The 55,191-nt window shown below is 67.0% G+C and carries 55 protein-coding genes (1 of these 55 only partly in view); 17 read left to right on the forward strand and 38 right to left on the reverse strand.

Features of this window, described 5'->3' with window-relative positions; all coding sequences use genetic code 11:
- The 3 genes from FBT96_RS07610 to FBT96_RS07620 form a co-directional block, all read right to left on the reverse strand.
- A partial coding sequence (locus FBT96_RS07610) for a GcrA family cell cycle regulator (RefSeq protein ID WP_283234919.1) occupies positions 1 to 223 on the reverse strand: 223 nt, incomplete at its 3' end.
- Positions 224 to 385: 162 nt separating this feature from the next.
- Complete coding sequence (locus FBT96_RS07615; protein ID WP_169583297.1) at positions 386 to 853, reverse strand: Lrp/AsnC family transcriptional regulator; 468 nt, start codon at positions 851 to 853, stop codon at positions 386 to 388.
- Positions 854 to 857: 4 nt separating this feature from the next.
- Positions 858 to 2,141: a 4-aminobutyrate--2-oxoglutarate transaminase gene (locus FBT96_RS07620; protein WP_136905714.1), complete on the reverse strand. Its 1,284-nt coding sequence runs from the start codon at positions 2,139 to 2,141 to the stop codon at positions 858 to 860.
- A 111-nt stretch (positions 2,142 to 2,252) separates the two neighbouring features.
- Here FBT96_RS07620 and FBT96_RS07625 point away from each other — a divergent pair, with 111 nt between their 5' ends.
- From FBT96_RS07625 to FBT96_RS07635, 3 genes are all read left to right on the forward strand, one after another.
- The gene (locus tag FBT96_RS07625) at positions 2,253 to 3,074 is read left to right on the forward strand and encodes a MerR family transcriptional regulator (protein ID WP_136905715.1); all 822 of its coding nucleotides are present in this window, start codon (positions 2,253 to 2,255) and stop codon (positions 3,072 to 3,074) included.
- 99 nt (positions 3,075 to 3,173) lie between these two features.
- On the forward strand, positions 3,174 to 3,590 hold the full coding sequence (locus FBT96_RS07630; protein WP_136905716.1) for an META domain-containing protein: 417 nt from the start codon (positions 3,174 to 3,176) through the stop codon (positions 3,588 to 3,590).
- Between the two features lie 39 nt (positions 3,591 to 3,629).
- Complete coding sequence (locus FBT96_RS07635; RefSeq protein WP_136905717.1) at positions 3,630 to 4,355, forward strand: rhomboid family intramembrane serine protease; 726 nt, start codon at positions 3,630 to 3,632, stop codon at positions 4,353 to 4,355.
- 10 nt (positions 4,356 to 4,365) lie between these two features.
- Here FBT96_RS07635 and FBT96_RS07640 read toward each other — a convergent pair whose 3' ends face one another.
- From FBT96_RS07640 to pyk, 8 genes are all read right to left on the reverse strand, one after another.
- Positions 4,366 to 5,967 carry a GMC family oxidoreductase gene (locus tag FBT96_RS07640; protein ID WP_136905718.1) on the reverse strand — a complete coding sequence of 534 codons (1,602 nt, stop codon included), beginning with the start codon at positions 5,965 to 5,967 and terminating at the stop codon, positions 4,366 to 4,368.
- Positions 5,968 to 6,030: 63 nt separating this feature from the next.
- Positions 6,031 to 8,451, reverse strand: coding sequence for a phenylalanine--tRNA ligase subunit beta (pheT, locus tag FBT96_RS07645; RefSeq protein WP_136905719.1), 2,421 nt, complete (start codon positions 8,449 to 8,451; stop codon positions 6,031 to 6,033).
- Positions 8,448 to 9,110 carry a hypothetical protein gene (locus FBT96_RS07650; RefSeq protein ID WP_169583299.1) on the reverse strand — a complete coding sequence of 221 codons (663 nt, stop codon included), beginning with the start codon at positions 9,108 to 9,110 and terminating at the stop codon, positions 8,448 to 8,450. The genes pheT and FBT96_RS07650 overlap by 4 nt, the downstream gene beginning before the upstream one ends.
- A 23-nt stretch (positions 9,111 to 9,133) precedes the next feature.
- Positions 9,134 to 10,216: a phenylalanine--tRNA ligase subunit alpha gene (gene pheS, locus FBT96_RS07655; protein ID WP_136905721.1), complete on the reverse strand. Its 1,083-nt coding sequence runs from the start codon at positions 10,214 to 10,216 to the stop codon at positions 9,134 to 9,136.
- A 124-nt stretch (positions 10,217 to 10,340) separates the two neighbouring features.
- Complete coding sequence (gene rplT / locus FBT96_RS07660) at positions 10,341 to 10,706, reverse strand: 50S ribosomal protein L20 (RefSeq protein WP_055213314.1); 366 nt, start codon at positions 10,704 to 10,706, stop codon at positions 10,341 to 10,343.
- Between the two features lie 16 nt (positions 10,707 to 10,722).
- Entirely contained in the window at positions 10,723 to 10,923 is a 201-nt protein-coding gene (gene rpmI / locus FBT96_RS07665; RefSeq protein ID WP_013068852.1) for a 50S ribosomal protein L35, read from the reverse strand.
- A 114-nt stretch (positions 10,924 to 11,037) separates the two neighbouring features.
- The gene (locus FBT96_RS07670; RefSeq protein ID WP_136905722.1) at positions 11,038 to 11,268 is read right to left on the reverse strand and encodes a hypothetical protein; all 231 of its coding nucleotides are present in this window, start codon (positions 11,266 to 11,268) and stop codon (positions 11,038 to 11,040) included.
- Between the two features lie 30 nt (positions 11,269 to 11,298).
- The gene (pyk, locus tag FBT96_RS07675) at positions 11,299 to 12,744 is read right to left on the reverse strand and encodes a pyruvate kinase (RefSeq protein WP_136905723.1); all 1,446 of its coding nucleotides are present in this window, start codon (positions 12,742 to 12,744) and stop codon (positions 11,299 to 11,301) included.
- A gap of 133 nt (positions 12,745 to 12,877) precedes the next feature.
- Here pyk and FBT96_RS07680 point away from each other — a divergent pair, with 133 nt between their 5' ends.
- From FBT96_RS07680 to FBT96_RS07690, 3 genes are all read left to right on the forward strand, one after another.
- Positions 12,878 to 13,624, forward strand: coding sequence for an N-formylglutamate amidohydrolase (locus FBT96_RS07680; RefSeq protein WP_136905724.1), 747 nt, complete (start codon positions 12,878 to 12,880; stop codon positions 13,622 to 13,624).
- A 122-nt stretch (positions 13,625 to 13,746) separates the two neighbouring features.
- Positions 13,747 to 15,888: a calcium-binding protein gene (locus FBT96_RS07685; RefSeq protein WP_136905725.1), complete on the forward strand. Its 2,142-nt coding sequence runs from the start codon at positions 13,747 to 13,749 to the stop codon at positions 15,886 to 15,888.
- 192 nt (positions 15,889 to 16,080) lie between these two features.
- Positions 16,081 to 16,446: a hypothetical protein gene (locus FBT96_RS07690; protein WP_136905726.1), complete on the forward strand. Its 366-nt coding sequence runs from the start codon at positions 16,081 to 16,083 to the stop codon at positions 16,444 to 16,446.
- A gap of 66 nt (positions 16,447 to 16,512) precedes the next feature.
- On the opposite strand, the gene FBT96_RS07695 is transcribed toward FBT96_RS07690, so the two are convergent.
- The 3 genes from FBT96_RS07695 to dgcN all read right to left on the reverse strand — a co-directional run bounded on the left by FBT96_RS07695 (position 16,513) and on the right by dgcN (position 19,420).
- Positions 16,513 to 17,373 carry a D-amino-acid transaminase gene (locus tag FBT96_RS07695; protein ID WP_136905727.1) on the reverse strand — a complete coding sequence of 287 codons (861 nt, stop codon included), beginning with the start codon at positions 17,371 to 17,373 and terminating at the stop codon, positions 16,513 to 16,515.
- Between the two features lie 12 nt (positions 17,374 to 17,385).
- Positions 17,386 to 18,348: an N-acetyl-D-Glu racemase DgcA gene (gene dgcA / locus FBT96_RS07700; protein WP_136905728.1), complete on the reverse strand. Its 963-nt coding sequence runs from the start codon at positions 18,346 to 18,348 to the stop codon at positions 17,386 to 17,388.
- Between the two features lie 70 nt (positions 18,349 to 18,418).
- Positions 18,419 to 19,420 (reverse strand): N-acetyltransferase DgcN, encoded by a 1,002-nt coding sequence (gene dgcN, locus FBT96_RS07705; RefSeq protein ID WP_136905774.1) that lies wholly within the window; start codon positions 19,418 to 19,420, stop codon positions 18,419 to 18,421.
- A 275-nt stretch (positions 19,421 to 19,695) separates the two neighbouring features.
- Between dgcN and FBT96_RS07710 the strand changes: the two genes are divergently transcribed.
- Both FBT96_RS07710 and FBT96_RS07715 read left to right on the forward strand, forming a co-directional pair.
- A complete protein-coding gene (locus FBT96_RS07710; RefSeq protein ID WP_136905729.1) occupies positions 19,696 to 20,652 on the forward strand; it encodes an L-malyl-CoA/beta-methylmalyl-CoA lyase in 957 nt (318 codons plus the stop codon).
- Positions 20,653 to 20,902: 250 nt separating this feature from the next.
- Positions 20,903 to 21,865 carry an acetyl-CoA carboxylase carboxyltransferase subunit alpha gene (locus FBT96_RS07715; RefSeq protein ID WP_136905730.1) on the forward strand — a complete coding sequence of 321 codons (963 nt, stop codon included), beginning with the start codon at positions 20,903 to 20,905 and terminating at the stop codon, positions 21,863 to 21,865.
- A 69-nt stretch (positions 21,866 to 21,934) separates the two neighbouring features.
- Here FBT96_RS07715 and FBT96_RS07720 read toward each other — a convergent pair whose 3' ends face one another.
- The 3 genes from FBT96_RS07720 to FBT96_RS07730 are packed head-to-tail and all read right to left on the reverse strand — an operon-like array spanning position 21,935 to position 24,227.
- Positions 21,935 to 22,666 (reverse strand): lysophospholipid acyltransferase family protein, encoded by a 732-nt coding sequence (locus tag FBT96_RS07720; protein WP_136905731.1) that lies wholly within the window; start codon positions 22,664 to 22,666, stop codon positions 21,935 to 21,937.
- A complete protein-coding gene (locus tag FBT96_RS07725) occupies positions 22,666 to 23,556 on the reverse strand; it encodes a cell division protein FtsX (protein WP_136905732.1) in 891 nt (296 codons plus the stop codon). The genes FBT96_RS07720 and FBT96_RS07725 overlap by 1 nt, the downstream gene beginning before the upstream one ends.
- Complete coding sequence (locus FBT96_RS07730; RefSeq protein ID WP_013068865.1) at positions 23,556 to 24,227, reverse strand: cell division ATP-binding protein FtsE; 672 nt, start codon at positions 24,225 to 24,227, stop codon at positions 23,556 to 23,558. The genes FBT96_RS07725 and FBT96_RS07730 overlap by 1 nt, the downstream gene beginning before the upstream one ends.
- Before the next feature lie 140 nt (positions 24,228 to 24,367).
- Here FBT96_RS07730 and FBT96_RS21040 point away from each other — a divergent pair, with 140 nt between their 5' ends.
- The gene (locus FBT96_RS21040) at positions 24,368 to 25,750 is read left to right on the forward strand and encodes a zinc-ribbon domain-containing protein (RefSeq protein ID WP_136905733.1); all 1,383 of its coding nucleotides are present in this window, start codon (positions 24,368 to 24,370) and stop codon (positions 25,748 to 25,750) included.
- Positions 25,751 to 25,771: 21 nt separating this feature from the next.
- On the opposite strand, the gene FBT96_RS07740 is transcribed toward FBT96_RS21040, so the two are convergent.
- The 5 genes from FBT96_RS07740 to argH are packed head-to-tail and all read right to left on the reverse strand — an operon-like array spanning position 25,772 to position 31,466.
- Positions 25,772 to 28,363 carry a DUF4175 domain-containing protein gene (locus FBT96_RS07740; RefSeq protein WP_136905734.1) on the reverse strand — a complete coding sequence of 864 codons (2,592 nt, stop codon included), beginning with the start codon at positions 28,361 to 28,363 and terminating at the stop codon, positions 25,772 to 25,774.
- A gap of 27 nt (positions 28,364 to 28,390) precedes the next feature.
- A complete protein-coding gene (gene lysA, locus FBT96_RS07745) occupies positions 28,391 to 29,659 on the reverse strand; it encodes a diaminopimelate decarboxylase (protein ID WP_136905735.1) in 1,269 nt (422 codons plus the stop codon).
- A 58-nt stretch (positions 29,660 to 29,717) separates the two neighbouring features.
- Positions 29,718 to 29,918, reverse strand: coding sequence for a hypothetical protein (locus FBT96_RS07750; protein WP_136905736.1), 201 nt, complete (start codon positions 29,916 to 29,918; stop codon positions 29,718 to 29,720).
- Entirely contained in the window at positions 29,915 to 30,055 is a 141-nt protein-coding gene (locus tag FBT96_RS20640) for a hypothetical protein (RefSeq protein ID WP_169583301.1), read from the reverse strand. The genes FBT96_RS07750 and FBT96_RS20640 overlap by 4 nt, the downstream gene beginning before the upstream one ends.
- Positions 30,056 to 30,068: 13 nt before the next feature.
- Positions 30,069 to 31,466: an argininosuccinate lyase gene (gene argH / locus FBT96_RS07755; RefSeq protein WP_136905737.1), complete on the reverse strand. Its 1,398-nt coding sequence runs from the start codon at positions 31,464 to 31,466 to the stop codon at positions 30,069 to 30,071.
- 25 nt (positions 31,467 to 31,491) lie between these two features.
- Between argH and FBT96_RS07760 the strand changes: the two genes are divergently transcribed.
- The gene (locus FBT96_RS07760) at positions 31,492 to 32,037 is read left to right on the forward strand and encodes a TlpA family protein disulfide reductase (RefSeq protein ID WP_136905738.1); all 546 of its coding nucleotides are present in this window, start codon (positions 31,492 to 31,494) and stop codon (positions 32,035 to 32,037) included.
- Here FBT96_RS07760 and FBT96_RS07765 read toward each other — a convergent pair whose 3' ends face one another.
- Positions 32,038 to 33,273: a PAS domain-containing protein gene (locus tag FBT96_RS07765; protein WP_136905739.1), complete on the reverse strand. Its 1,236-nt coding sequence runs from the start codon at positions 33,271 to 33,273 to the stop codon at positions 32,038 to 32,040.
- 176 nt (positions 33,274 to 33,449) lie between these two features.
- Here FBT96_RS07765 and FBT96_RS07770 point away from each other — a divergent pair, with 176 nt between their 5' ends.
- The 4 genes from FBT96_RS07770 (at position 33,450) to yddG (ending at position 37,376) form a co-directional block, all read left to right on the forward strand.
- Positions 33,450 to 34,292, forward strand: a complete 843-nt coding sequence (locus tag FBT96_RS07770) for an EAL domain-containing protein (protein WP_136905740.1) — start codon at positions 33,450 to 33,452, stop codon at positions 34,290 to 34,292.
- 153 nt (positions 34,293 to 34,445) lie between these two features.
- Entirely contained in the window at positions 34,446 to 35,621 is a 1,176-nt protein-coding gene (locus FBT96_RS07775; RefSeq protein WP_136905741.1) for an acetyl-CoA C-acetyltransferase, read from the forward strand.
- A gap of 105 nt (positions 35,622 to 35,726) precedes the next feature.
- Positions 35,727 to 36,449: an acetoacetyl-CoA reductase gene (gene phbB / locus FBT96_RS07780; protein WP_136905742.1), complete on the forward strand. Its 723-nt coding sequence runs from the start codon at positions 35,727 to 35,729 to the stop codon at positions 36,447 to 36,449.
- A 63-nt stretch (positions 36,450 to 36,512) separates the two neighbouring features.
- On the forward strand, positions 36,513 to 37,376 hold the full coding sequence (yddG, locus tag FBT96_RS07785; RefSeq protein WP_136905743.1) for an aromatic amino acid exporter YddG: 864 nt from the start codon (positions 36,513 to 36,515) through the stop codon (positions 37,374 to 37,376).
- A gap of 27 nt (positions 37,377 to 37,403) precedes the next feature.
- On the opposite strand, the gene FBT96_RS07790 is transcribed toward yddG, so the two are convergent.
- From FBT96_RS07790 to FBT96_RS07800, 3 genes are all read right to left on the reverse strand, one after another.
- Positions 37,404 to 37,577: a YdcH family protein gene (locus FBT96_RS07790; RefSeq protein ID WP_013068878.1), complete on the reverse strand. Its 174-nt coding sequence runs from the start codon at positions 37,575 to 37,577 to the stop codon at positions 37,404 to 37,406.
- A gap of 123 nt (positions 37,578 to 37,700) precedes the next feature.
- A complete protein-coding gene (locus FBT96_RS07795) occupies positions 37,701 to 38,462 on the reverse strand; it encodes a tRNA1(Val) (adenine(37)-N6)-methyltransferase (RefSeq protein ID WP_136905744.1) in 762 nt (253 codons plus the stop codon).
- A 17-nt stretch (positions 38,463 to 38,479) separates the two neighbouring features.
- Positions 38,480 to 38,692 (reverse strand): putative signal transducing protein, encoded by a 213-nt coding sequence (locus tag FBT96_RS07800; protein WP_136905745.1) that lies wholly within the window; start codon positions 38,690 to 38,692, stop codon positions 38,480 to 38,482.
- 72 nt (positions 38,693 to 38,764) lie between these two features.
- On the opposite strand from FBT96_RS07800, the gene FBT96_RS07805 reads away from it, so the two are divergent.
- The gene (locus tag FBT96_RS07805) at positions 38,765 to 39,766 is read left to right on the forward strand and encodes a polyprenyl synthetase family protein (RefSeq protein WP_136905746.1); all 1,002 of its coding nucleotides are present in this window, start codon (positions 38,765 to 38,767) and stop codon (positions 39,764 to 39,766) included.
- A gap of 33 nt (positions 39,767 to 39,799) precedes the next feature.
- Here the strand turns inward: FBT96_RS07805 and FBT96_RS07810 are convergent, their stop codons facing one another.
- Positions 39,800 to 41,449 (reverse strand): hypothetical protein, encoded by a 1,650-nt coding sequence (locus FBT96_RS07810; protein ID WP_136905747.1) that lies wholly within the window; start codon positions 41,447 to 41,449, stop codon positions 39,800 to 39,802.
- A gap of 107 nt (positions 41,450 to 41,556) precedes the next feature.
- Between FBT96_RS07810 and FBT96_RS07815 the strand changes: the two genes are divergently transcribed.
- Complete coding sequence (locus FBT96_RS07815) at positions 41,557 to 42,867, forward strand: ATPase (RefSeq protein WP_136905748.1); 1,311 nt, start codon at positions 41,557 to 41,559, stop codon at positions 42,865 to 42,867.
- Between the two features lie 23 nt (positions 42,868 to 42,890).
- Here FBT96_RS07815 and FBT96_RS07820 read toward each other — a convergent pair whose 3' ends face one another.
- From FBT96_RS07820 to FBT96_RS07830, 3 genes are all read right to left on the reverse strand, one after another.
- A complete protein-coding gene (locus FBT96_RS07820; RefSeq protein ID WP_136905749.1) occupies positions 42,891 to 43,805 on the reverse strand; it encodes a LytTR family DNA-binding domain-containing protein in 915 nt (304 codons plus the stop codon).
- A 133-nt stretch (positions 43,806 to 43,938) separates the two neighbouring features.
- The gene (gene folD, locus FBT96_RS07825) at positions 43,939 to 44,829 is read right to left on the reverse strand and encodes a bifunctional methylenetetrahydrofolate dehydrogenase/methenyltetrahydrofolate cyclohydrolase FolD (RefSeq protein WP_136905750.1); all 891 of its coding nucleotides are present in this window, start codon (positions 44,827 to 44,829) and stop codon (positions 43,939 to 43,941) included.
- Entirely contained in the window at positions 44,826 to 45,131 is a 306-nt protein-coding gene (locus FBT96_RS07830; protein WP_136905751.1) for a chorismate mutase, read from the reverse strand. Before FBT96_RS07830 ends, folD begins: the two co-directional genes overlap by 4 nt.
- Positions 45,132 to 45,544: 413 nt before the next feature.
- On the opposite strand from FBT96_RS07830, the gene FBT96_RS07835 reads away from it, so the two are divergent.
- A complete protein-coding gene (locus tag FBT96_RS07835; protein ID WP_136905752.1) occupies positions 45,545 to 46,888 on the forward strand; it encodes a calcium-binding protein in 1,344 nt (447 codons plus the stop codon).
- Between the two features lie 79 nt (positions 46,889 to 46,967).
- Here FBT96_RS07835 and ftsH read toward each other — a convergent pair whose 3' ends face one another.
- The 8 genes from ftsH to tolQ all read right to left on the reverse strand — a co-directional run.
- On the reverse strand, positions 46,968 to 48,863 hold the full coding sequence (ftsH, locus tag FBT96_RS07840) for an ATP-dependent zinc metalloprotease FtsH (RefSeq protein WP_136905753.1): 1,896 nt from the start codon (positions 48,861 to 48,863) through the stop codon (positions 46,968 to 46,970).
- A gap of 79 nt (positions 48,864 to 48,942) precedes the next feature.
- Positions 48,943 to 50,244 carry a tRNA lysidine(34) synthetase TilS gene (tilS, locus tag FBT96_RS07845; RefSeq protein WP_249306380.1) on the reverse strand — a complete coding sequence of 434 codons (1,302 nt, stop codon included), beginning with the start codon at positions 50,242 to 50,244 and terminating at the stop codon, positions 48,943 to 48,945.
- Complete coding sequence (gene ybgF, locus FBT96_RS07850) at positions 50,241 to 51,077, reverse strand: tol-pal system protein YbgF (RefSeq protein ID WP_136905754.1); 837 nt, start codon at positions 51,075 to 51,077, stop codon at positions 50,241 to 50,243. Before ybgF ends, tilS begins: the two co-directional genes overlap by 4 nt.
- A gap of 5 nt (positions 51,078 to 51,082) precedes the next feature.
- Complete coding sequence (pal, locus tag FBT96_RS07855; RefSeq protein ID WP_136905755.1) at positions 51,083 to 51,604, reverse strand: peptidoglycan-associated lipoprotein Pal; 522 nt, start codon at positions 51,602 to 51,604, stop codon at positions 51,083 to 51,085.
- Positions 51,605 to 51,670: 66 nt separating this feature from the next.
- Entirely contained in the window at positions 51,671 to 52,984 is a 1,314-nt protein-coding gene (gene tolB / locus FBT96_RS07860) for a Tol-Pal system beta propeller repeat protein TolB (protein WP_136905756.1), read from the reverse strand.
- Between the two features lie 90 nt (positions 52,985 to 53,074).
- Positions 53,075 to 54,379, reverse strand: a complete 1,305-nt coding sequence (locus tag FBT96_RS07865; protein ID WP_249306381.1) for a cell envelope biogenesis protein TolA — start codon at positions 54,377 to 54,379, stop codon at positions 53,075 to 53,077.
- Positions 54,380 to 54,387: 8 nt separating this feature from the next.
- Entirely contained in the window at positions 54,388 to 54,894 is a 507-nt protein-coding gene (locus FBT96_RS07870) for an ExbD/TolR family protein (protein WP_055213263.1), read from the reverse strand.
- 3 nt (positions 54,895 to 54,897) lie between these two features.
- Positions 54,898 to 55,191, reverse strand: partial view of a protein TolQ gene (gene tolQ / locus FBT96_RS07875; protein WP_136905757.1) — the 3' end only. 411 nt of this gene lie beyond the right edge of the window; 294 of the gene's 705 nt are visible here — the last part of the coding sequence; the start codon falls outside the window, past its right edge — the gene reads right to left on this strand; its stop codon occupies positions 54,898 to 54,900.

The raw sequence follows: 55,191 nt of genomic DNA on the forward strand, positions 1-55,191 counted from the left end.
CGGCCACCGGCTCGGGCGCGGCGGGCTTCACCGGCGCGGCGGCGGCCACGGGCGCGGGCGCGGCAGGCGCCCCTTCGACCCGGTTCGACAGGCCCAGACGATGCACCTTGCCGATCACGGCATTGCGCGTCACCCCGCCCAGCTCCTTGGCGATCTGGCTGGCCGATTGCCCCTCGGTCCACATCTTTTTCAGAAGTTCGACACGTTCATCGGTCCAGGACATCGGCGCACCTTGTTTCTTCGCCCCGCGGGGGCGGCGTTCATCACCCGTCCGGGCAGACCCGAGCAGGCATCCCCCATCGGGGCGGTCTGACCCATTTTAGCCGGGACGGTGCGCAATACAAGGACCGTCCCGGAAATTCAAGGGCGACCGAAAGACCCGGCGTCAGAACCGGGCCGCCGGACGGCGCGAGGACAGCTGCAGGTTGGTTTCCGTCCGCCCCACCCCCTCGACGCGGCGGATCGACAGGATCGTCTCGTCCAGTTCCTCGAGCGAGCGGGCGCCGATTTCCGCCATCAGATCCCATTGCCCGTTCGTCGTATGCACTGCCTGCACCGGCGGCAGGCCGAGCAGGCGGGCGATCACCTTTTCGGTCGACCGCCCGTCGATGGAGAGCAGCATCAGGCCCCGCACCGGCGCGGCAGAGACATCGGCGCGCGTCATCACGGTAAAGCCCGAGATTTCGCCGCGCGCCACCAGCCGCTCGATCCGCGCGCGCACGGTGGCACGCGACAGACCAAGCTGCACGGCGAGGTCCGACACCGCGGCCCGGCCGTCGCGGCGCAACGCCGCGATCAGCCGTTGGTCGGTGTCGTCCAGACGCTCTGCCCCGCGGGCGGGTTCGCCCCACATGACCTCAGCCCTTCGCGGCGAGGATCGAGGCTTCGAGGATGTCCAGCGCCTCGTCAAACACCGCGTCCTGGATCGTCAGCGGCGCGAGGAAACGGATGACGTTGCCGTAAACACCGCAGGTCAGCAGGATCAGGCCGCGGCTCAGCGCCTCTTCGCGGACGCGGTTGGTCATCTCCGGGTTCGGCGTGTCGGTGCCCGCGACATTGAACTCGACCGCGTTCATGAAGCCCGGACCGCGGATGTCGATGATCTCCGGCACCGTGTCGCGCAGACCCGCCAGACGCTGCTTCAACCGCGCGCCCAGACGCTCGGCACGGGCGCAAAGCTGTTCGTCCTCGATCACGTCCAGAACGGCATGCGCGGCGGCGACGGCGATCGGGCTGCCCGCATAGGTGCCGCCAAGGCCGCCCGGGTTCGGGCTGTCCATGATTTCGGCCTTGCCGGTCACGGCCGAGATCGGGAAGCCGCCGCCCAGCCCCTTGGCCATGGTGGTGATGTCGGCGGCGACGCCGTGATGTTCCATCGCGAAGAGCTTGCCGGTGCGGGCAAAGCCGGTCTGCACCTCGTCGGCGATCAGGACGATGCCGTGCTTGTCGGCGATCTCGCGCAGTTTGCGCATGAAGCCTTCCGGCACCGGGTAGAAGCCGCCCTCGCCCTGCACGGGTTCAACGATGATCGCGGCGACGCGGGCGGGTTCGATATCGGCCTTGAACAGGCGTTCCAGCGCCGCCACGGCCTCCTCGCCCGTCACGCCATGCAGCGGGCAGGGGAAGGGCAGGTGCCAGACGTCGTTCATCATCGGGCCGAAGCCGGCCTTGTAAGGCTGGACCTTGCCGGTCAGCGTCATGCCCATGAAGGTGCGGCCGTGAAAGCCGCCCGCAAAGGCCACAACGCCCGCGCGGCCGGTGTAGTGACGGGCAATCTTGATCGCGTTTTCAACGGCTTCGGCGCCGGTGGTGGCGAAGATGGTTTTCTTGGCGAAATCACCGGGCACGGCGGCGTTCAGACGCTCGGCCAGGGTGACGTAGTTTTCGTAAGGAACGACCTGATGGCAGGTGTGGGTGAAAGCGTCGAGCTGCGCCTTGACCGCCTCGATCACCCGCGGATGGCGGTGGCCGGTGTTCACCACGGCGATGCCCGCGGCGAAGTCGATGAAGCGGGCGCCGGTCTTGTCCCAGATTTCCGCGTTTTCGGCGCGTTCGGCATAGATCTGCGTCGTCACGCCAACGCCCTTGGCGATGGCGGCGGCACGGCGGGCGGACAGGTCGGGCGAGGTTTGCACGGTCATGAAGGGGCTCCGATTCGAGATATCGCATCCTCTCACTTTACATTTTTTCTGCAAGAAAATTCTTGGCAAGATCGGTGACAAAGGTCATCCTTGGCCTGTAAGGCAGGTGAAATGACCGAGTCGCTCTCAGATACGCCCGAGGACGAGCCGCTGTTTCGGGTGACCGAGGCTGCGCGGGCGGCGGGCGTGGCGTCGTCCACGCTGCGGCTGTGGGAGACGCAGGGGCTGATTGCGCCGCAACGCCGGGCCTCGGGGCAGCGGCTTTATTCGGCCACCGATGTGGCGCGGCTGCAGCGCATCGCCTTTCTGCGCCGCGAGGCCGGGCTGAACCCCGCTGCGATCCGCGCGACGCTGGAAGCTGAAAGCGACGCCCCCGCGCCCCCCGCGATCACCAACGAACCGCTTGGCACGGCGCTGCGGGCGCTGCGGCAAAACCGCGGCGAGACGCTTGACACCGTGGCGCAGGCGATGGGGGTGTCGGCCTCGGCGCTGTCGACGCTGGAACGCACCGGGGCGGGGGTCAGCTTCAAGACGCTGGCCGATCTGGCGCAATATTACGGCACGACGGTCTCGCGGCTTTCCGGGCAGGACGAAGTCGGGCACCCCGTGGTGCGGGCGGGCGCGGCGCGGGTCTGGCCGATGCCGGTCGAGGGCGTCCGGGTCGAGGTTCTGGCCGAGGGGCGGCGGCAGATGGATTGCCACCGCTTCATCCTCGCCCCCGGCGCGGCCTCGGAGGGCGGTTACGGCCACGAGGGCGAGGAATTCATCACCGTGCTGGAAGGCCGCTTCCGGCTGACGCTGGACGGGACCGAGCTGCACGAACTGGGCGTCGGCGACAGCATCTATTTCGAAAGCCGCCGCCCGCATGCCTGGGCCAATGCCGCCGACGGGCGCACGGTGGTGATCTGGGTCAACACGCCCCCGACCTTCTGACCGCCCGACCTTCTGACACCGCCGAAGGCCACACCTTTGCGTGATGCCCTTGCGAGGATCGCGCGGCGCGGTCACTCTGACCGAAACACCGGAGGTCCCATGCGTGTCGCCGTTCTCGCCCTTGCCCTGATCGCCCTTGCCGCCTGCAAGGAGGACGCGGCGCAGACCCCGGCCGATCCGCTGGCCCTGATCGGCACCGGAACCGAATGGACCGTCACCGAGATCGCGGGCGCCGCCGTGCCGGCGGACGTTAGCGTCACGATCCTGTCGCCCGAGCCGGGGATGATCGCGGGCACGTCAGGCTGCAACCGCTATTCGGGACGCATCGAGACCCGCGACGGCGCCCTGCATGTCGGCGCGCTGGCCGGAACCCGGATGATGTGCCCGCCCGCGCAGATGCAGGTGGAACAGGCCTTCCATTCAACCATCGGCACGGTGACGGCCTTGCGGCAGGCAGGTCCGGCGCTGGACTTCACCGATGCCGCGGGCAAGGTGGTGCTGCGCGCCAGCCGCTAGAGGCTTGACGCGAAACCTGTCTTCGGGAAGGCTGGGCCGATGTTCCCGATCCGCGATCATAACCCCTCGACCCGCACCCCCTGGGTGGTGCGCGGGCTGATCGTGCTCAACGTGCTGATCTATGTGCTGACGGCCGAGTGGGGCGGGCGGATGATCGGGCTTTGGCAATGGGGCGCGCTTTACCCCGAGGCGATCAGCCACGGCGTCTGGCTGCACGGGCTTGTCACCCATATGTTCCTGCATGCGGGCATCATGCATATCGCGGGCAACATGCTGTTTTTGTGGGTCTTTGGCGACAACCTCGAAGATCAGCTCGGTCATTTCGGCTTTCTCGTCTTCTATCTGCTCGGCGGGCTCGCCGCGGCGGGCGCGCAGATCGCGGGCGATCCTTTCAGCGACGTGCCGATGGTCGGCGCCTCGGGGGCGATCGCCGCGGTGATGGGCGGCTATCTGCTGCTCTTCCCGAAAGCCCGCGTCGATATCCTGTTCATCTTCGTCATCGTCTACAAGATCTTCACCATCCGCGCCTGGATCGTGCTGGGCTTCTGGTTCGCGGTGCAGCTTTTGAATTCGCTCGGCGGTTCGGCCGATGGCGTGGCGTACTGGGCGCATGCGGGCGGTTTTCTGGCCGGGCTGGTGCTGATGGCGCCGCATTTCCTGCGCCTGGGCGGGCCGCGGTTCTGGCGCGACCATGGCGGGCTGCCGCCCAATCCCTCGATCGACTATGTGGCGACCCGCGTGCCGGTGGTGAAGCGGCGCCGCTAGCGGGCCCGGATCATCGCCCCCTTATCATCGCCGCCGCGCGTTCCGCGATCATGATGGTGGGCGCATTGGTATTGCCGCCAATGAGGCTTGGCATGACCGAGGCATCGACGACCCGCAGCCCCGCCACACCGCGCACCCGCAATTCGGGATCGACCACCGCCGCCGCATCCGTGCCCATGCGGCAGGTGCCGACCGGGTGATAGATCGTGTCGGCACGCGCGCGGATATCGGCCATCAGCCCGGCGTCTGACCCGTCCGGCGGATAAAGCCGCGCGCCGCGCCAGGGCGCGAGCGGCGCTGCCCCGGTGATCTGCTCCAGCATCCGCGCCGCCCGCAGCATCAGCGCCGCATCGCGCGGATCGGCAAGAAACCCGGGGTCGATCAAGGGCGCCTTGCGCGGGTTCTTCGAGGCCAGCCGCACCGTCCCCCGCGACTGCGGCCGCAGCACGCAGATATGCGCCGACCAGCCGTCCGCGACATGCAGCTTGCGCATATGCTGATCGACGATGCCGACGACGAAATGGATCTGCAGATCGGGCACCGTCACCTCGGGCGCGGATCGCAGAAACGCCCCGCCCTCGGCCATGGGCGAGGCGAAAAGCCCCTCGCCGTGCCGCATCCAGCCGCCCGCGGCCTTGGCCAGCCGCCACAGCCCGCGCGGATTGAGGCCCACCACGTCACGGCGCGGCGAAAAGTGGGAAATCGTGTAATCCAGATGATCCTGCAGGTTCGCGCCGACGCCGGGCAGATCCTGCACGACATCAATGCCCAGATCGCGCAGATGCGCCCCGGGCCCGATGCCCGAGAGCATCAAAAGCTGCGGCGAACCGAAAGCCCCGGCCGAGACGATCACCTCCCGCGCCGCCTCCAGCCGCAGCCGGTGCCATCCCTGCCGCACCAGCGCCCCGGTGGCGCGACCATCAACGATCAGCACCTTTTCCGCCCGTGCCCCGGTCAGCACCGTCAGGTTCGGCCGGTGCAGCACCGGATGCAGATAGGCGGCCGCGGCGGAGCAGCGCTCGCCCTTCCTCGGCCCATCCCAGAATTGCGTGACCTGATAGGGGGCGGCGCCCTCTTGCCGGTCACCATTGAAATCCTCGGTTTCCGGGCAGTCCACCGCGCCGCAGGCCTGCACGAAAGCGCGCGTGATCGGCCGCGGGCGGCGCTGATCCCCCACCTGCAGCGGCCCTTCCGCCCCGTGATGCGCGGACGGCCCGCGACTGTTGCGTTCGGATTTCAGAAACCACGGCTGGCAGGCGGCCCAATCCCAGCCCGTGGCCCCCTCTGCCGCCCAACGGTCATAGTCCGAGGGGTGGCCGCGCACATACAGCATCGCATTGATCGCCGACGACCCGCCCAGCCCCCTGCCCCGCGGCTGAAACCCCCGCCGCCCGTCCAGACCGGGCTGCGGCACCGTATGCAGCGCCCAGTTGTGGGCGCGCAGATAGCCCGGCACCAGCGCGGCGACCAAGGCGGGCGCCCGCACCAGAATGTCTTTCGCCGCGTCGCCCGCCTCGACCAGACAGACGCGGGTGCCCGGATCTTCGCTCAGCCGCGCCGCCAGCACCGACCCGGCCGAGCCGCCGCCCAGAATGACATAGTCGAAATGCATCAGGCTCCCCCGTTTCCGAGAGAGCCTAACCGGTTTTTCACATCTGCAAAGCGTGACTTCAGGTCACTTCCGCTGCACGCCGCCGGTGGCCTTGGTGACCTTGTCGACGACCTTGGCCGAGACCGCTTCGATCTCGGCATCGGTCAGGGTCTTGTCGCGCGGCTGCAGCCGGACCGACAGCGCGATCGACTTCTTGCCCGCGCCCATCTGCTCCTCGGCCTTGGCGCCGGTGAACTGGTCGAAGACCGAGACCGCCTCGATCAGCGCCTTGTCGGCCCCCATCGCGGCATTGACCGCGGTCAGCGCCTCGACGCCCGCCTCGACGACAAAAGCGAAATCGCGCTCGACCGCCTGCAGATCCGAGAGCGCCAGCGCAGGCCGGGTCGGCGTCTTGGCTTTCGGGAAGGGCACCGCTTCGATCCAGATCGTGAAGGCGACCGCCGGCCCCTTCACCCCCATCTCGCGCAGCACCTTCGGATGCACCTCGCCAAAGGAGGCCAGCGCCTTCGGCCCAAGCGCGATGGTGCCCGAGCGGCCCGGATGGAACCAGCCCGCCACCTTGCGATTGACCTGCACCCGTGCGGGGGCGCCGATGGCGGCCAGCACGGCCTCGACATCGGCCTTGGCGTCGTAAAGATCGACCGGACGGCGCGAGGCCCAGGGGTCACGCGGCGCCGAAGCGCCCACCAGCAGCCCCGCCGCCTGCAGCGCCTGATCGCCCGGCTCGCCACCGCTGAAAGCCGGACCAACCTCGAAGAGCGCCAGATCGGCAAAGCCGCGCGCCTGATTGCGCGCCGCCGCCTGCAACAGACCGGGCAGCAGATCCGGGCGCAGGTGGGTCATCTCCGACGAGATCGGGTTTTCGATCCGCGTCGCCTCAAGCCCGCCGCCGAACAGCGCCGCCGATTTCGCGTCGATGAAGCTGTAGGTCACGCATTCGTTGTAGCCCAAGGCCGCAATCGTGCGCCGCGCGGTGCGTTCGCGGGTCTGAATGGGCGTCAGCACCGGGCCGGGAACGCCCGTGGTTTCGCGCGCCAGCGGACGGCCGACCAGCTTCGTCAGCGAGGCGATCCGCGCCACCTCCTCGACCAGATCCGCCTCGCCCAGCACGTCGGGCCGCCACGAGGGCGGCGACGCCATGTCACCCTCGAAGGTGAAGCCAAGCGCCGTCAGCGTCTCGCGCTGCGTGGCCTCGGGGATCTCCATGCCGACAAGGCTGATCACCCGGGCGGGGTCGAGCTTGTAGGCGCGTTTGGTCACCGGCACGGCGCCGTCCATCACCACATTGGACGCCTCGCCGCCGCACAGCTCCAGCACCATCTGCGTGGCCAGTTCCAGCCCGGGCAGGGTGAACTCCGGGTCCACGCCGCGTTCGAACCGATAGCGCGCGTCCGAGTTGATCTTGAGCGCGCGGCCGGTGGTGGCAATGGTGATCGGGTCCCAATAGGCGCTTTCAAGGAAGACATCGACCGTCGCCTCGGTGCAGCCCGACAGCTCCCCGCCCATGATCCCGGCAAGGCTTTCCGGCTGCGCATCGTCGCAAATCACCATCTGCCCGGGGCGGAGCGTGTAGGTCTTGCCATCCAGCGCCAGAAGCTCCTCGCCGCCCTTGGCAGGGACAATCCGCAGGTTCCCCGCCACCTTCGCCGCATCAAACACATGCAGCGGGCGGTTCAGGTCATAGGTGAAGAAGTTGGTGATATCGACCAGGGCCGAGATCGGACGCAGCCCGATCGCCTTCAGCCGCGCTTGCAGCCAGTCGGGGCTTTGCCCGTTCTTCACGCCGCGGATCAGACGGCCAGCAAACAGCGGGCAGCCTTTTTCCTTTAGGGTCGCATCGATCTCCACCTTGATCGGGCTTTCAAACCCGCCCGGCACGGCCTCGATGGCGAGCGGCTTCAGCCGCCCCATCCCCCGCGCCGCCAGATCGCGGGCGACGCCGCGCACGCCCAAAGCATCGGGGCGGTTCGGCGTGATCTTGATGTGGATCATCGGATCGACGGCCTCGGGGCGGTTTTCCGCCAGCCAGTCGATGAACTTGCAACCGACCTCGGAATTCAGGCTGTCCTCGGGCAGCTCGATGATGCCGTTATGCTCGTCGGACAGCTCCAGCTCGCGTTCCGAGCACATCATGCCGTGGCTTTCGACGCCGCGGATCTTGCCGATGCCGAGCGTGGTGTCGATGCCCGGCACATAATCGCCCGGTTTCGCCAGCACGACGGTGATGCCCGCCCGTGCATTCGGCGCGCCGCAGACGATGACCTTCTCGCCTTCGTCGGTCAGCACGCGGCAAACCCGCAGCTTGTCGGCATCGGGGTGCTTTTCGGCGTGCAGCACCTTGGCGATGGTGAAGGGGGCGAGTTTCGCGCCCGGGTTCACCACCTCCTCGACCTCAAGGCCAAGGTCGGTGAGCGCATCGGCGATCTCGGTGACCGAGGCCTCGGTCTCGAGATGGTCTTTCAGCCAGGAGAGGGTGAATTTCATTGGTTGGCCTCCGCGCCTTTGCCGTCGCTCGCGTTGTCTTCTCTTAACTCATTAATTCGAATGGTCGCAAGCCTATCGAATACCGTTGGACTGACTTCCATAGTTCCACCACCCGCAATATGTCGCCTCGCCGCCTCCACGAATGAATGCTGAGCGATCTTTACTTTGCGCACTGAGATCCTATCATCTTCCAAGCGAACTTTTGTCGGATATTTCCCGGGTGCACTCTTTCGCACTTGTTCATTTTCTTTTAGGCGTTTCTGAACAACGACAAGATAGTCAAGCGCAGCATCAATCGCCTCACTGGAGCCAAGCATCATCAATTTTGACATTGCCAAGTGATAGCGTGCTTTTTCTGCCTTCAACTTTTCCTCGTTTATTTTCAGCTCGTAGTTCAACATATCTAGATCCACGAGCGATGAAACGAATTCAAGATAGGCAGATTTGGCATCTTCAACTATTTTTATCTGCCGCTCGCGTTCTTTTTGAATTCTAAATGCGAAGGTAGCGCCGAATATTGCTGTAGCGGCGGTTATCAACGCAGCAATCAAAACAAAAATACCAGCCCCTAGGGGCGCTTGAAGCGTATTCAAATAATCAAGAGCCGGCACCAACCAATACTTACTCAACAGCAGAATACTTGCGACCAGCGCAAGCATCAGAAACCAGCTGCTGGTAGTTTTCACTTACTCAACCCCCCGAACACCGTCGGCAGGTCGAGCGCAGCAAAGCCGTAGTGTTTCAGCCAGCGCAGGTCGCTCTCGAAGAACGCCCGCAGATCCGGGATGCCGTATTTCAGCATCGCGATCCGGTCGATGCCGACGCCGAAGGCGAAGCCCTGATATTCGCTCGGGTCGATCCCGCCCGCCGCCAGAACCTTGGGGTGGACCATGCCGGAGCCGAGGATTTCCAGCCAGGAATTGCCCTCGCCGATCTTCAGCTGGCCGCCCTCCCAGGAACAGCGGATATCCACCTCGGCCGAGGGTTCGGTGAAGGGGAAGTGGCTGGCGCGGAAGCGCAATTCGACCGAGGGCACCTCGAAGAAGGTCTTGCAGAATTCCTCCAGCACCCATTTCAGGTTCGCCATCGAAATGTCGCGGCCGATCGCCAGACCCTCGACCTGATGGAACATCGGCGCGTGGGTCTGGTCCATGTCCATGCGGTAGACGCGGCCCGGCGCGATCACGCGAATGGGCGCGCCCTTGGCCTGCATGGCGCGGATCTGCACCGGGCTGGTATGAGTGCGCAGCACATGCGGCGGGCGCGGGTCGGCGGCGTCGCGGGCCATGAAGAAGGTGTCGTGTTCTTGCCGCGCGGGGTGTTCCGGCGCGATGTTGAGCGCGTCGAAATTGTACCAGTCGCTTTCCACCTGCGGCCCCTCGGCGACGGCAAAGCCCATGTCGGCGAAGATCGCGGTGACTTCGTCCATCACCTGACTGACCGGGTGGATCGTGCCAGCCCGGCGCGGACGGCCGGGCAGCGTGACATCCAGCCATTCCGATTTCAGCCGGGCGTCCAGCGCCGCATCGGCCAAAGCCTCTTTCTTCGCCCGCAAAGCCGCGTCGATCTCGTCCTTCAGACGGTTCAAGGCCGCGCCGGTGGTGGTGCGTTCCTCGGGCGTCATTTGCCCCAGTTCGCGCATCTTCAGCGAAATCTCGCCCTTCTTGCCAAGGGCGGCCAGACGCAGCTCCTCAAGGCTCGCCTCATCCGCGGCGGCGGCGATGCCTTCGAGATATTTCGCCTTGAGCGCATCGAGCGTGGTCATGAGGTCTCTCCTGCAAGTGGGTGCGTCTTGCTAGCCGCCCCCCGGAACGATTTCAAGCGCAGGAACGCAAAACCCCCGCGACGGCGGCTGCCGCGCGGGGGTTCCGTTTCCCGTGAGTGGGGAATTACGCAGCCGCGGCGGCTTTGGCCTGGGCAACGATGGCCGCAAAGGCCTCGGGTTCGTGGACGGCCAGATCGGCCAGAACCTTGCGGTCCACTTCGATCCCGGCAAGCGCCAGACCGTTGATGAAACGCGAATAGGTCATTTCCAGATCGCAGGCGCGGACGGCCGCGTTGATGCGCTGGATCCACAGCGCGCGGAAGTTGCGCTTGCGCTGCTGGCGGTCGCGCGTGGCGTATTGCATCGCCTTGTCGACAGCCTGGGTGGCGGTGCGGAAGTTGCGCGAACGGGCCGAGTAGTAGCCTTTCGCCTTCTTCAGGACTTTCTTGTGCGAGGCGTGAGTGACCTTGCCGGATTTGACGCGGGACATTGTTCAGGCCTCCAGATCAGCGGTTGTAGGGCATGTATTTCTTGACGATCTTCGCGTCCGCATCGGACAGGATCATCGTGCCCGCGCTGTCGCGGATGAACTTGGTCGAGCGCTTGATCATGCCGTGGCGTTTGCCGGCCGGACCCGCGATGACCTTGCCGGTCGCCGTGAATTTGAACCGCTTTTTCGCAGCGGATTTGGTCTTCATCTTGGGCATTTTCATCTCCTTTTCGAGAGTGAACGCACGACTCGGCATGCCACTGTTGGCCGGCCGTGCGGGATAGATGGGGGCAGATAGCCGCGGCGGCGGCGCTTGGCAAGCGAAAAGCGGTCAGTGGCCGAGGAAACGGGCCAGGATCCGGGCGAAGGTTTCGGGGATCTGGCCGGGCGTGTAGCCGCCCGGCTTCGTCGCCATCGCCAAAAGGATCAGCCCGCCGCCGACCAGCACCGCCAGCGCCGCGGCCCGCGGCGGGCGGCTGTCGGCAAAGGCCGAAAGCACCGCCGGGATCGCGAAAGCCGAAACGAGGATACCAAGCACGAGAAACAGATCGCTGTCGAGCATGGCACCCTCCCGGAAAACCTTTAACGAAGGTTACTCCGGGTCGGTGCGGTAGATCAATCTTTCGTCGCAGGGCGCCACGCGCAGGATGTTCGTCGTCCCCTGCACGTTGAAGGGCACCCCGGCGATGACGATGATCTGATGGCTTTCATCGGCGAAACCATAGTCGCGCGCGGCACGGGCGGCATTGACCACGGCTTCCTTGAAGCGGCTGACCTCGTCGCAGCGCACCGCATGCACGCCCCAGTTCAGACAGAGCTTGCGCAGGGTCTGGGTGATCGGCGAGAGCGCGATCACCGGCACCCGCGGCCGTTCGCGGCACACCAGCGCCACGGTTTTCCCCGACTGCGTGTAGCAGCAGATGGCGGAAACATCGGTGGTTTCGGCGATTTCGCGCGCGGCGGCGACGATGCCGTCGGCGACGGTCTGCCGCTTCGCCGAGCGCGAAGCCTCGATGATGTCGCGATAGGTGGGATCGCTTTCGACCGAGCGGGCGACGGCGTTCATCGTCTGCACCGCCTCGACCGGATAGCGCCCGGCGGCGGATTCGGCCGAGAGCATGATCGCATCGGCGCCCTCGTAGATCGCGGTGGCGACGTCGGAGATTTCGGCCCGCGTCGGCATCGGGCTTTCGATCATGCTTTCCAGCATCTGCGTTGCCACGATGACGGGCTTGGCGGCGGCCCGGCACTTGCGGATCAGCCGCTTCTGGATCGGCGGCACGGATTCGACCGGCAGTTCCACCCCCAGATCGCCGCGCGCGACCATGATCCCGTCCGAGACCTTGAGGATCTCGTCAAAGGCGCGTTCGGCTTGCGGCTTCTCGATCTTCGACAGAACCTGCGCGCGGCCGCGGGCGAGCGCCTTGGCCTCGATCACGTCCTCGGGGCGCTGCACGAAGCTCAGCGCCAGCCAGTCGGCGCCCAGATCGCAGGCGAATTCCAGATCGCCGCGGTCCTTGGCCGAAAGCGCCGCGAGCGGCAGCACCACATCGGGCACGTTCACGCCCTTGCGGTTCGAAATCGTGCCGCCGACGGTGACGGTGCAATCGGCGAAATCGGGGCCGCAGGCGGTGACGCGCAGGCGGATCTTGCCGTCGTTCACCAGCAGCCGGGCGCCGACTTCGAGCGCGGCGAAAATCTCCGGATGCGGCAGGCAGACCCGGTGGCCATCGCCCTCGGTCGGGTCGAGATCGAAGCGGAAGGGCTCGCCCTCCTCCAGATCGGCGGCGCCGAAGGCGAAGGTGCCGACGCGCAGCTTCGGGCCTTGCAGGTCGGCCAGCACCGCGACCGGACGGCCGGTGTCGGCCTCGATCTGGCGGATGATGTCGTAGCGGACCTTGTGTTCGGCATGGGTGCCGTGGCTCATGTTCAGGCGGAACACGTCGGCACCGGCCTCGAACAAAGCGCGGATGGTCTTGTAATCGGAAGATGCGGGGCCAAGCGTAGCCACGATCTTGACATTGCGAAGGCGTCTCATGCGTCCTCGAGCGTTGGTGTTGCAGTCATTTCGTGGGCCGATCCCAGCTATGGCGCAAAATGTCGCGCAGGGCAACTGGAACACCGGGCCCTGCTGACGTAAATCTGTTGTGAGCGACAAAGGCAAAGAAAGCATGACCGAAGCCTGTCACATTCATGGCGAAACCCGCCCCGGCCGCTGGCTGGTCACCGTCGATCACGCCACCAACCGGGTGCCGGATTGGGTGGGCGGCGGCAGTCTGGGCATCGCCCCCGAGGACATGGCCCGCCACATCGCCTGGGACCCGGGCGCGCTGGAGGTGGCCCGGCATCTGGCAGAGGCGCTCGACAGCCCGCTGATCTGGTCGGATTTCTCGCGGCTGGTCATCGATCCGAACCGCGGCGAGGACGACCCGACGCTGGTGATGCAGCTTTACGACGGCACGATCATTCCCGCCAACCGTCACATCCCGCCCCCCGCGGTCGCGGAGCGGCTGGCCCGGCTTTACCGCCCCTATCACGATGCGCTGGCCCGGCTGGCGGCGCGGCGCGCGGATACGGTGATCTGCGCCATTCATTCCTTCACCCCCTGCCTGCGCGGGCGTCCCCCCCGGCCCTGGCAGGTGGGCGTGCTGCATTCGCCCCGCGACACCCGTCTGGCGCTGCCGCTGATTGCCGCCCTGCGCGCCGCGGGGCTCTGTGTCGGCGACAACGAACCCTATGCGGGCCATCTGCGTGGCGACAGCATCGACCGGCACGCGCTCGACACCGGGCGGCAGAACGTGCTGATCGAGCTGCGCAACGACCTGATCGTGACCGAATCGGGACAGGCGCAATGGGCCGAGGTGCTGGCGCCGATCCTGCGCGCCTCTCTGGCGGCCGCCGAAACAGTCACCGCCTGACCGCACCATTGTTGCCGCAAAAAGCGGCAATTCCCCGCGGACCTGCCACTTTGGTTGCCCCTCCCGGGGGGCGGTGTTAGCCTTTTGTTGACGTATTTCAGTGCCAGGTCAGGAGCGCAGTCGTGGGTAGCCTCATTCTTCTTTCGCTTTTCCCGGTCCTTCTTGTGGGACTGGCCATCAATGCGGCCGATGACGATGATGATGGCGGCGGCGCTTCCAGGCACAAGATCTTCGGCGACGATGACCCCAACGCGATCGAGGGCACGGACGGCAGGGACTATATCGACGGCGGTCATGGCAATGACACGATCGATGGCGGCTTGGGCAACGACACGCTGCGCGGCAATCTTGGCGCCGACGAGCTGACCGATCTCTTCGGGGCGAATACGCTGCACGGCGGCTACGGCAACGACGATCTGACCGCGCTGGATGTCAAGGGCGGGGCCTCCGACCTGATCGATGGCGGCGGCAACAACGACACGCTGCTGGGCGATGACGGCGACACGCTGCTGGGCGGCGATGGCACCGACAGGTTCCGCGCCTATTGGACGCCGGGCAGCGATGCCCTGACGCTGAGCGATTTCGACCCGACCGGGGGCGAGAGATTCTCGATCGAGATCGATGACGCGGTGACCGAGACGACGGATTTCCACCTTGAAACCACCGAAGGCGGGGTGAACCTGATCCTCGACGGCGAGACCGTCGCCTGGTTCGAGGGCGGCGACATCAACGCCCTCGCTCCCGCCGTGACGCTGACCCAGACCGACAGCGACACCAGCCTGCATCCGACGGTCCCCGGCGAGACCGCGACCGGCACCGCGGGCGCGGACGACCTCGAGGGGACAGCGGCCGACGACACGATCGACGGGCTGGCCGGGAATGACACGCTGGCCGGTCTGGCGGGGGACGACACGCTTTCGGGCGGGGCGGATGATGACGGGCTGGACGGCGGCGCGGGCAACGACGCGCTGGCGGGCGATGACGGGGCCGACACGCTTGCGGGTGACGCAGGCGACGACACGCTTGACGGCGGCACCGGGAATGACAGCCTTGCGGGCGGCGACGGGACCGACAGCCTTGCGGGCGACGCGGGCGATGACACGCTTGACGGCGGCGCCGGGAACGACGCCCTGACCGGCGGTGACGGGACCGACAGCCTTGCGGGTGGCGCGGGCAACGACACGCTTGACGGCGGCGCCGGGAACGACGCCCTGACCGGCGGCGACGGGACCGACAGCCTTGCGGGCGGCGCGGGCGACGACGCGCTGGCGGCGGGGTCCGGCGACGTGATGACCGGCGGCGCGGGACGCGATTCCTACGACATCACCTGGAGCCCGGGCGACGCGCCGCTGACGCTCACCGATTACGGCGACATCACCGGCGCGGCGGCCGGAAGCTTCGAGACGGTGCTGATCCGCGACGACGCGTTTACCGCCGACATGGAATTCCGGCTCGACACCGTCGAGGGCGGCGTGGTGGCGATCGTCGATGGTGAGACCGTGGCCCTGTTCCGGGGCGCCGATCTCGAGACCCTGTCCGAACACCTGACGCTGCAGGATGCCGCCGACAACAGCTACACGCCGGATGTGCCCACGCCCACGATCCACGGCACCGATGGCGCCGACAGCCTGACCGGCACCGCGGCGGACGAGGCGATCTACGCCCATCTCGGCGCCGATACGGTGCTGGCGGGCGCGGGCAATGACACTGTCTCGGGCGGCTATGGCGCCGACCAGCTTCGCGGTCAGGACGGCAATGACAGCCTGCTGGGCGGGGCGCAGGACGACAGCCTCGACGGCGGCGCGGGCAATGATTCCCTGCTGGGCGAAGACGGCAACGACCGGCTGAGCGACCTGAGCGGCGCGGATCTTCTGGATGGCGGCGCGGGCAACGATCTGCTTGTCGCCACCGACGATCCCGCCTCGACGGAAGCCGACACGCTGCTGGGCGGCGCGGGCGATGACACGCTGATCGGCGACCTGCTGGACACGATGACCGGCGGCGAGGGCGCGGATACCTTCACCACCGGCTTCACCGCGACCGAGACCCCCGCGCCCGAGGTCGTCGTGGTGACCGATTTCACCGTCGGCACCGACCGGCTGGTGCTGGAGGACGTGCCCGCCGATGCGGTGATCAGCATCATCGATCGCGACATGGGGGCGGTGGTGCGGGTCAATGGCGCCGATGCGTTCCGGCTGCAGGGTGTCGCCGCCAGCGACATCACGCTCGACATGATCACCGTCAATCCCGCCACAACGCCCTGAGCGACCGCCGGACCCGACCGCAGGGCCCCGTTTCGGCGGGGCCTTTTGCTTTCGTGACGCAAGCCGCCGCAATCCTCCCCGGTGCGCGGGATGGTTATCAAAGCGTTGACAATCAGGCCGCGCCCGGGCGGCAACGCCCTTGCGGTGCGCGCGCCAAGGCCTCATCCTGCCGGAAAGACGAGGGGTTTTCCGATGCTTGCCTTGTTCATCGCGGTCTCTTTCGCGCTGGCTCTGGTGCTCTGGGCCGAACGGCAGCCGCCATCCGGCACCGCCACCACCCCCACCGCCAATCCCGTCGCAGATCTTGCGGCGGCGCGCCGTTCCCCGGCTGCGGCGGCGGTCGAAGACCTGCCCCGGATCCGCGGCTTTCGCCCGGGCGACGTGATCGAGCTGGAAATCATCGGCCCCCTGCCCCGTCCCGAAGACCTGCGCTTCGAACAGGTCGGGTGCGATGCGCGGATGCTGCTGGACGACCTGCCCGCGCTGATCTTCGAGGGCGTTCCGGTCCACCATCTGCGCCCCGCGCAGATCCGTTTCCGCAGTCCGCAGGCGGCCTGACCGCCGCGGACGAAAAAGCCCCGGGCAGGGCTGGCCCGGGGCTTTTTATTTTCGTGCGCGCGGGGCTCAGATCGCCGCCTTGCGGCCTTCTTCCAGATAGATCTCGCGCAGGCGCGTCGCCACCGGACCGACTTTGCCGCCATTCAGCGCCACGCCGTCCACTTCGACGACCGGCATCACGAAGGCCGACGCCGAGGTGAAAAACGCCTCGTCGGCGGCTTGGGCTTCGGCGATGGTGAAGGGGCGTTCCTCGATCTCCATCTGCGCTTCGGCGGCGTATTTCAGCAGCGAGGCGCGGGTGATCCCGTGCAGGATGTCGTTCGACAGCTCGCGGGTGATGATCTTGCCGCCCTTGACGATATAGGTGTTGTTCGACGAGCCCTCGGTCACGAAACCGTCCTCGACGAACCAGGCGTCATGCTTGCCCGCGGCTTCGGCGGCCATCTTCGCCATCGACGGGTAAAGCAGCTGCACCGTCTTGATGTCGCGGCGATGCCAGCGCAGATCCGGGATCGAGACGACCTTGATGCCGGTCTTCGCCTTCGGATCATCGGCCAGACCCGGCTTCGACTGGGTGTAAAGCACGATCGTCGGCGGCGTGCCCGCGGGCGGGAAGTGGAAATCGCGGTCGCCCGCATTGCCGCGGCTGACCTGCAGATAGATCATGCCATCAACCAGATTGTTGCGCGCGATCAGCTGGCGGTGGATCTCCAGCCATTCTTCGCGGCTCAGGTTGCCGGTCATCTGCAGCTCCGCCATCGAGCGGGAAAGCCGGGCCAGATGGCCTTCGAATTCCAGGATCTTGCCCTCAAGGACCGAGGTCACTTCGTAGACGGCATCGCCCATCACGAAGCCACGGTCAAAGATCGAGACCTTGGCCTCTTCCTCGGGCAGATACTCGCCATTCAGGTAAACGGTGCGGCTCATGCGCGTTCCTCCTCAGCCCCAGAGCCCCGGCTCGGGGGGATAAACCATTCCGTCCGCATAGCGCAGCGGGCTTTCGCGGTCTTGGGCCAGAAGCAACGGCCCGTCAAGATCGACATAGGCCGCAGCCTGCGCCACAAGGGTCGCGGGCGCCATCGCCAGCGACGATCCGACCATGCAGCCGACCATCACGCCATAGCCTTCCGCCAGCGCCGCTTGGCGCAGCGCAAGCGCCTCGGTCAGCCCGCCGGTCTTGTCGAGCTTGATGTTCACAAGATCGTATTTGCCCTGCAGATGCGCCAGCGACTTGCGGTCATGGCAGCTTTCATCGGCACAGACCGGCACCGGACGGGCAAGGCCGATCAGCGCCTCGTCGGCCTTGGCGGGCAAGGGCTGCTCGACCATGGCGACGCCCAGCCGCAAAAGATGCGGGGCAAGGTCGGCGTAAACCTCGGCCGACCAGCCCTCGTTCGCATCGACGACGATCACCGATTTCGGCGCCCCCGCCCGCACGGCTTCAAGCCGCGGCATGTCATCGGGGGTGCCCAGCTTGATCTTCAGGATCGGCCGATGCGCGTTCTTCGCGGCCGCGGCCCGCATCTGTTCCGGCTCGGCGAGCGAGAGCGTGTAACAGGTCACCTCCGGCCCGGGCGCGGCCAGCCCGGCCAGCTCCCAGACCCGCTTGCCTGCGGCTTTCGCCTCCAGATCCCAGAGCGCACAATCCACCGCATTGCGCGCCGCCCCGGGCGGCAGGGCATCATAAAGCGCCGCGCGGGTGATCCCCTCGGGCAGGCCCTCGATCTGCGCCGTCACGCTGTCCAGACTTTCGCCATAGCGCGCATAGGGAACGCATTCGCCCCAGCCGGTCAGCCCGCCGCGGCTGATCCGCACCGTCAGCACCTTCGCTTCGGTCCGCGACCCGCGCGAGATGGTGAACACCTCGGCCAGCCGGAACGTGTCGGCCGTTACGGAAATCATCTTCCGCCCCTTTATCTTGCCCCAAATATCCCCGCCGGAGGCTCCGCCCCCGGCAGGCAGCGCCAAGCTCTCAGATCGCGGCCAGCGCGTCCACCAGCTTCTCGGCACCGAAGCGGAAGGGATCGGTGGTGGGCAGGCCCATCTCGGCCTCGACCTTGGCAAGATAGGCACGGGCCTCGGCCTCGGGCATGTTTTGCGTGTTGATCGAGATGCCGACGACCTTGCAATCGGGGTTCGCCACCTTCGCCACCTGCAGCGCCAGATCGCGCAGCGCATCGAGGCCGGGCAGCTGATAGCCCGGCAGGCCGCGCATATGGGCCCGGGTGGGTTCATGGCACAGCACCAGCGCATCGGGCTGACCGCCATGCACCAGCGCCATCGTCACGCCCGAGTAGCTGACGTGGAACAGGCTGCCCTGCCCCTCGATCAGATCCCAGTGATCGGCGTCATTGTCGGGCGTCAGCCATTCGACGGCCCCCGCCATGAAATCGGCAATCACCGCATCCAGCGGCACGCCGTCGCCGGTGATCAGGATGCCGGTCTGCCCGGTGGCCCGGAACGTCGCCTTCATGCCGCGCGCCCGCATTTCTTTTTCCATGCAGAGCGCGGTATACATCTTGCCGACCGAGCAATCGGTGCCCACCGCCAGCATCCGCTTGCCGGTCCGCTTCACGCCATTGGCGATCGGATAATCCACCGTCGGCACCCGCACGTCATGCAGCTGCCGCCCGCAGGCCTTCGCCACGGCGACCAGATCTTCCTCGTCGCAGAGCAGGTTGTGCAGCCCCGAAGCCAGATCGAAGCCCTCTTCCAGCGCCATGATCAGCACTTTCTTCCAGGCCTGCGAGATCACGCCGCCGCGGTTCGCCACGCCGATCACCAGCGTCTTGCAGCCCGCGGCCTTGGCGGTGGCGAGGTTCATCTCGGGCAGGCCCAGATCGGCCTTGCAGCCCTCCATCCGGTATTGGCCGACGGCATATTCCGGCCGCCAGTCCTTGATGCCCTGCGCGACTTTCGCGGCCAGCTGGTCGGGCGCATCGCCAAGGAACAACAGATAGGGGGTTTCGATCAGCGACATGGGAACCTCGGCGGGTTGGAAAGGGTTTCGCAAGGTATGACGCGGCTGGCGCCGGATTTTCTTGGAAAGATGCGGCAGAACCGCGGTATCTCTACAACTTTCTTGCGCAATCTTGCGATTTCATCGCAGCTTCTTCCAAGTTTTCCGCGCGCCGCAAAATTCATCACCCTTTTGCCCCGATGCTGCATCCGCAGAAATTCCTTGCGCGGCGCAGCGCAACAATATATCGCAAACGCAACATATACCGTAACTTCCTTGCCGAGAGACAGATGAGCTTCCGCACCCAGCCCCCTGCCCCCGCCCGCCTCAACCGCTGCCAGCTGTTCGGCCCGGGCTCGCGCCCGGCGATCTTTGAAAAGATGGCGCAATCGGCGGCCGATGTGATCAACCTCGACCTTGAGGACTCGGTCGCGCCCGACGACAAGCCGCAGGCGCGGCGCAACATCATCGAGGCCAGCCACAGCATCGACTGGGGCACCAAATATCTCTCGGTGCGGATCAACGGCCTTGATACGCCGTTCTGGTATCGCGACGTGGTCGAGCTGCTGGAGGAAGGGGCCGAACGCATCGACCAGATCATGATCCCGAAAGTGGGCTGCGCCGCCGACGTCTATGCCGTCGATGCGCTGGTCACCGCGATCGAGACCGCCAAGGGCCGGAAGAAACGCATTTCGCTGGAAGTGATCATCGAATCGGCCGCGGGCATCGCCCATGTCGAGGAGATCGCGGCCTCGAGCCCCCGGCTGCAGGCGATGAGCCTTGGCGCGGCGGATTTCGCGGCCTCGATGGGCATGGCCACCACCGGCATCGGCGGCACGCAGGAAAACTACTACATGTTGCATGCGGGCGTGAAACACTGGTCGGACCCGTGGCACTGGGCGCAGGCCGCCATCGTCGCCGCCTGCCGCACCCATGGCATCCTGCCGGTCGACGGCCCGTTCGGCGATTTCTCGGATGACGAGGGCTTCCGCGCGCAGGCTTTGCGGTCTGCCACTTTGGGCATGGTCGGCAAATGGGCGATCCACCCGAAACAGGTGGCTTTGGCGAACGAGGTCTTCACGCCCTCGGACGCCGCCGTGGCGGAAGCGCGCGAGATTCTGGCCGCGATGGAAAAGGCCAAGGCCGAGGGCGCCGGCGCCACCGTCTACAAGGGGCGGCTGGTCGATATTGCCTCGATCCGGCAGGCGGAAGTGATTGTCAGACAGGCGGAAATGGCTAAGGTCTGAGCACCGTGTAAACGATTCGTGACCGAATCGATTCGGATCCCGGAGTGGCAGGGAGGGGAGGCCCGGCCGCATGAGGGAACAGGAACGCCCCGGACCCGCGCCGGGGCGTTTCCCATTGGCCCGCCCCCTCCTGTCTGCCCACCCTGTCTGCGGCCCTCGGCCCGCGGCACTCTGCCCGCTTTTCCCTGCGTCAGTTGCAAATCCCGGCCCGCACGGTCATATAGGCCACGACTGCGTTACGGAGGCTTCGATGACGACCTATCTCGAGTTCGAAAAGCCGCTCGCCGAGATCGAGGGCAAGGCCGAGGAACTGCGGGCGCTGGCCCGGGCGAATTCGGGGATGGATGTCGAAAAGGAAGCGGCCGCGCTGGACAAGAAGGCGGCGCAACTGCTGACCGACCTTTACAAGGATCTGACGCCCTGGCGGAAATGCCAGGTGGCGCGGCATCCCGACCGGCCGCATTGCCGCGACTACATCTACGAGCTGTTCACCGAATACACGCCGCTGGCGGGCGATCGCAACTTTGCCGATGATCACGCGGTGATGGGCGGTCTGGCGCGCTTCGACGATCAGCCGGTGGTGGTGATCGGCCATGAAAAGGGCCACGACACCGCAAGCCGCATCATCCACAATTTCGGCATGGCCCGCCCCGAGGGCTATCGCAAGGCGATCCGGCTGATGGACATGGCCGACCGCTTCGGCCTGCCGGTGGTGACGCTGGTCGACACGCCCGGCGCCTATCCGGGCAAGGGCGCCGAGGAACGCGGTCAGGCCGAGGCCATCGCGCGCTCGACCGAAAAATGCCTCTGCCTTGGCGTGCCGGTGATCTCGGTGATCATCGGCGAGGGCGGCTCGGGCGGGGCCGTGGCCTTTGCCACCGCCGACCGCATCGCGATGCTCGAACATTCGGTCTATTCGGTGATCTCGCCCGAGGGCTGCGCCTCGATCCTGTGGAAGGATGCCGAGAAGATGCGCGAAGCCGCCGAGGCCCTGCGGCTGACGGCGCAGGATCTGCGCAAGCTCGGTGTCATCGACCGGATCATCGCCGAACCGCTGGGGGGCGCGCAGCGCGACCGCAAGAAGACGATTGCCTCGGTCGGCGCCGAGATCGGCAAGATGCTGGCGGATCTGAAGGGCAAGAAACGTGCCGACATCCTGGCGGCGCGGCGCAAGAAATTCATCGACATGGGCTCGAAGGGTCTGGCGGCGTAAGTCGCGGAGCTTTCGACATTAAAAAGGGCGGCCTCGGCCGCCCTTTCGCATTCACGAACGGCCCAGACCTCAGCCGATCTTCAGCCCGGCCTCGGCCATCAGGCTGTCCGAGGCGGTTTCGATCTGCGCCTCGATCACCTTCATGTAATCCCCCATCGGCATGCCGGGCGCGATCGTGGGCAGGAATTCCACCACCGCCAGCCCGGGCTTGCGCAGGACGGCCTTGCGCGGCCAGAACACGCCGACATTCGTCGCCACCGGCACGCAGGGCAGGCCAAGTTCGGCATAAAGCGCCCCGGCACCGATCTTGTAGGGCTTCTTCACCCCCGCCGCGACGCGGGTTCCCTGCGCGAAGATCACCAGCTGCCCGCCCGCGAAGCGCGCGTTCTTCGCCTGCTCCAGCATCCCCTTGATCGCCGCGCCGCGCTTGCCGCGATCGACCGGCACGCAGCCGATCAGATAGGCATACCAGCCGACAAAGGGGGTCCAGACCAGCTCCTGCTTCATGATGAACTTGCCGCGCGGGATCGCCGCATAGATCATCAGAATGTCGAAGAAACTCTGGTGCTTGGCGGCGATCAGCACGTCACCTTGCGGGATCTCGCCGCGGTATTCGGTCTTGATGCCGACCATCCAGCCCGCGGTCCAGCACACCCATTTGCAATAGCCGCGGCAGACATGGATGGCGGCAGACCGCCCGCCGATCAGCGCATAGGGCAGCCCGAAGACGGCATAGACCGCCAGCATCAGATACATCTGCGCGATGAACAGAACCGAACGGATATATTGCAAAACGATCATCAGCGAATTCCCCTGAGCATGCGCAGCGCCGCGGCGCGGGTGGCGCCAAAGGCCACTAGCGCAGCCAGCACCGGCAATGCAAGCGGCCAAAGCCAGCCCCAGCCGGTGAACCCAAGCCCGGTCAGGAAGCCGCCCGCCGCATCGGCCGCAGGCAGCGCCGCCACCGCCGCCATGCCCAAGGCCGTGCCAAGCGTCGCCCCCGCCCCCGCGCGCTTGGTGAAACGACGCACGAAAGCCCCGGCGATGAAGGCATCCTGCGCCCCCACCAGCCGCAGCGTTCGGATCACCTGGCCGTTCGCCGCAAGGGCCGCCTGTGCGGCCAGCGTGATCATCCCCGCCATCGCGCCGCCGATCAGCACCAGCGAGAGCCAGCCCAGAAGCCGCAACCGGCTGGCCGCGGCGATCAGCGGCTTGCGCCAGCGGGTGTGGTCATCGAGCACGGCCCCGGGCGCCTCGGCCGCCAGCCGCAGCCGCAGCCCCTCGGCGTCGATGCCCTGCCCGGTCTCGGTCAGCTCGACCAGTTTCGGCAAGGGCAAGGTGTCCACCGGCAGATCCGGCCCGAACCAGGGGTCAAGCAGCTTGCGCATCTCGCCCTCGTCCATGGCGCGATAGCTCGCCACGCCGGGCGTCGTTTCCAGCGCATCCAGCACCGCGCGCAACTGCGTTTCCATCTGATCGGGCGGCGCCGAAATCCGGATCGTGGCCGAGCGCGCCAGCGCCTCGGACCAGCGATCGGCGAGCCGCCCCGAGGCGAGCGACAAGGCCAGCGCAAAGACCGCCAGAAAGGCCATCGCCGCCGAGGTCAGCACGGTCAGATTGGCGGTGAAGCCGGTCGGCGGCACCACCCGGTCGGCGGTCGACAATTCAGAGCCGAAGGGATTGAACCGCATCACAGATCCGCCCCCGCCAGTTGCAACCGCCGGTTCGCGATCCGCAGCACCCGCGCCGAGACCTGCGCCTTGGCCTGCCGGATCAGGTTCAGATCATGCGTCGCGATCAGCACGGTCTTGCCCAGCTTGTTCAGCTCCATCAACAGCGACAACAACCGCAGCGACATTTCCCAATCCAGGTTGCCGGTGGGCTCGTCGGCCAGAATCACCTCGGGCGAGGTGATGATCGCCCGCGCCAAGGCCGCCCTTTGCCGCTCGCCGCCCGAAAGCTGCGGCGGCAGCGCGTTCATCTGCGCCTTCAGCCCGACCCAGGCCAGCAGCTCGGCAAGCTCCATCCCGTCGATCGGCCGCCCCGACACCGTCAGCGGCAGCGCGACGTTTTCCGCCACCGACAGGTGATCGAGAAACTGGCAGTCCTGATGCACGACGCCGATGCGCTGGCGCATCCGGGCGATGTCGTCGCGGCCCATCGTGCGGGCGTCCTGACCGTAAAGCCCCATGAACCCCGAAGAGGGCAGAAGCTCGGCGTAGCACAGTTTCAGGAACGTCGTCTTGCCCGCGCCCGAAGGCCCGGTCAGGAAGTGAAACGACCCCGGCACCAGCTTCAGCGTCATCTCCGCCAGCAGCTCGCTTCCGCCATAGCCGACGGCAACATCCTGCAATTCGATCACTGCGCGGCCCCTCCCGTGTTGCCACCTCTGCGGGTAGCACCTGCGACACACTCAAACTATTGGAGTTTGTTTCTTTGCTTGCTACAACAAGCTGGTAGAAAAGGCCAGAATGGCAAGCGAGGGGCGAGGCTCGGAACCGAATGCGGCTGATCTGCCCAAGATGCGGTGCGCAATACGAGGTGGATGACGTGGTCATTCCCGCCGCGGGGCGCGATGTGCAATGTTCCGGCTGCGGCCAGACCTGGTTCCAGCCCAGCCGTCAGATGCTGGATGCGGCGGCGGACGGACCCGCCCCGGGGGCGCCGGAACCGCAGCTTGCGGCTTTGCCGGACCGCGCCGCCGACACCGACCTCGCAGCCGACCCCGAGCCCGAGGCCTGGCCCGAACCGGAGCCCGAAGACTGGCCGGAGCTTGCGCCCCCGCCTGAGCTTGCGCCGCAACCAGAGCCTGCGCCCCGGCCCGAACCGGCCCAAGCCGAACCGGCCCAAGCCGAACCCGCCGCACCGATCGGGACCGAGGCCGCCGCCCCGGAGATCGAGGCGCTTGACTGGGCCGTGCCCTCGGTTCCCGCGGACCCCGAGCCCGAACCCGCCGATCTCGACCCGGCCGAGGTCGAAGCCGATGTGACCCAGGCCATCGCCGAGCTGATGCGCGCCCATCCGCTGACCCCGCCCGAGGATCCCGACCCGGCACCGCCCGAAACCGCCCAGCCCGAAGCCGCGCAACCGGAGCCGCGGTCGCTGACGCCCGCTGCCGTGACACCCCCGCCGACGCCTCACCCGGCCTCCGGCGATCTGGGCCCGGCACCGCGGGCGGGCGCCATTCCGCGTCGGCCACTGGACGAGAACCTGATGGCGATCCTGCGCGAAGAGGCCGAGCGCGAGGCCGCCGCACGCCGCGCCGAGGGCACGGGGATCGAAACGCAGGACGAAATGAACCTTGATCCGGTGCTGCCCCTGGTCGCGCCGGTTCCGCCCGCGCCCATCCCCCCCGCACCGATGCCCCCCGCGCCGATGCCGCCAACGCCCGCCGCGGTCGCCCCGGTGCAGCCGCAGCGCATCGCCCCGTCGCTGCGGGCCGAGCCGCGCCGGGTGCCCGATTTCAGCGATCTGAATTCCTGGGACGACACCGGGCATCCCGCCGATCTGACCGAGGGCCCCGATCCCGCCCCTTCGGACAGCGCCGAGCGCGCGCCGCGTCGCCAGCGTCTGCCCGACATCGACGAGATCAATTCCAGCCTGCGCGCCAGTGCCGACCGCGCGGGCGACATTGCCGCGCTGGGCCCGATGCAGGCGCAGCAAGACACCCGCTCGGGTTTCCGGCTCGGCTTTTCGATGGTGCTGCTGCTCTCGGCGCTGGCGCTGCTGGTCTATGCCTATGCGCCGCAGCTGGGCGGGCGGGTGCCTGCCCTGACGCCGCTGCTGGACAGCTATGTCGCCACGGTGGATGCGGCGCGGATCTGGCTTGATGCGCAGCTGCGCGGGGTGATCGCCGCGATGCAGGCGGAGACGCCGCAGGGCTGATCCGGCCGGTCGGCGCCCGGCTCAGGGCGCCGCGAAGCGATCCAGCAGGCGCCGCAGATAATCCCTTTCGGGCTCGGGGCGTTGCCGCTCGGCGCTGCGGCGGCGGATTTCATCCAGCAGATCGCGGGCGCGGCGATAGATGTCGTCACCCTTCAAAAGATCAGAGTCGGTGCCGATCCGGCTGCCCTCGCCCGTCGCCCGGCCCAAGGGATCGCGCGGCAATTCGCGTTCGCCGTGCCCGCCCATCGCATCGCCGCGCCGCTCCATCCCCTGCGCGCCCTGGCCGGTCTGGCCCTGGCCGTTTTCTTCGGCCAGAGCCTCGCCCAGATGGCGCATGCCCTCGCGCAGCGCCTCGATCGCATCGGCCTGCTGATCGATCGCCCCGCCCAGATCGCCGTCCTTCAGCGCCTGTTCGGCGCCGTCCATCGCATCCCCGGCCCCTTCCAGCGCCCGTTCGGCCTGTCGCGCCGCCTCGCCGTCCAGCCGCGGCATCAACCCGCGCTGGCGTTCCAGATCCCGGCGCAGCGCATGCTGCCGGTGGGCCAGATCCTGCCCCGTCAGGCCTTGCCCCGGGTCATCGCCGCCCGCTTGCGGCGGCTCCCCGGGTTGCGGCTGCATCTGCGGCCCGCCCGGCCCGGGCTGTTCAAACCCCGGATCGACGCCCTCGGGTTGCGGGCTGCGCTGCATCTGCCGGAAGGCGTCATCCGACAGGCTCTGCTGGTCGCGCAGGGTCTGGCCAAGGTCTTTCATCGCCTTGCCCCCGGGCATGTCGCCCTCGCCGCCCTCGCCCTGGGTGACCTGCATGTTTTCCATCAGCCGCGCCAGCTGATCAAGCAGCTCCTGCGCCTCGGCCATCTTGCCTTCTTCCATCAGACGCTGGATTTCCGCCATCATCTGCTGGATCTGATCGCCGGTGATGCGCTGGCTGTCCTGCTTCTGGCCGAATTGCGGCCCCTGCTCCTGATCCGTGGCGCGTTCGGCCAGCATCTGCAGATAGCGGTCGGTGGCCTCCTTCAGCTCGGCCATCAGCTTGGCGATCTCGTCCTTCGAGGCGCCGTTGCGGATCGCCTCGCTCAGCCGTTCCTGCGCCTGCTGCATCGCCGAAAGCGCATCGGCCAGACCGCCATCTTCCAGCAGTTTCGCCAGATCCCACAGCGTCTTGGCAACCTCGTCCCGGGCCTCGGGGGTCAGGGATGCCCCCTCCAGACGCTCGATCTGCGCATGCAGCGCCTCGGCCATCTGCGGCGCGGGAAACAGGCGCTCGGGCCGGTTCAGGATCGCCCGCAGAAGCGCGGCCGTGCGGGGGGCGTTTTCGCGCGACCACAGAAGATCGCGGCGCAGCTCGATCAGCGCCGCCGCCCGCGGATCAAAGAACCGCCGCCCGGGCAGCTCGAAGCCCTGATCGCCGCTGCGGCCGGTCTGACCCAGCCCGTCCTCGACCGACAGCGAGAGCGTCACCGGCAGGTTCGCCCACGGATGTTCGGACATGTCCTCGGTCAGCATTTCGGTGAAATCGGCGCGCGAGCCGGTGATCGGCAGCGGCAGATCGAAGGTCAGATCCGGGCGCGGCTCGGGGGCAAGGGCCAGCCCGTAACGACGGTCGATCGCCGCCAGATCCAGGCTGATCTGCGCCTGCCCCCGGACCACGCCGTAATCATCGGTGGCGTGGAAGGGCTGCGCCAGCTTGCCATCGGCGCGCCGTTCGGCCAGCCGCGGCAGCTCGACCGCGGGGGCGGCATCCGACAGCAGCGTGACGCGGAAGCTGCGCCCCATCCGCCCGCCGATCTCGATCACGCCGGACCGACGGGCCGTCAGATCAAGGCTTTGCACCTCGGCGCCGTCGGTCTTTTCGGGCGTCGCGGCGGGGCTTGAGACGGTTTCGGTGAAGGGCACCGACCCGGGCCGGCCGTAAAAGCGGAAGCTGAGTTTCGTGCCCTCGGGCAGGACCAGCTCCGCGCCCTCGACGCCGTTCAGATAAAGCCCCGGCTTGCCGGTGTAGCGCGGCGGCTCGGCCCAGCCTTCCCAGGCGGGGCCCATCGCGGCTTCGGCGGCGCCGGGGGTCTGCGGCGGCCGGGCGGGGGTGAAGATCGCCAGGGGCGCGCCGAAGATCAGCGCCACGGTGACGCCGGTCAGGGCGGAGATCCGAAGGCCATAGGGGTCGCGCGGCGCCAGCTCGGGCGCGGGCAGGGGGGCGCGGGCAGCGGCGGCGCGTTCGGCCATGCGGCCGCGGTGCAAAGCCCAAAGCGCCCGTGTCGCCGGATCGGTGTCGCCCAGCGCCAGAGTGTCGGTCAGCGCGGCCAGCGGGCGGCCGGGCAGCGTCGCATCCAGCCGGGCAATCGCCTCGGCCCGGGTGGGGATGCGGAACCGGCGCAGCCCGGGCGCGGCCAGCACGACGGCCAGAACCCCCAGACAACCGGCAAGCACCGGCCATTGCCCCGCGCTCAAGTAATCGGGCAGGCGAAAGGCCAAAAGGGTGAAGGTCAGCGCCGCCAAGGTCAGCAGCGGCCAGAAGGCGCGCAGCAGCCGTTCGGTCACCATCGCCGCCCGCGTCAGCGCGATCGGTCGGGCCAGCGGGGCGAGCGGGTCGCCCGGAAGGGGCGGCGGCGGCGGCATCGGTCCTTTCCGGCCCCGACTACGGGATCAGAGCCATTCCGGAATGCTATCGCGGGCCAGCATTTCCTCAAAGCTCGGTCTTTGCCGGATGACGGCGAAGTGATCCCCGCGGACCAGCACCTCGGGGATCAGCGGGCGGGAATTGTATTCCGAGGCCATCACCGCGCCATAGGCCCCCGCCGAGCGGAAGGCGACCAGATCGCCCTCGGCCATCGGCGGCAGCTCGCGGCCCTTGGTGAAGGTGTCGCCGGTTTCGCAAACCGGGCCGACGACATCGAAAGGCTGCGGCGCGATGCCCGGCGCGGGCTCGATCACCGGAACGATGTCGTGATGCGCGCCATACATCGAGGGCCGCACCAGATCGTTCATCGCCGCATCGACAATGAGGAAATTCCGCCCCTCGCCTTCCTTGAGCCAGATCACCGAGGTCACCATCAGCCCGGCATTGCCGGAAATCAGCCGCCCCGGCTCGATCTCGATCTCGCTGCCCAGATCGCCCAGAACGCGCTGGATCATCGCGCCGTAATCGGTGGGCAGGGGCGGCGCCTCGTTCGAGCGCTGGTGATAGGGAATGCCGAGGCCCCCCCCCAGATCGAGGCGGCGGATCTTGTGACCATCCTCGCGCAGGGCCAGCGTCAGCTCGCGGACCTTGGTGAAGGCGGCTTCAAAGGGCGCAAGGTCAGTCAGCTGGCTGCCGATATGCACATCGACGCCGATCACTTCGAGCCCGGGCAGTTTCGCGGCCTCGGCATAAACCGCGCGGGCCTTGGCGATCGGAATGCCGAACTTGTTTTCCGATTTGCCGGTGGCGATCTTTTCATGGGTCTTCGCGTCGACATCGGGGTTCACCCGCAAGGCAATCGGCGCGGTGACGCCCAGCGCGGTGGCAATGTCCGAAATCGCCCGCAGCTCGGGTTCGCTTTCGACGTTGAACTGCCGGATGCCGCCGGTCAGCGCCAGCCGGATTTCGTCGCGCGTCTTGCCGACGCCGGAAAAGACGATCCGCTCCCCCGGCACGCCCGCGGCTTTCGCCCGGCGGTATTCGCCACCCGAGACGACATCCATCCCGGCGCCCAGATCGCCGAGCAATTTCAGCACCGCAAGGTTCGAATTCGACTTGATCGCGAAACAGACCAGATGATCGGTGCCCGCCAGCGCCGCATCGAAGAGCTGGAAATGCCGGGTCAGGGTCGCCGCGGAATAGACGTAGAACGGCGTGCCGACGGCGGCCGCGATCTCGGTCAAGGCCACGTCCTCGGCGTGCAGCACGCCATTGCGGTAAAGAAAATGATCCATCGCGCCCTCCGGTTCCTCGGGCGTTCTTAGCCGGTCGGCCCGGTCAAGAAAAGCGCTCTCAGAGCCCCATGCCCAGATGCAGCCAGCCCAGCCGCGTGCCGACGGTGCCGCGGCCGTTGCTGTTCACCCCCAGCCGGACCGGGCCTACGCCGGTCGACACCCCCGTCGTCACCTGACCGGCCGGATTGGCATGGACATTCGCCCGCGGCCCGGCGCAGGCCGCAAGCAGAATGAGCAGCAGCGGCAGCGCGATTTTCACAGCCCGCCCACCACGCCCATCCGCGCCTCGCCGGTGACCGAAATGCCGGGGGTCTGGGATTGCGGCGGCTTCGGCGGGCCGTCGACGCCGCAGCTCGCGGCGAAGGTCAGAACCGACAGGGCCAGAAGAATACGCATGCAACCTCCGATGTCAGGCCAGAAGCCCCTGCCAGCGCGCCACCTGGGCGCGGACCTGATCGGGGGCGGTGCCGCCGTAAGACTGCCGCGAGGCGACCGAATTGTGAACCCCAAGCACGGAATAGACCGCCTCGGTCAGCGCCGGATGGGCGGATTTCAGCTCTTCCAGGCTCAGATCGGGCAGATCGCAGCCCTTCTTCTCCGCCAGCGCCACCAGCGAGCCGGTGACATGATGGGCGTCGCGGAAGGGCAGACCGGCCTCGCGCACCAGCCAATCGGCCAGATCCGTCGCGGTCGAGAAGCCGGAGGAGGCCGCCGCCTCCAGTTTCGCCGTGTTCACCGTCAGATCCGACATCATCCCGGTCATCGCCGCCAAGGCCAGCATCAGCGTGTCGGCGGCGTCGAAAACCTGTTCCTTGTCTTCCTGCATGTCCTTGGAATAGGCGAGCGGCAGGCCCTTCATCACGGTGAACAGCGCGACGGCCGCGCCCAGCACCCGGCCGATCTTGGCGCGGATGAGTTCGGCCGCATCGGGGTTGCGCTTTTGCGGCATGATGCTGGAGCCCGTCGACCATTTGTCCGACATCGCCACAAACCGGAACTGCGCCGAGGACCAGATCACCAGCTCTTCCGCCAGACGGCTCAGATGCACCGAGCAGATCGCCGCCGAGGACAGGAATTCCAGCGCGAAATCGCGGTCCGACACGCCATCAAGGCTGTTCGCCATCGGCCGGTCAAAGCCCAAAGCTTGCGCCGTCATGTGCCGGTCGATCGGAAAGCCCGTGCCCGCCAGCGCGGCAGAGCCCAGCGGGCATTCGTTCATCCGCTTGCGCGCGTCTTCGAAGCGGCTCCGGTCGCGGGCGAACATCTCGACATAGGCCATCATGTGATGGCCCCAGGTCACCGGCTGCGCGGTCTGCAGATGGGTGAAGCCCGGCATCACCCAATCGGCGCCCTGTTCGGCCTGTGCCACCAGCACCTTCATCAGCGCGCTGAGCGAAGTGATCGCCGCATCGGCCTGATCGCGGACCCAAAGCCGGAAATCGGTCGCCACCTGGTCGTTGCGGCTCCGCGCGGTGTGCAACCGCCCCGCCGGTTCGCCGATCAGAACCTTCAGCCGCGCTTCCACATTCATGTGAATGTCTTCCAGCGCGGTCGAAAACGGGAAATCCCCCGCCTCGATCTCTGACAAGACCGTGAGCAACCCTTCCCCGATCGCCTCGGCATCGCTATTCGTCAAGATACCCGTCGCGGCCAGCATCGCCGCATGGGCCCGGCTGCCGCGGATATCCTGTGCGTAAAGCCGCTTGTCGAACGAGATCGAGGCGTTGATCGCCTCCATGATCGCGTCCGGACCGGCGGCGAAGCGCCCGCCCCACATGGCGTTCGAGGAGTTCGTGTCGTCGGTCATCGTCAGGCCCTTCGTCGGAGGCATCATGCTGCGGTTGTTCGTCCTTTATACGGCCCTTGCCCTTTGCGCAAATGCCGCCACCGCCGCCGACCTCTCGGCCCTGAAGCAGGGCGAGATGAAGAAACTCGCCGTCTTCACCGAGCCGTTGGCCCTGCCCGAGATCCCCTTCGTCGATGAAACCGGCACCAGCCACCGGCTTGCAGATTATCGCGGCAAGGTGGTGCTGTTGAACCTCTGGGCGACCTGGTGTGCGCCCTGCCGCAAGGAAATGCCCGATATCGCGGCGCTTCAGGCCGAGATCGGCGGGGATGATTTCACCGTGCTGACGGTGGCCTCCAGCAATCGCGACACCCAGGCGAAGGTGGGGGCGTTTTTCGAGAAACAGGGCATCACCCAGCTGCCGCGGATGATCGACGAGACCGAACGGCTGCCGCGGGCGTTGGGGGTTCCCGGCCTGCCCGCCTCGTTCCTGATCGATCGCCGGGGGCAGATCGTGGCGCAGCTCTTTGGCCCGGCCGATTGGTCAAGCGCGGAAGCGAAAGCGGTGATCGCGGCGCTGCGCGCCGAGTGATCAGCGCGATTCGGCGCGCATGAACTGGCTCATCGAGGAGCCGATCTCCTCCGACAGGCGCATGATCGATTCGAGCCGGTTCTTGATGTCGGCGTGGAAGATGTCGAGCTGATCGATCGTCGCCGAAAGCCCGCCGCTGTTGTCGCGCATCCGCCCGCATTCGACACGGCCGAGCACCCGGATCGTGTCGAGCCCCAGCATCAGGCGGCGAATCTCGGCGCTGGCGCGAAACAATTCCTCGGCATGGCCGACGGCGCGCATCATCGCATCGCGCGTGTCGGTGTAGGACCGGGCCTCAAGCTCGCGCAGCAGCGCGCGTTCCACGTTCCAGTCGATTCCCTCGACCTGGGCGACATCGCGGAACCCGGCGTTCATTTCCTTCAGCACCCGGTTGGAGCCGAGCAGGAACAAGGCCCGGGCCGCCTGCCGCGACACCCGGTCACAAAGGTTGTCGCGTCCGGCGACGAAACTGCGCAGCCGCTCGGAGATCACCAGCGACGACGCCTTGTAATTCTCCGAGATCGCCGAGACCGGACCGCCCGAAGGTTCCAGCCGCGAGGCGACGATACGCATGTTGTTCGGGATCGACTGCAACGCCTCGAAGCTGCGCAGAAGCTTGGTCTGTTCCTGCGTCACCCGTTCGAGCGACTTGTTCATGTCGATCAGCCGCTGCGTGCGCGGATCGGCCGGACGGCCAAGCCGCGCATCCCGCGCCGCAAGTTCCTGCCCGAGCGCGAAGGCCATGTAGCTTGTGTAGCTGGAAAATCCCTCGGCCAGGGCAAGGGCGCGCAGCTCTCCGGCGCTGACCTCGGGGTCGAGCCGTTCGGCCCGTTCGCGCGCGCTGAGTTTGGTATAGACATCGCGAAACCGCTCGAAAAGCGGTGTCGAGGGTTTCAGCCGCACCGACAGGAAGCCGCCGTCGACCGGCATCAGGACAGCGAAGACCCAGTAGATATCGCCGTTGCGGACGCGGTTCTTGACATAGGCCCCCATCGGATGACCGGCGCCGAGCGCACTCCACAAGATGCGGAACACGCCGCGCGGCGTGTCGGGATGCCGGACGATCTTGTGCGGGGCCCCCAGAAGTTCGGACCATTCGAACCCCGAAACCCGGTGGAACACCTCGTTGCCGGCAATGATCACCCCGCGCTTGTCGGTGCGGGAGTAAAAGAGTTCATCGAAGCCGAAGGGGGCTTCGTTCTCCTGCGATTTGGAAAGATCGGTCGGCGCGGTCATGACTACCCTGAAGCTGAACACTGAAACAACCATAAGCCGCCAAGGTAAGCGAAACGTATACAACCGAGGGTTTATCTGGAAAGGTTCTCATTAACCACGCGGCACGGAACTTGCGGCGCTTTACCTGTTGTTAGCCGAAATCGCGGAATCTGGCTTCGTACCTGATGGAGGGGCCGATGCCGAAAATTCCGCTGTCGCTGCGCGAACCGCTCGATCCGGCCGATTCCAATCCTCTGACGTTCGCCGTTGCCCAGCGCGACCGGGAAACCCTCTCGATGGTCACCCGCGCCGTGGAACGCCGCGATGTGGTGCTGGCCTTTCAACCCGTCGTGCAGACCCTCCGCCCCGACCGCCCCGCCTTTTACGAGGGGTTGATCCGGGTACTTGACGACACTGGCCGGGTGATTCCCGCGCAGGATTTCATCGGCGCCGCCGAAACCACCGAAATGGGCCGCAAGCTTGACTGTCTGGCGCTGGAAATGGGGCTTTTGTCCCTGGCCGAGGACCGCAGCCTGCGGTTGTCGGTCAACATGTCCGCCCGTTCGATCGGTTACCCGGACTGGATGCGTATCCTGAACCGCGGCCTTGCGATGGACGACCGCCTGGGCGAGCGGCTGATTCTGGAAATCACCGAATCTTCGGCGATGATGATGCCGGAACTGGTCTCGGTCTTCATGCAGGACATGCAGACGAAAGGCATCTGCTTCGCGCTCGACGATTTCGGCGCGGGCTACACCTCGTTCCGCTATCTGCGCGAATTCTACTTCGACATCCTGAAGATCGACGGCCAGTTCATCACCGGCATCGCCCGCAATCCCGACAACCAGATCCTGACCCAGGCGCTGATGTCGATTTCCCGGCATTTCGACATGTTCACCGTTGCCGAAGCCGTCGAAACCGCCGAGGATGCGGCTTGGCTGACGCGGGCAGGCATCGACTGCATGCAGGGCTATTATTTCGGCGCGCCGACGATCATGCCGCCGTGGAAAGCGCCCACGACCCACAAGGCCGGGATCTGACCCCCGGCCCGGGCCCTCGATTTCATCGCGCAACAAAATTGCGCGAACCGGCGTTAATATTGCCAAATCTGCTTGACCTCCTGCGGCCTTTCGGCATGCTGCACAGCGGCAATGGGCGCCTTTGCGCCCGAAATCCTGTGAGGAGGGAAATTCATGACCAATGTCGTCATCGTCTCGGCGGCCCGGACCGCCGTGGGCAGCTTCAACGGCGCTTTCGCCAACACCCCCGCGCATGAGCTGGGCGCGGCGGCGATCGAAGCCGTGGTGGCGCGGGCGGGCATCGACAAGGCGGAGGTCTCGGAAACCATCCTCGGTCAGGTGCTGACCGCCGGTCAGGGCCAGAACCCGGCGCGTCAGGCGCATATCAAGGCCGGTCTGCCGATCGAATCGGCCGCCTGGAGCATCAACCAGGTCTGCGGCTCGGGCCTGCGCACGGTGGCGCTGGGCGCGCAACACATCCAGCTCGGCGATGCGGCGATCGTCGTCGCGGGCGGTCAGGAAAGCATGTCGCTGTCGCCCCATGTCGCGCATCTGCGCGCGGGCACCAAGATGGGCGACATGAAGATGATCGATTCGATGATCAAGGACGGGCTTTGGGACGCCTTCAACGGCTATCACATGGGCCAGACCGCCGAGAATGTCGCGAGCCAATGGCAGATCAGCCGCGAGATGCAGGACGACTTCGCCCTCGCCTCGCAAAACAAGGCCGAAGCCGCGCAAAAGGCGGGCAAGTTCGTCGATGAGATCGTCGCCTTCACGATCAAGACCCGCAAGGGCGACATCGTCGTCGACGCCGACGAATACATCCGCCACGGCGCGACGCTCGAATCGATGCAGAAGCTGAAACCGGCCTTCACCAAGGACGGCACGGTGACCGCGGGCAACGCCAGCGGAATCAACGACGGCGCCGCCGTGGTGCTGCTGATGACGGAAGAAGAGGCCGCCAAGCGCGGTCTGACGCCGCTCGCCCGCATCGCCTCTTATGCCACCGCGGGGCTCGACCCGTCGATCATGGGCTGCGGCCCGATCCCGGCCTCACGCAAGGCGCTGGAAAAGGCGGGTTGGAACGCCGCCGATCTCGACCGGATCGAGGCGAACGAGGCTTTCGCGGCCCAGGCCTGCGCGGTGAACAAGGACATGGGCTGGGACGTCTCGAAGGTGAACGTGAACGGCGGCGCCATCGCCATCGGCCACCCGATCGGCGCCTCGGGCTGCCGGATCCTGAACACGCTTGTCTTCGAAATGAAACGCTCGGGCGCGAAAAAGGGTCTGGCGACGCTCTGCATCGGCGGCGGCATGGGCGTGGCCATGTGCCTCGAAGGGCTCTGAGTCTCACTTTTTTCTGCAAATGCGAAAAACGGGCGCGCAACAATATTGCGCGCCCTGCTTATTTTAGGTAACAGCATTTCAACAAGGATGATCTGAGGAGGAATCATGTCCAGAGTTGCACTCGTCACCGGGGGATCGCGCGGCATTGGCGCCGCCATTTCTTTGGCGCTGAAGGAAGCCGGTTACACCGTCGCCGCGAACTATGCCGGCAATGACGAAGCCGCCGCGAAATTCACCGCCGAGACCGGGATCAAGACCTACAAATGGTCGGTCGCCGATTACGACGCCTGCGCCGCGGGCATCGCGCAGGTCGAGGCCGATCTGGGTCCGGTCGACGTGCTGGTGAACAATGCGGGCATCACCCGCGACGCGCCGTTCCACAAGATGACCCGCGAGCAGTGGGATCAGGTGATCGGCACCAACCTGAACGGCATCTTCAACATGACGCATCCGCTCTGGAACGGCATGCGCGAGCGCAAATTCGGCCGGATCATCAACATCTCCTCGATCAACGGTCAAAAGGGCCAGTTCGCCCAGGCGAACTACTCGGCGGCGAAGGCGGGCGACATCGGCTTCACCAAGGCGCTGGCCCAGGAAGGGGCGCGGGCGGGGATCACCGTCAACGCGATCTGCCCGGGCTATATCGCCACGGAAATGGTGATGGCGGTGCCGGAAAAGGTCCGCGAGCAGATCATCGCGACGATCCCGGTCGGCCGTCTGGGCGAAACCGGCGATATCGCGCGCTGCGTGGTCTTCCTCGCCTCGGATGATGCGGGCTTCATCACCGGCGCGACGCTGACCGCGAACGGCGGCCAGTACATGACCTGATTTGCCCTTGGCAAAACGGTTCGGGGCCCGCATCCTGCGGGCCTCTTGCATTTCGGGGGTCAGATGTCGCGCAACCGGGCAACCTTGATCGGCTTTTCGGCCGTCGCGCTTTGGGCGCTCTTGGCACTGTTCACCGTGGCCTCGGCGCCAGTGCCGCCCCTGCAACTGAATGCGCTGTGCTTTGCCATCGGCGGCGGCATCGGCCTGATCTGGGTCGCCGCGACGGAAGGATTCGCCGTGCTGCGGCAGGTCTCGTGGAAGGTCTATGCCTTCGGCACCGCGGCGCTGTTCGGCTATCACCTGATCTATTTCTCGGCGCTGCGTCTGGCCCCCCCGGCAGAGGCCAGCCTGATCGCCTATCTCTGGCCGCTTCTGATCGTGGTCTTTTCCGGCCTGCTGCCGGGCGAGCGGCTGAACCGGCTGCATATTTTCGGGGCGGTGATCGCCTTTGCCGGGGCGGCGCTGATCGTTGCCCGGGGCGGTATTGCCGCCAGCGCCGAATCGCTGCCGGGCTATGGGCTGGCCTTCCTTTGCGCGCTGACCTGGTCGGGCTATTCGCTGCTGTCGCGCCGGATGGGCACGGTGCCCACGGCGGCCGTGGCGGTCTATTGCCTGGCAACGGCCGTGCTGTCGGCGGCGGCGCATCTGGCGCTGGAAGAGACGCTCTGGCCCACAGGCGCCACCGGCTGGGGGGCGATCATCGCGCTGGGGCTGGGCCCGGTCGGGCTGGCCTTTTACACATGGGATGTGGGGGTGAAGCGGGGCGACATCCAGATCTTGGGAACGGCGTCCTATGCGGCGCCCCTTTTGTCAACGCTTGCGCTGATCGGGGCGGGGATCGCGGCAGCGTCCCCTGGTCTGGTGCTGGCCGCCGCGATGATTGCTGCAGGTGCCTTTCTGGCCGCTTTGGGCAGTCGGCAAGGCTAGGGACCGGCCCGCAGGCCGGACCGGAAATCAGACCGCCACGCCTTCCAGCCGGGCGATTTCTTCCTTGAGCCGCAGTTTCTGTTTCTTCATCTCCGCGATTTGCAGGTCATCGAAGCTGGGCGTACGAAGCGCCACTTCGACTTCCGCGGACAGAGCCTGATGTTTCTTGCGAAGTTCAGCGATATGCGAACTCACGGACATGGCAGTCTCCTCTTTCCTTGTTCGGTAGGATGATTGCAGCACGTTTTCGAACGCTTGTCACGCGCTTGTCGTATTGCCGCGCGAAAATATGAGCCGGTTTCACCGAACAATATTGCCACGGAATTAAGACGTTAGCGGCAGGGCTTCGCCGCAGCGCAGCACTGCTTGCGCAGCATCGGTGAGGTCTTCGGCATCGCCCTGATGCGCAGGCCGCGCATGCAGCACGAAGGGCGCCAGAAGCCGCAACGGCGCCTTGCCCCCCTTGCGCGCGGTCACGATCACCCGCCCCGCCGCGCGTCCCTGCCGCGCCGCAATCGGCAGCACCGTGATCGCGCCCCCCTGCCCCGCCAGCGCAGTCAGAATGTCGCCCAGCCGGTCGGCGTTCTGGATCAGCGTCAGCCAGCCGCCGGGCTGCAGCCGCCGCATCCCCGCCCGCACCCAATCGACCAGCGGCGTCACCTCGCGCTGTGCCCGTTCGCGGCCCGCATCCGCCGCCGCCGTGCCGCCCGAGGCCGCAAAGTAAGGCGGATTGGCGATCACATGATCGTAATTGCGCGCCCGCAGCGCCGCGGGCATCCGCGCCAGATCGCCCTCGAAGACCTCGAGCGTCGCCGCATTCGCCGCCGCGTTGCGCCGCGCCAGATCGGCGTAGGCCGGTTGCAGCTCCAGCCCCGCCTGCACCAGCCCCGGCACCCGCCAGCCCAGACAGAGGCTGGCCACCCCGGCGCCGCAGCCCAGTTCCAGCACCGATTGCCCCGGTTTTGCGCCGCAAGCGGCCGCCAGAAGCACCGGATCCATCGCCGCGCGATAGCCCCGGCGCGGTTGCGCCACCGTCAGCCGACCGTCCAGAAACCGGTCGAAGGTGCAGTCCTCGGGCGGAAACATCACTCTTCCCACAGCCCTCAGTCTTCCCACAGCCCGTTGTCGCGCAAAATCGCCTGCGCCAGGAACCACTCCGCATCGGCCACGGCCAATCTGCGCGGCAAAATGCCGAGGCTGCCGTCCAGAATGCTCATGTGGACGTCCCACTCAAAGGCCGTTATACCCTCGCCCTCAAGAAGGGCCATCGCCATGGCGATCCGAACCGGGTCGGTGGTGCGCAGAAGCTCTTTCATCGCTCGACTTAAGGGCAGCTTTGTCCCCCTGTCGAGACGGAAATTGGGCCGGGAAACTGGGAAGGAAGACCGATGAGCCTCGACGACAAGGCGACGAAACCGCACGACCGTCTGGCGCAGGCGCTGGCCGAGGACATGGCGGCGGTGAATGCGCTGATCCGCGAGCGGATGAGTTCGGAACATGCCCCCCGCATCCCCGAGGTCACGGCGCATCTGATCGAGGCGGGCGGCAAGCGGCTGCGGCCGATGCTGACCTTGGCCGCGGCGCGGCTGGTGGGCTATGGCGGCCCCTATCATGTGCATCTGGCGGCGACGGTCGAATTCATCCACACCGCGACGCTGTTGCATGACGATGTGGTCGACGAAAGCCGCCAGCGTCGCGGCCGTCCGACGGCGAACCTGCTTTGGGACAACAAATCCTCGGTTCTGGTCGGGGATTATCTGTTTGCCCGCTCGTTCCAGCTGATGACCGACACCGGCAACATGCGGGTGATGGAGATCCTGGCGAATGCGTCGGCGGTGATCGCCGAGGGCGAGGTGCTGCAGCTGACGGCGGCGCAGAATCTGGCCACGACCGAGGACATCTATCTGCGGGTGATCCGCGGCAAGACGGCGGCGCTGTTCTCGGCGGCGACCGAGGTCGGCGGCATCATCGGCGGCGCCCCCGAAGATCAGGTGAAGGCGCTTTACGATTACGGCGACGCGCTCGGCATCGCCTTCCAGATCGTCGATGACCTGCTGGATTACGGCGGCAAATCGGCCGAGATCGGCAAGAACACCGGCGACGATTTCCGCGAACGCAAGCTGACGCTGCCGGTGATCAAGGCCGTCGCGCTGGCCGATGACACGGAACGCGCCTTCTGGAAGCGCGTCATCGAAAAGGGCGACCAGCAGGACGGCGATCTGGAACAGGCGATGGCGCTGATGACGCAGCACGGCACGCTGGAAGCGACGCGGCTTGCGGCGATCGGCTGGACCGACACCGCCCGCAAGGCGCTCGCGGCGCTGCCCGATCATCCGCTGCGGCAGATGCTGGACGATCTGGCCGATTACGTCGTCGAACGGGTGCGCTGAGCGCCCCGCCCGAAGCCCCCCGCCCGCGCGCCCTTACGGGCGCTCGGGCCGCAGCAGGATATAGGTCGCGGTCCGGCGTTCCTCGACCAGCCGCCAGCCCGCCTCCGCAATCGCCGTCACGATCTCGTCGCGGCGCGTCTGGCCGGTGGGGCACAGCGGCACCAGCACATGATCGGCGGCCGCGATCCCCGGCGTGCCGCCGTAATACCAGGGCGCGGCGCCCTTGACCGGCTCGAACGGCCCGTAAAGCCACAGCGCCGAGAACAGATCCGCCACCAGCACCCGCGACCGCGCGTAGCCCGCCTGCGTCAGATCGGCGGCCAGGGTCTCGAACCAGGCGGCATAGCCCATCAGGATCTCGCAATCGGGCAGGGTCTCGCCGTTCAGCACCGCAGGTCCCCGCGGCGTCGCGGCGGTCTCGCCCCGGCCCGCATAGGCGGCAAAGGGCTGTCCCGGCCCATCCGCCACCTGCTTCTGCTGCACCCGATAGACGCGCGCGGCCAGCACCTGCAGATCGGCATCCTGCGGCCGGGCGGACAGCAGCGGCACGCTCTCTGCCGTCCCGGCAAGGGGATGGCGCAGCGGGCTGGTGAGCAGATTGGCCATCGGCCCCGCCGCCAGCGCCAGCGCCGCAACCCCGGTCGCCAGCAAGACCTCGCGCAGCGGCCAGCCCAGCCCGTTGTCGACCCGGCGGTCCGGGCGCAGGGCCAGCGCGATCAGCCCCACCAGCACCAGCCATTGCGGATCGTTGCCGAAATTCTGATAAGTCACATAAGCGAAGGCGGGCACCAGCCAGAGCAGCGCCAGCCCCTCGGCCCGCCGCCCGGACTGGCGCAGAAAGATCACCGTCGCCAAAGCCACCAGCGTCGCCGCCATATGTTTCGGCGCCATCAGCACCGCGCCCAGACTGTCGCCCGGCGCCGCCCGGGTGGTCGAGCCCGCCACCATCAGCAGATCCCGCAGATAAGCGGCCCAGAACCCCGGACCGAGCAGCGCCGTCACCACGGCCAGCACGAAAAGCCCCGACAGCACCGCCACGCCCAGCGTGCGCAGATCCCGCCGCGCCAAGAGCGCCACCACCAGCGCCGGGGCCAGCGCCGCGACATAGGTCACCTTGATCAGCCCCAGCCCCGCCATCAGCGCCCCGATCAAGGCGCCATCCAGCCGCTCCCGCCGCGGCCCGAGCGGCTCCAGCACCGCCAGCGCCACCGCCACATAGGCCATCGCCCAGGCCCAGCGGTTGTAATGCATCGAGACCGAGAACAGCGGTTTCGTCTCGCCATGCACCAGCGCCAGCACCATGCCCAGCACATAGGCCCCGAAGATCCAGGCCAGCCCCCCCGGCAGACGCGATTGCGCGGCGCGCAGGATCGGCAGGAACAGCACCGCCGCCACCGCCGCCTGCGCCGCAAGAAAGGCCTGGCCAAGCCCCAGCCCCGCCTGCACGAAAGCCGCAATCGGCCAAAGCCCGGCAATGCCGAGCGGCGTCATGAAATCACGATGCGGCATCTGCCCCTTTTCGGCCATGCGCAGCACCAGATCGGCCAGATGCAGCGTGTCGCCCTCGTGCTGGGTGACGATCAGCCCCTCGGCCAGAAGCGGCACCGCCGCCAGAACGGCCCCCCAAAGCGCCAGCCCCAGCGTCAGGGGCAGCACCGCCGCCGCGTTTGACCTGCCCGTCATCCCGGCCTCTCCGCATCTTTTCCCATTTTTGGCCACAATAGCCCGGCAGGATGCGGCTGTGAATCCCGAAGCAACACGTTCCAAAACGGCGAGCCGGAGCAGGACAGATGAACATGATCGCCCCGAACGTGATCGCCCCCACCCCGCCCCGGTCCCTTGCCGACACCGGCCTGAGTGCCGTGCTGATGCGGGACATCCTGCTCAAGACCATGTTTCGCACCAACATGGACACGGTCACCGGCCTTGCCAGGCTGATCTGCCTGCCGATCACGCTGACCCAGGAGCTGGTCGACATGGGCCGCGCCCAGCGCCTGATCGAGGCGATGGGCACGCTGCACGCCAATTCGGGCGGCGAGATGGGCTATCAGCTGACCGACGGCGGCAAGGCCCGCGCGCTCGATGCGCTGACCCAGTCGGAATACTACGGCGCGATGCCGGTGCCGCTGGCCGAATATGCGGTGCAGATGAAGAAGCAGTCGATTCGCAACATCCAGCTGACCCGGCCGCAGCTGATGGGGGCGATGGGGCATCTGGTGCTGCCGCCGACGCTGATCGACCAGCTCGGGCCCGCGGTCTCCTCGGGGCGGTCGATCCTGATGTATGGCCCGCCCGGCAACGGCAAATCCTCGATCTCGAACGGCATCCGCGACGCGATCGGCGACCGGATCTATGTTCCGCGCGCGGTCGAATATGCCGGTCAGGTGATCGTCGTCTATGACCCGATCGTGCACACCGCCGCCAGCGAGGATGTGGACGACCCGACCAGCCTGCGCAAATCCGGCAACCGCTTCGACAGCCGCTATGTGTACTGCGACCGGCCGACGGTGATCACCGGCGGGGAGCTTTCGCTCGACATGCTCGATCTCACCTACAACCCGACCGCGCGCACCTATACCGCGCCCTTGCAGATGAAGGCCTCGGGCGGGGTCTTCATCGTCGACGACCTTGGCCGTCAGGCCGAGCCGCCGCAGAAACTGGTCAACCGCTGGATCGTGCCGCTGGAAGAAAGCCGCGACATCCTCGCGCTGCAATCGGGCGAAAAGTTCGAGGTGCCCTTTGACACGCTCGTCATCTTTTCCACCAACTTCCACCCGAACCAGATCTTCGACAAGGCGGCGCTGCGGCGGATCTTCTTCAAGATCAAGATCGACGGGCCAAGCCAGTCGGATTACCTGAAGATCTTCTCGCTTGTGGCGAAAAAGCGGGGCATGCCGCTGGGCGAAGCCGCGCTCGTGCATCTGCTGAAGGTGAAATACCCGACGATCAACAACGTCTATGCGAATTATCAGCCGGTCTTCCTGATCGACCAGATGATGGCGATCTGCGACTTCGAGGGCATCCCCTATCAGATGTCCCCCGAGCTGATCGACCGCGCCTGGTCGAACATGTTCGTGCGCGAGGAAGAGATCCTGCACTGATCCCCGCCAAGGCCGAACCGGGCCTAGCGCGCGACCATGGCTTGCGGCGCCTGCGGACCGTTGTCGGCCTGCGGCGGCATCTCTTTCAGGCCAAGCGCCAGAACCGCGGGCGCATTGCCCCGCGACACCGGAACCTGCGTGCCGTCCTGCAGAGCCAGGCTGACCTTGCCCTGCGCCCGGATCACGCCCCGGATCGCCTGCCGCGCCACCCAATGCGACCGGTGCACCTGCAGCCCCGCGACCCCTTCGGCGGCGCAGATCGCATCGGCCATCCGCAACAGGACGGTTTCCGATCCGGCCTCGGTGAAGACCTCGACATAATGGTCGCGCATCTGCAGCCGGATCAACGGCGCCCGCAGCTCCGGCGACAGCCGCGCCATCAGCCGCGCCGCGGCGTCACGGTCGGGCGGGGCCGGAACAGACGGGGCTGCCCCCGCCCCCGACCCGGGCACAGGTTCGGACCCGGGCACACGTTCGGACTCGGGCACAGGTTCGGACTCGGGCACGACGGGCCAGGTCGCCGCCACCGCATGCCGCAGCGTCGAGGTGATGATCGACATGATGAAGATGTACCCCGTCATCGCCGGGATCGAGGGCACATGCTGCGCCGGCCCGGCCACCGCCCGGGCGAGCCCGATGAACAGCGGCGTCAGCCCCAGCGTGGCCAGAACGGCGATCAGCGGCGCCTCGGGCCAGAAGCTGCGCAGGCCCCAGCAGTCGCGCACGACCACCCGCAAAAGACCGCCCGCCAGCACGCCAAGACCGATGGTGATCGGCCAGAAGGCGACGCGGCCGGTCAGCGGGAAGTGCTCGGTGCCGAAGGGGCTGGCGACGATGCCGAAGATCGAGGTCACCAGCCAGACCACCGGAATGACGGGCTGCGCCATCGCCCGACCATAGGCGCGCAGGAACTTGCGCAAACGAACAAAAGAGGGCATGGCCCCTCGCCCCATTCAAAAACATAACCATGTCAACATGCTAGCGAGGCCGCTGCGCACAGGCAACCGTGATTGTGCACACGGCGAACCGGCGCAGGGCGCGAGGCAGGAAACCGGGCCCGAAGGCAGGCGGTCAGGCGGTCAGGCCCTCGGGTTCGGCCAGACCTTGTGCCCGGCAGCAGGCGGTCAGCGTATTGGCCAGAAGACAGGCGATGGTCATCGGCCCGACGCCGCCCGGAACCGGGGTGATCGCGCCTGCGACCTGAACGGCGCTGTCGAAATGCATGTCGCCCACCAGCTTGCCCTTGCCGTCGCGCTCGATGCGGTTGATGCCGACATCGATCACCGTCGCGCCCGGTTTCACCCAGTCGCCCGGGATCATCTCGGGGCGTCCCACGGCGGCGACCAGAATATCGGCGCGCCGGCACACCTCGGCCAGATCCTTGGTGCGCGAATGCGCGATGGTCACGGTGCAGCTGTCGGCCAGCAGCAGTTGCGCCATCGGCTTGCCGACGATGTTCGAGCGCCCGACAACGACCGCATTCAGCCCCGACAGCGATCCGTGATGGTCGCGCAGCATCATCAGACAGCCCAAGGGCGTGCAGGGCACCATCGCCTTTTGCCCGGTGCCCAGCAGCCCGACGTTCGAGATGTGGAACCCGTCCACGTCCTTCGCCGGATCGATCGCATTGATCACCAGATCGGCGTCAAGATGCTTCGGCAGCGGCAGCTGCACCAGAATGCCATGCACCGAAGGATCGGCATTCAGCCGCGCGATCAGGGCCAGCAGATCGGCTTCCGAGGTCTCGGCGGACAGCTTGTGCTCATAGGACTTCATCCCGACTTCGCGGGTCTGGATGCCCTTGTTCTTCACATAGACCTGGCTCGCCGGGTCTTCGCCCACCAGCACCACGGCCAGACCGGGGGTCAGACCGTTCGTCTCCTGCAGCCGCGCCACATGGGCCGCGACCTGTGCCCGCACCTTGGCCGCAAACGCCTTGCCATCGAGGATCTTCGCGCTCAAATTCCGTCTCCCTTGCCCAGAACCCGCTCTTCGCGGGCGATCGACCATTCCACCATCATCCGCCACATCGCCTCGATCAGCTCGGGGTCCATCCCCCGCGCCTCGGCGGCGGTGCGCGCATTGTTCACCACTTCCTCGACCCGCGCCTTGATGCGCGCGGGCATGCCCTCGGCGGGCTTGAGTTCGGCGGCACGGTCAATGAACCGCGCCCGATCGGCCAGCAGCGCGACGAGGCGCAGATCCAGCGCGTCGATCTCGGCCCGCAGTTCGGCCATCGAGGTGATTTCGGAGGGCTCTTTCATCGGCAAGTTCCGCTTTTATGCCCTGCTCCTATCGCACCTTGTCGCCCGCTTCTCAACCCCGCCGCGGAACTCCCCCCCGATCTTGCCTGCGGCATCAAGGCGAAGGCATTCCAGCGCCGGAGGCCGGGGCAGATCCGGCGTCGTCATGATCTTGATATCGGGTCTGACGGCCCTGCGCTCCTCTCTCTCGCGGCTTCGCGCGCGGCGCCCGCCCCGTCCGGCAAGCTAGCCGCAACTTGCCCGGGGGCGGGCCGCATTTGCGACACGGCAAGCGCCGAATCCGCCGTCTTCCCGCAAGATCGCCCCGCTTTCCCGACGCGACAAATGGCCGCGGGGATCTGCCTTGCCGCCCCCCTGCAGAGCGTCGACTCTGGGCGGCATCTTTCCTTCGAATTGACAGTCAGAGGACCGGAATGACGGACAATGTATATTATGTCGAAGATCTCGTCAGGGGCGGGAACACGGTCACGCTGACCGATGACGGCACCGGCATCGACTGGCTGGTGCTGCGCAATTCCCATGATGGCGCCGCGATCAGCCTGTGCTGGTGGTCGGTGCGCGGCCTCAGCACCGAGGCCGAATCGATCTATGTCGACAATGACATCGCCTCGGAACTGATCGTGCTCGGGCGGATCGAGAACGCCCGCGGCGCCATGGGCGAAGACTGGATCCGCGGCAACGAGGCGGACAACGTGCTTTTCGGCGACGCGCTGGCCGAGGGGCCGGGCGGAATGGACACGCTGGACGGGGCCGAGGGCAACGACACGATCCAGGGCGGCGCGGGCGACGACGAGATTATCGGCGGCACCGGCAACGACCAGCTGTTCGGCAATGCGGATGACGACACGATCCAGGGCGGCAGCGGTCGCGACACGATCCAGGGCGGCACCGGCGCCGATTCTCTGAACGGCGGCGGGAATGCGGGCGATCTGCTCAGCTACGCGCAATCCTCGGCGGGGGTTCAGGTGTCCCTGACCTTTGGCGCCCTGACCGCCTGCAAGGGCGGCGACGCCGAGGGCGACCGGGTCACCGGCTTTTTCGACCTCCTCGGCAGCGCGCATGACGACCGGCTCGGCGACGCGATCGCCACCACGCTGACGGAAGGCCGCAATGCCAACCTGTTCGACGGCGGGCTGGGCAACGACCTGCTGTCGATGGGCGGCGGCAACGATACCGGGCTGGGCGGCGGCGGCAACGACACGGTGCTGGGCGGCGCGGGCGACGACAGTCTCGATGGCGGCATCGGTCGGGACATGATCCTGGGCGAGGCGGGCAACGACACGGTGATCGGCGGGCTTGGCTCCGACATGCTCAACGGTGGCGACGGCGCTGATCGGCTCATCGGCGGCGACGGCACCGACACGCTTCTGGGCGATGCGGGCAATGACGTGCTGATCTCGGGCCGCGGCGCCGACCAGCTGACCGGCGGTCAGGGCGCGGATGTGTTCGTCTTTGCCAATGTCTTCGACAGCGGCACCGGCGCGGGTTTCGACACGATCACCGATTTCAAGCGCACCGAGGGCGACCGGATCGACCTCTCGGACATCGATGCGAACCGCCACGCCGCCGGGGATGCCGCCTTCACCTTCCTTGGCACCGGCGCCTTCACCGGCGCGGGGGCGGAATTGCGGGTGATCAGCCTCTCGACCGGCTGGCGGGTGATGGCCGATCTGGACGGCGACCGGACCGCCGATTTCATCCTGTTCCTGTCGGGCACTGACATGGCGGCGCCGGTGGCGGCCGATTTCGTGCTCTGATCGCCGCACCGGGCGGACAAGAAAAAACCTGCGCCAGAGGCTCTGGCGCAGGTTTTGTTTCAAAGCTGACGGCCGCGGCTCAGACGTTCGGCTCGGGCGCGATGCCGGGCTTGGCCACGGGCTTCGTGCGCGGCAGCGAGGTCACCGTGGGCAGGCTGCCCGAGGGCCGGTCGTCATCGCCGCCGAGCGTCTCGCCCGCCATCACCTTGCGGATCTCGTCGCCGGTCAGGGTCTCATATTCCAGAAGCCCCTGCGCCAGCCGTTCCCATTCCTCGATGTTTTCCTCAAGGATGCGCCGCGCCTCGATATAGCCGTTCTCGATCAGGATGCGGACCTCTTCCTCGATCAGCTCCTTGGTCTTGGTCGAGACCGAGAAGCCCGCGGTATTGCCCTGATAACCCTCATGCGCTTCGGAATAGTCGATGTTGCCGACCTTGTCCGACATGCCCCAGCGCATCACCATCGCCCGGGCAATCGCCGAAGCCTGCATGATGTCGCCCGCGGGACCGTTCGAGACCGCTTCCTCGCCCCATTTCAGGATCTCGGCCGCCTTGCCCGCCATGGTCATGGCGATCTTCTGCTTGGCCTCGTCCTTGTGGTAGTTCAGCCGGTCCATCTCGGGCAGCGACACCACCATGCCCAGGGCCTGACCGCGCGGAATGATCGTCGCCTTGTAGACCGGATCGCATTTCGGCAGCTTCATGCCGACGACGGCGTGACCGGCCTCGTGATAGGCGGTCATTTCCTTCTGCTCGGGGGTCAGCACCATCGAGCGCCGCTCGACCCCCATCATCACCTTGTCCTTGGCGTTTTCGAAATCTTCCATCGTCACGAAGCGACGGCCGATCCGTGCCGCCATCAGCGCGGCCTCGTTCACCAGGTTCGCCAGATCGGCGCCCGAGAAACCGGGCGTGCCGCGCGCGATCGTGCGCAGATCGACATCCGGCCCGCGCGGGATCTTGTTGGCATGCACCGACAGGATCTTTTCGCGGCCCTTGATATCGGGGTTCGGCACATGGATCTGCCGGTCGAAACGGCCCGGGCGCAGCAGCGCCGGGTCAAGCACGTCCTTGCGGTTCGTCGCCGCGACGATGATGATGCCTTCGTTCGCCTCGAACCCGTCCATCTCGACCAGAAGCTGGTTCAGCGTCTGTTCGCGTTCGTCATTGCCGCCGCCGATGCCGACACCGCGGGCCCGGCCCACCGCGTCGATCTCGTCGATGAAGACGATGCAGGGCGCGTTCTTCTTCGCCTGATCGAACATGTCCCGCACGCGGCTTGCGCCGACGCCGACGAACATCTCGACGAAATCCGAGCCCGAGATGGTGAAGAAGGGCACCCCGGCTTCACCCGCAATCGCGCGGGCCAGCAGGGTTTTCCCGGTGCCGGGCGGGCCGACCAGCAGCGCGCCTTTCGGGATCTTGCCGCCCAGACGGCTGAATTTCTGCGGGTTGCGCAGGAATTCGACGATCTCTTCCAGCTCTTCCTTGGCCTCGTCGATGCCCGCGACATCGTCAAAGGTCACGCGGCCGTGCTTTTCGGTGAGCAACTTGGCCTTGGATTTGCCAAAGCCCATCGCGCCGCCTTTGCCGCCGCCCTGCATCCGGTTCATGAAGAAGACCCAAAGCCCGATCATGACCAGGAAGGGCAGCCAGACGCCCAGGATCGACATCAGGCCGGATTGCTGCTGCTTGACCACATTGACGGTGATGCCCTTGGCCACCAGCTTGTCGGCGATGGCGTCGGTGCCTTCCTTTGTGGTCGAATAATTGTCGCCCTTGCCGTCCTGATAGCGCACATCCTCGCCATCAAGCTGCACCTGCTTCACGTCGCCCTTGTCCACGGCGGCGATGAAGTCGGAATAGGACACTTGCCGGGCATTGAGCGGACCCTGCCCGCTGCCGAGCAGGTTGAACAGCACCAGGATGAGCACGAACAGCAGGGCCCAGAAGGCGATGTTGCGCAGATTGCCCAAGAGAAACCTCCGAAGAATGAGAGGGCACCGCATGGGGTGCGGTGCCTTTGATGTGAAAATAGGGATTAAGTGCGCAGGTTCAACGTCTGATTAGCGAGACTGTGAAGCTTGGCCGCACCAAACCCGCCTCATAGCCGTTTTTCCAGCCCGCCACCGGAGCGGCGAGCAGCGTTTCCCCCTGCCAGACCGCGGGCGAGGCCAGCAGGCTGGCGCGCGGCCGGTCGCGGGTCCGGCCCTCGCCCAGCTGGCGCAGCCCCGCGGCGCCCAGCGCCGCCAGCGTCAGCCCCGGCCGCTCCGGCCCCTCGATCCGCCAGCCGTCCCAGACCTCGCCAAAGGGCAGGCGCAGACCGGCCACCGCCCGCAGCTCCCGGGTGATGCGGAGCGCGTCATCGGTGACAAGGATGCGGCAGCCGTGCAAGGTGCGGTCGCGCCGGGTGCGCCAGGTCGTCAGCACGTCGATCACCTGCGCCGCGCGCGGCGGATAATAGGCCCCCGACACCCAGACCAGCGCCGCATTCAGCAGCCGCCGCCCGGTCTCGGGGTCGAAGGCGTCGCGAAAGCCATGCGCGTCGATCACCACATCGCCCGCGTCAAAGCGCACATGCGCCCTGACCAGCTGCTCGAGCGACCACAGCACCGATTGCTCGGCCATCGCCAGATGCCCCACCACCGTCGAGAGCGTGCCCGCGGTGATCCCCAAAGGCGCCAGCACCGCCAGCGCCTTGCGCGCCTTGACCCGGTCGAAACGCTCGTTCGCATTCGACGGATCCTCGATCCAGCCGATCCGCTGGCGCTGCAGATAAAGGCGCAGCTCGGCGCGGGTCTGGCTCAGGAACGGCCGAAACCAGAGCACGCCCTCGCTTTCGAAGCTTTCGCGCATGCCCGACAGGCCTTCCAGCCCGGCCTCGCGCGCCAGCCGCATCAGAAAGGTCTCGGCCTGATCGTCGCCGGTGTGGCCCAGCGCCACCGCGCCCACGCCGCGGTCCTGCGCCCAGGCGCCGATCAGCCGCAACCGCGCGCGCCGGGCGGCATCCATCAGATTGCCCTTTGCCCCGCGACCGTCCCAGCGCAAGATGCTGTGGGAAATGCCGCGATCGGCACAGAACCGCGCCACGAACGCGGCCTCCTCGGCGGCTTCGGGGCGCAGGCCGTGATCCACCGTCACCGCCTCAAGCGGATGCAGCGCCGACAAAAGCGAGAGCGTCGCCAGCGAATCCGATCCGCCCGAGACCGCCACCGCCAGCCGCGGCGCGGCCATCATCGTGCGGACGGTCTCGACCGCGGCCTCCGCGGCCCAAAGCAGCATCCCGTCTTCGGGCGGGACATCGCCGCGCAAAAGCGCCGCGCGCAGCGCCGCCGCGTCGTCTGCCGCCCCTGTCACTGACAGCGCAGCGACGCCTGCGCCGCGGCCACCTTGCCCGCCGCCTCGGAGGAGGGGAACCGGGCCGGCACCTCGGCCAAAGTCGCACAGGCCTCGGTCTGCTGGCCAAGCGCGCCCAGCGCCTTGCCCAGTTCCAGAAGATCATCGGCCGCCCGCTTGCCCTCGGGCTCGGCCGAGAAGCCGTCGAGCCAGGCCCGCGCCGCGCCCGGCACATCGCCCGCCTTCATCAGCGCCTCGCCGCGCAGATAGCCCGCGTCGCCGGTCAGGGGGCCGCCCGGGTAGGTTTCGGCAAAGGTCTTAAAGAGGTCCGCAGCGGCGCGAAAGTCACCTTGATCGAGCACCCCCTTGGCCCGATCAAAGTCCGCTTGTTCGTTCATCGCCAAAGTGCCGCCCGAAGAGGCCGCCCCGCCCGAAGCCGCCGGGGCCGCCGCAGCCGCATCCGCCGCCGGGGCCGCCCCGCCCAGGGGTTGCGCCTGCCCGACCGACGCCGGATCGCAGCCCTCTTCCAGTTCGCAGACCCGGAATTCCAGATCGCCGACGCGGTTGGTGCCGTCCTTGACGACCTTGTCCACCCGGTCCTTGAGCTGTTCGGTCATCGCGGTGAGGCGGGTCAGCTCCGCCTCCATCGTGTCCATGCGCTGCAGCGCCGACGCGCCGCCCGCCGCCTGCAGGCCGCTGGCGCCCGAGGCGACCAGCTCGCTGCGCAGATCCTGCAGCTGCGCCGACACCTGCGCGAGTTCCGCGCGGATGTCGGCAAGCGTCTGTTTGTCGGCAGCAAAGGCGGGCGCGGCCAGCGCGAGCACCAGTGCCGTCCCCAGCATCACCCGCCGCATCTGCCTCAGCTCCCGGCGCCGACCGAGATCACGGTGACCGCGCGCCGGTTCTGCTCGAAGCAGCTTTCCGCGGCGCAGGTGGCGATCGGGCGTTCCTTGCCGTAAGACACGGTGCGCAGCCGGGTCGCGGGCACGCCCTGCGAGATCAGATATTGCTGCACCGAGCTGGCGCGACGGGCACCGAGCGCGAGGTTGTATTCGCGCGTGCCCTGTTCGTCGGCATGGCCTTCGATGATCGCCGCATAGTTGCCGTGGCCGTTCAGCCATTGCGCCTGCCCCGACAGCGTCGCGCGGGCCTCGTCGGTCAGGGTCGACTGGTTGATGACGAAGCGCACGGTGTCGCCCACCTTGCCCGAGAAATAGGCCGGCGAATTCGGGTCGTTGATCGAGCCCTGCGAGACGCCGCCCGCGTCGCCATAGGCGCCGCCCGGATCGACAACGCCATTCGCGCCGTTCTTCGAGGGGTTGTTGCAGGCCGCCAGCGCGATCATCGCCAGACCGAACGCCGCTTTGGTTGCAAGATGCATGTTGTACCGCCTTTTGTTGCTTATGCCGTTTCGGCACACAGTATCAGGTTTGGCTGCGCTTGGGAATCAGGGCAGAAGCGGGCCCCAGGTCGGGTCGGAAGCGCCCCCCGCCCCCGCAACCGCCTTCAGGTTGCGCCCGGTGATATCGACCGTGTACATCTTCGCCGCCCCGGCCGCGCCGGGGCTTTCGCGGGTGAACATCAGCACGCGGCCGTTCGGCGCCCAGGTCGGGCCCTCGTCAAGATAGGAAGCCGTCAGATCGCGTTCCTCGGAACCGTCGGTCCGCATCACGCCGATGAAGAAGCGCCCGCCCGATTGTTTGGTAAAGGCGATCAGATCGCCGCGCGGCGACCAGACCGGCGTGCCGTAGCGGCCGTCGCCGTTCGAGATCCGCACCGGCTCGCCGCCGCCCGCCGACATCACATAGATCTGCTGCGTGCCGGACCGGTCGCTTTCAAAGACGATCTGGCTGCCATCCGGGCTGTAGGAGGGCGCGGTTTCGATCGCGGGCGAATTCGTCAGCCGCTCGACGCTGCCGCCCGAGACCGACATGCGATAAAGATCGGTGTTGCCGTTCTGCTCCAGCGAATAGACGATCGAGCCGCCATCGGGCGAAAACCGCGGCGAGAAGGTCATCGTGCCGGGCACTTCGGGCAGAAGCTTGCCCGCGGCATTGCCGACCGACATCATCTTGATGCGCGGGAAGCCGGTTTCAAAGGTGGTATAAAGGATGCGATCACCCTGCGGCGAGAACCGCGGCGCCAGCACGATGGTCGAGCTGTCGGTCAGGTAATTCACGTTCTCGCCATCGTAATCCATGATCGCAAGACGTTTCTGCCGCTGCCCCTTCGGCCCGGATTCCGCGACATAGACGACGCGGCTGTCGAAATAGCCGCTTTCGCCGGTGATCCGCGCATAGATCACGTCGGCGACCTTGTGCGCCAGACGCCGCCAGCTTTGGGGCGAGGCCGCCAGCTGCTGGCCATCGCCCAGCTGGGTGTTGCCGTAAACGTCATAAAGGCGGAATTTCACCACCACCTTGCCGCCCGACATGCCGACCGAGCCGTTGATCAGCGCCTGCGCATTGATCGCCTGCCAGTCGGCATAGCTGACCGGGGTGTCGAAGCTGCCGAAGCGCTGGATATGCGCGCCCTCGGGGATTTCGCGGAACAGGCCGGTGCCCGAGAGGTCGTCGGCGATCACCCGGGTGATCTGGCTCGCCAGACTGCCCGCGCCCTCGTCCACGAAAGTGGGCAAAGCATAGGGAAGGGGCTCGATCACGCCCTCGTCCAGTTCGATGCGCAGCGGTCCCTGTTGGGCCGCCACCATTCCCGTTGTCAGCATCAGCGCCGCCGCCGCGGCCAAAATCCAACGCACCATGTTCCGTCCTCGTCCGGGCCTCGCGCCCTGTTCTATCCGTATTTTCCAGCCGCCCGTCATCACAAGCGCCTGACCGCCCGCGGTTGCCCGCTATTTCATTCGCATCTTCGTCGGGTTGAAGACGATCTCGATCTGCTGCCACCAGCCGAATTTCTCGCTCGGCAGCGGGAAGCCATCCGAGCCGCAGCGCACGATCGCCCGCCGCGCGGCTTCAAAGGCCTGCCGCGCCGCCGCATCCGAGCCGCCCGTGGCATCGACCATCTTGATCGAGCTGACCACCGGCTTGCCGTTTTCCTGCATGTCGACCCGCACCGTGACCGTGGTCCGCAGCGCCTCCGACGACAGCGCGCCAACGTTCCAGCAGGCCTTCACATCGACGATCAGCGCCTCTTTCTCGCCCGCCGTCACCGGGGGACCGTTCTTCGCGATGCCAAGCCCGCCGGTGCCGGTGTCGGCGCCGCTGTCGCTTTCCGCGCCCATCGCCTCGGCCAAAGCATCGGCCACCGCATCCGCACCGGCAGGCTTCGACGACGCGGGCTTGGCCGGTTTCGCGGGCTTGTCGGACTTCGGCTTCGCCGGCTTGTCGGCCGGTTTGTCCGCGGCTTTGTCCGCAGGCTTCTCGGCCGGCTTGTCGGCCGGTTCCTCCGCGGCCTCGGCGGTCTCGGTCTTTTCAGGCGGCTTCACCGCGGGCTTGGCCGGTTTCTTCGGCGGCCGCGGCGAGGATTTCGGCGCAGAGGTCGTCTCCTGCTCGACCGGCTTCGCCTCCTCGGGCACGATCTCGGTCGCGGCCTCGGGCGGCGCAGCCTGTTCCTTCGGCTTTTCGGCCGGTTTCTCGGGCTCCGGCTGTTCCTCGGGCTTGGTTTCCGGCTCGGCCGTCTCCGACACTTTCACCTCGGGCGCAGGCGCCTCGGCGGGTTTCGGCGCCACGCGCTGCGCCGGTTTCCGCTGCGGCCGCGGCGAGAAATCGGGCGCTTCGGTGTCTTGCGGTTCCTCGACCGGCGGCATCATCGAGGGCGGCACCTCGGTCACCTCGGCGGGCGGCGTCGGCGGCACCACCTCGGACATGTCCGGCGGCGGCTCGGGCTTCGGTTCGGGCGGCGGCGGTTGCTCGGGCTCGGCCTCGGGGGTCGGCGCCGCTTCGGCCGGAGGCTCCTCGGGGGCGGGCTCGGCCGCCGGTTCCTCAGGTTGCGCGGGGGCCGCCCCGCCCGCCTTCGGCGCGGCCGCCTGCATCGCGGCGAATTCAGCCTCGGAGATCATCCCGGCCGGTTTGATTTCGACAGGCTCGTTCGGCTCGGGCTTGAACCATGCCGTGCCGATGATCGCCCAGAGGATCACCGCGATATGCAGTGCCGCCGAGACGCCCGTGCCGATCCGTTCCGCCCGATCCATGCGCATGGCGCGCCTCAGTTCCCTGTGTTGGCCGCCGGGCCCGGCTGTGCCGTGGCGCCGGTCAGCGTCGGCCCGCCCGGGTCGGTCACGAGGATGATGTTGGCAAAGCCCCCGGCGTTCAGCGCGCCCATGACTTCAACCACACGCGAATAGGGAATGCCGCCATCGGCGCGCAGGAAGACCTTGTCGCTTTCGCGCTCGGCCGAAACCGCGCGCAGCCGGTTCACCAGATCTTCCTCGGGGACGGGTTCGTTCATCAGCGAGATCGTGCCATCCAGCTGCAGCGAGATCGCCAGCGGCTCTTCCTGTTCCGTCGGCACCGCCTTGGCGGCGGTCTTCGGCAGTTCGAGCGGCACACCCACGGTCATCATCGGCGCCGCGACCATGAAGATGATCAGCAGCACCAGCATCACGTCGACCATCGGCGTGACGTTGATTTCGGCCATGACGGCATGTTTGCCCTTGCCGCCGCGGCGGCGTCGGCTGCCGCCTCCGCCCTTTTTCATCACCCCCGCGCCCATCGCTTACGCGTCCAGCTGGCGCGAAAGGATGGTCGAGAATTCGTCGGCGAAGGCCTCGTAGCCCGAGGTGATCTTGTCGGCGTCGGACGACAGCTTGTTATAGGCGATGACCGCCGGGATCGCGGCGACAAGGCCGATCGCCGTGGCGACAAGCGCTTCGGAGATCCCCGGCGCGACGACGGCGAGCGAGGTGTTTTGCGAAATCGCGATTTCCTCGAAGGCGACCTTGATCCCCCAGACCGTGCCGAACAGCCCGACGAAGGGCGCGGTCGAGCCGACGGTGGCGAGGAAGGACAG

Origin of the sequence: Rhodobacter capsulatus (genome assembly GCF_005144475.1) — a bacterium.
GTDB lineage: Bacteria > Pseudomonadota > Alphaproteobacteria > Rhodobacterales > Rhodobacteraceae > Rhodobacter > Rhodobacter capsulatus_C.

Bases quoted from the DNA above. Each gene is read 5' to 3' on its own strand.
- FBT96_RS07615 (WP_169583297.1), bottom strand. From the start codon at position 853: ATGTGGGGCGAACCCGCCCGCGGGGCAGAGCGTCTGGACGACACCGAC.
- FBT96_RS07620 (WP_136905714.1), bottom strand. From the start codon at position 2,141: ATGACCGTGCAAACCTCGCCCGACCTGTCCGCCCGCCGTGCCGCCGCC.
- FBT96_RS07625 (WP_136905715.1), top strand. From the start codon at position 2,253: ATGACCGAGTCGCTCTCAGATACGCCCGAGGACGAGCCGCTGTTTCGG.
- FBT96_RS07630 (WP_136905716.1), top strand. From the start codon at position 3,174: ATGCGTGTCGCCGTTCTCGCCCTTGCCCTGATCGCCCTTGCCGCCTGC.
- FBT96_RS07635 (WP_136905717.1), top strand. From the start codon at position 3,630: ATGTTCCCGATCCGCGATCATAACCCCTCGACCCGCACCCCCTGGGTG.
- FBT96_RS07640 (WP_136905718.1), bottom strand. From the start codon at position 5,967: ATGCATTTCGACTATGTCATTCTGGGCGGCGGCTCGGCCGGGTCGGTG.
- pheT (WP_136905719.1), bottom strand. From the start codon at position 8,451: ATGAAATTCACCCTCTCCTGGCTGAAAGACCATCTCGAGACCGAGGCC.
- FBT96_RS07650 (WP_169583299.1), bottom strand. From the start codon at position 9,110: ATGCTTGCGCTGGTCGCAAGTATTCTGCTGTTGAGTAAGTATTGGTTG.
- pheS (WP_136905721.1), bottom strand. From the start codon at position 10,216: ATGACCACGCTCGATGCGCTCAAGGCGAAATATCTCGAAGGCATCGCC.
- rplT (WP_055213314.1), bottom strand. From the start codon at position 10,706: ATGTCCCGCGTCAAATCCGGCAAGGTCACTCACGCCTCGCACAAGAAA.
- rpmI (WP_013068852.1), bottom strand. From the start codon at position 10,923: ATGCCCAAGATGAAGACCAAATCCGCTGCGAAAAAGCGGTTCAAATTC.
- FBT96_RS07670 (WP_136905722.1), bottom strand. From the start codon at position 11,268: ATGCTCGACAGCGATCTGTTTCTCGTGCTTGGTATCCTCGTTTCGGCT.
- pyk (WP_136905723.1), bottom strand. From the start codon at position 12,744: ATGAGACGCCTTCGCAATGTCAAGATCGTGGCTACGCTTGGCCCCGCA.
- FBT96_RS07680 (WP_136905724.1), top strand. From the start codon at position 12,878: ATGACCGAAGCCTGTCACATTCATGGCGAAACCCGCCCCGGCCGCTGG.
- FBT96_RS07690 (WP_136905726.1), top strand. From the start codon at position 16,081: ATGCTTGCCTTGTTCATCGCGGTCTCTTTCGCGCTGGCTCTGGTGCTC.
- FBT96_RS07695 (WP_136905727.1), bottom strand. From the start codon at position 17,373: ATGAGCCGCACCGTTTACCTGAATGGCGAGTATCTGCCCGAGGAAGAG.
- dgcA (WP_136905728.1), bottom strand. From the start codon at position 18,348: ATGATTTCCGTAACGGCCGACACGTTCCGGCTGGCCGAGGTGTTCACC.
- FBT96_RS07710 (WP_136905729.1), top strand. From the start codon at position 19,696: ATGAGCTTCCGCACCCAGCCCCCTGCCCCCGCCCGCCTCAACCGCTGC.
- FBT96_RS07715 (WP_136905730.1), top strand. From the start codon at position 20,903: ATGACGACCTATCTCGAGTTCGAAAAGCCGCTCGCCGAGATCGAGGGC.
- FBT96_RS07720 (WP_136905731.1), bottom strand. From the start codon at position 22,666: ATGATCGTTTTGCAATATATCCGTTCGGTTCTGTTCATCGCGCAGATG.
- FBT96_RS07725 (WP_136905732.1), bottom strand. From the start codon at position 23,556: ATGCGGTTCAATCCCTTCGGCTCTGAATTGTCGACCGCCGACCGGGTG.
- FBT96_RS21040 (WP_136905733.1), top strand. From the start codon at position 24,368: ATGCGGCTGATCTGCCCAAGATGCGGTGCGCAATACGAGGTGGATGAC.
- FBT96_RS07740 (WP_136905734.1), bottom strand. From the start codon at position 28,363: ATGCCGCCGCCGCCGCCCCTTCCGGGCGACCCGCTCGCCCCGCTGGCC.
- lysA (WP_136905735.1), bottom strand. From the start codon at position 29,659: ATGGATCATTTTCTTTACCGCAATGGCGTGCTGCACGCCGAGGACGTG.
- FBT96_RS20640 (WP_169583301.1), bottom strand. From the start codon at position 30,055: ATGCGTATTCTTCTGGCCCTGTCGGTTCTGACCTTCGCCGCGAGCTGC.
- argH (WP_136905737.1), bottom strand. From the start codon at position 31,466: ATGACCGACGACACGAACTCCTCGAACGCCATGTGGGGCGGGCGCTTC.
- FBT96_RS07760 (WP_136905738.1), top strand. From the start codon at position 31,492: ATGCTGCGGTTGTTCGTCCTTTATACGGCCCTTGCCCTTTGCGCAAAT.
- FBT96_RS07765 (WP_136905739.1), bottom strand. From the start codon at position 33,273: ATGACCGCGCCGACCGATCTTTCCAAATCGCAGGAGAACGAAGCCCCC.
- FBT96_RS07770 (WP_136905740.1), top strand. From the start codon at position 33,450: ATGCCGAAAATTCCGCTGTCGCTGCGCGAACCGCTCGATCCGGCCGAT.
- FBT96_RS07775 (WP_136905741.1), top strand. From the start codon at position 34,446: ATGACCAATGTCGTCATCGTCTCGGCGGCCCGGACCGCCGTGGGCAGC.
- phbB (WP_136905742.1), top strand. From the start codon at position 35,727: ATGTCCAGAGTTGCACTCGTCACCGGGGGATCGCGCGGCATTGGCGCC.
- yddG (WP_136905743.1), top strand. From the start codon at position 36,513: ATGTCGCGCAACCGGGCAACCTTGATCGGCTTTTCGGCCGTCGCGCTT.
- FBT96_RS07790 (WP_013068878.1), bottom strand. From the start codon at position 37,577: ATGTCCGTGAGTTCGCATATCGCTGAACTTCGCAAGAAACATCAGGCT.
- FBT96_RS07795 (WP_136905744.1), bottom strand. From the start codon at position 38,462: ATGTTTCCGCCCGAGGACTGCACCTTCGACCGGTTTCTGGACGGTCGG.
- FBT96_RS07800 (WP_136905745.1), bottom strand. From the start codon at position 38,692: ATGAAAGAGCTTCTGCGCACCACCGACCCGGTTCGGATCGCCATGGCG.
- FBT96_RS07805 (WP_136905746.1), top strand. From the start codon at position 38,765: ATGAGCCTCGACGACAAGGCGACGAAACCGCACGACCGTCTGGCGCAG.
- FBT96_RS07810 (WP_136905747.1), bottom strand. From the start codon at position 41,449: ATGACGGGCAGGTCAAACGCGGCGGCGGTGCTGCCCCTGACGCTGGGG.
- FBT96_RS07815 (WP_136905748.1), top strand. From the start codon at position 41,557: ATGAACATGATCGCCCCGAACGTGATCGCCCCCACCCCGCCCCGGTCC.
- FBT96_RS07820 (WP_136905749.1), bottom strand. From the start codon at position 43,805: ATGCCCTCTTTTGTTCGTTTGCGCAAGTTCCTGCGCGCCTATGGTCGG.
- FBT96_RS07830 (WP_136905751.1), bottom strand. From the start codon at position 45,131: ATGAAAGAGCCCTCCGAAATCACCTCGATGGCCGAACTGCGGGCCGAG.
- FBT96_RS07835 (WP_136905752.1), top strand. From the start codon at position 45,545: ATGACGGACAATGTATATTATGTCGAAGATCTCGTCAGGGGCGGGAAC.
- ybgF (WP_136905754.1), bottom strand. From the start codon at position 51,077: ATGCGGCGGGTGATGCTGGGGACGGCACTGGTGCTCGCGCTGGCCGCG.
- pal (WP_136905755.1), bottom strand. From the start codon at position 51,604: ATGCATCTTGCAACCAAAGCGGCGTTCGGTCTGGCGATGATCGCGCTG.
- tolB (WP_136905756.1), bottom strand. From the start codon at position 52,984: ATGGTGCGTTGGATTTTGGCCGCGGCGGCGGCGCTGATGCTGACAACG.
- FBT96_RS07865 (WP_249306381.1), bottom strand. From the start codon at position 54,379: ATGCGCATGGATCGGGCGGAACGGATCGGCACGGGCGTCTCGGCGGCA.
- FBT96_RS07870 (WP_055213263.1), bottom strand. From the start codon at position 54,894: ATGGGCGCGGGGGTGATGAAAAAGGGCGGAGGCGGCAGCCGACGCCGC.